The organism is Olsenella uli DSM 7084, assembly GCF_000143845.1.
GTDB lineage: Bacteria > Actinomycetota > Coriobacteriia > Coriobacteriales > Atopobiaceae > Olsenella > Olsenella uli.
On record NC_014363.1, the window covers coordinates 1,606,691 to 1,663,281 of the forward strand.

57 protein-coding genes and 1 tRNA gene (2 of these 58 running past the window's edge) are annotated in these 56,591 nt (G+C 64.2%); 9 read left to right on the forward strand and 49 right to left on the reverse strand.

All coding sequences use genetic code 11. The features are described 5' to 3' along the window. Together OLSU_RS06980 and fucO are read left to right on the forward strand one after the other, a co-directional pair. Positions 1-236: the end of an ATP-binding protein gene (locus OLSU_RS06980; protein ID WP_013252250.1), read on the forward strand. The gene continues 865 nt to the left of window position 1, outside the view; only the last 236 of its 1,101 coding nucleotides appear in the window; its start codon lies off the left edge, out of view; the stop codon is at positions 234-236. A 297-nt stretch (positions 237-533) separates the two neighbouring features. Next, positions 534-1,697 (forward strand): lactaldehyde reductase, encoded by a 1,164-nt coding sequence (fucO, locus tag OLSU_RS06985; RefSeq protein ID WP_013252252.1) that lies wholly within the window; start codon positions 534-536, stop codon positions 1,695-1,697. Between the two features lie 194 nt (positions 1,698-1,891). Here the strand turns inward: fucO and OLSU_RS06990 are convergent, their stop codons facing one another. From OLSU_RS06990 to frlD (OLSU_RS07025), 8 genes are all read right to left on the reverse strand, one after another. Then, the gene (locus OLSU_RS06990) at positions 1,892-2,728 is read right to left on the reverse strand and encodes a BtpA/SgcQ family protein (RefSeq protein WP_013252253.1); all 837 of its coding nucleotides are present in this window, start codon (positions 2,726-2,728) and stop codon (positions 1,892-1,894) included. Between the two features lie 74 nt (positions 2,729-2,802). Beyond that, positions 2,803-4,326: an FGGY-family carbohydrate kinase gene (locus OLSU_RS06995; protein ID WP_013252254.1), complete on the reverse strand. Its 1,524-nt coding sequence runs from the start codon at positions 4,324-4,326 to the stop codon at positions 2,803-2,805. A 135-nt stretch (positions 4,327-4,461) separates the two neighbouring features. Beyond that, positions 4,462-5,187: a GntR family transcriptional regulator gene (locus OLSU_RS07000; RefSeq protein WP_013252255.1), complete on the reverse strand. Its 726-nt coding sequence runs from the start codon at positions 5,185-5,187 to the stop codon at positions 4,462-4,464. Further along, complete coding sequence (locus OLSU_RS07005) at positions 5,180-5,914, reverse strand: GntR family transcriptional regulator (RefSeq protein ID WP_013252256.1); 735 nt, start codon at positions 5,912-5,914, stop codon at positions 5,180-5,182. The genes OLSU_RS07000 and OLSU_RS07005 overlap by 8 nt, the downstream gene beginning before the upstream one ends. Before the next feature lie 137 nt (positions 5,915-6,051). Next, complete coding sequence (locus OLSU_RS07010; RefSeq protein WP_013252257.1) at positions 6,052-6,480, reverse strand: secondary thiamine-phosphate synthase enzyme YjbQ; 429 nt, start codon at positions 6,478-6,480, stop codon at positions 6,052-6,054. Positions 6,481-6,486: 6 nt separating this feature from the next. Then, positions 6,487-7,341 carry an amidohydrolase family protein gene (locus tag OLSU_RS07015; RefSeq protein ID WP_013252258.1) on the reverse strand — a complete coding sequence of 285 codons (855 nt, stop codon included), beginning with the start codon at positions 7,339-7,341 and terminating at the stop codon, positions 6,487-6,489. Positions 7,342-7,359: 18 nt separating this feature from the next. Then, a complete protein-coding gene (frlC, locus tag OLSU_RS07020) occupies positions 7,360-8,184 on the reverse strand; it encodes a fructoselysine 3-epimerase (protein ID WP_013252259.1) in 825 nt (274 codons plus the stop codon). A gap of 103 nt (positions 8,185-8,287) precedes the next feature. Continuing rightward, a complete protein-coding gene (gene frlD, locus OLSU_RS07025; RefSeq protein WP_013252260.1) occupies positions 8,288-9,088 on the reverse strand; it encodes a fructoselysine 6-kinase in 801 nt (266 codons plus the stop codon). Positions 9,089-9,358: 270 nt separating this feature from the next. Between frlD (OLSU_RS07025) and frlD (OLSU_RS07030) the strand changes: the two genes are divergently transcribed. Then, entirely contained in the window at positions 9,359-10,144 is a 786-nt protein-coding gene (frlD, locus tag OLSU_RS07030; protein WP_013252261.1) for a fructoselysine 6-kinase, read from the forward strand. Between the two features lie 32 nt (positions 10,145-10,176). On the opposite strand, the gene OLSU_RS07035 is transcribed toward frlD (OLSU_RS07030), so the two are convergent. From OLSU_RS07035 to OLSU_RS07055, 5 genes are all read right to left on the reverse strand, one after another. Beyond that, positions 10,177-11,142 (reverse strand): PfkB family carbohydrate kinase, encoded by a 966-nt coding sequence (locus OLSU_RS07035; RefSeq protein WP_013252262.1) that lies wholly within the window; start codon positions 11,140-11,142, stop codon positions 10,177-10,179. 154 nt (positions 11,143-11,296) lie between these two features. Beyond that, on the reverse strand, positions 11,297-12,259 hold the full coding sequence (locus OLSU_RS07040) for a dihydrodipicolinate synthase family protein (protein ID WP_013252263.1): 963 nt from the start codon (positions 12,257-12,259) through the stop codon (positions 11,297-11,299). An 80-nt stretch (positions 12,260-12,339) separates the two neighbouring features. Further along, positions 12,340-13,278, reverse strand: coding sequence for a ribokinase (locus tag OLSU_RS07045; protein WP_013252264.1), 939 nt, complete (start codon positions 13,276-13,278; stop codon positions 12,340-12,342). A 2-nt stretch (positions 13,279-13,280) separates the two neighbouring features. Then, positions 13,281-14,168, reverse strand: a complete 888-nt coding sequence (locus OLSU_RS07050) for a 6-phosphogluconolactonase (RefSeq protein WP_201781568.1) — start codon at positions 14,166-14,168, stop codon at positions 13,281-13,283. A gap of 118 nt (positions 14,169-14,286) precedes the next feature. Continuing rightward, positions 14,287-15,735 carry an amino acid permease gene (locus OLSU_RS07055; RefSeq protein WP_013252266.1) on the reverse strand — a complete coding sequence of 483 codons (1,449 nt, stop codon included), beginning with the start codon at positions 15,733-15,735 and terminating at the stop codon, positions 14,287-14,289. Positions 15,736-16,055: 320 nt separating this feature from the next. Between OLSU_RS07055 and OLSU_RS07060 the strand changes: the two genes are divergently transcribed. Next, a complete protein-coding gene (locus tag OLSU_RS07060; RefSeq protein ID WP_013252267.1) occupies positions 16,056-16,844 on the forward strand; it encodes an alpha/beta hydrolase in 789 nt (262 codons plus the stop codon). A 126-nt stretch (positions 16,845-16,970) separates the two neighbouring features. Here the strand turns inward: OLSU_RS07060 and OLSU_RS07065 are convergent, their stop codons facing one another. The 3 genes from OLSU_RS07065 to OLSU_RS07075 form a co-directional block, all read right to left on the reverse strand. Next, positions 16,971-17,828 (reverse strand): sugar phosphate isomerase/epimerase family protein, encoded by an 858-nt coding sequence (locus tag OLSU_RS07065; protein WP_013252268.1) that lies wholly within the window; start codon positions 17,826-17,828, stop codon positions 16,971-16,973. Positions 17,829-17,917: 89 nt separating this feature from the next. Beyond that, entirely contained in the window at positions 17,918-18,913 is a 996-nt protein-coding gene (locus tag OLSU_RS07070; RefSeq protein WP_013252269.1) for an SIS domain-containing protein, read from the reverse strand. A gap of 96 nt (positions 18,914-19,009) precedes the next feature. After that, a complete protein-coding gene (locus OLSU_RS07075) occupies positions 19,010-19,783 on the reverse strand; it encodes an SDR family NAD(P)-dependent oxidoreductase (protein ID WP_013252270.1) in 774 nt (257 codons plus the stop codon). A gap of 177 nt (positions 19,784-19,960) precedes the next feature. Between OLSU_RS07075 and OLSU_RS07080 the strand changes: the two genes are divergently transcribed. From OLSU_RS07080 to OLSU_RS09385, 3 genes are all read left to right on the forward strand, one after another. Continuing rightward, positions 19,961-21,703 carry a class I mannose-6-phosphate isomerase gene (locus tag OLSU_RS07080; RefSeq protein ID WP_013252271.1) on the forward strand — a complete coding sequence of 581 codons (1,743 nt, stop codon included), beginning with the start codon at positions 19,961-19,963 and terminating at the stop codon, positions 21,701-21,703. 15 nt (positions 21,704-21,718) lie between these two features. Further along, positions 21,719-22,495 (forward strand): glucose-6-phosphate isomerase family protein, encoded by a 777-nt coding sequence (locus OLSU_RS07085; protein ID WP_013252272.1) that lies wholly within the window; start codon positions 21,719-21,721, stop codon positions 22,493-22,495. Between the two features lie 190 nt (positions 22,496-22,685). Continuing rightward, a complete protein-coding gene (locus tag OLSU_RS09385; protein WP_013252274.1) occupies positions 22,686-23,534 on the forward strand; it encodes a nucleoside/nucleotide kinase family protein in 849 nt (282 codons plus the stop codon). Here OLSU_RS09385 and OLSU_RS07095 read toward each other — a convergent pair. From OLSU_RS07095 to OLSU_RS07105, 4 genes are all read right to left on the reverse strand, one after another. Next, positions 23,508-23,583: transfer RNA gene (locus tag OLSU_RS07095), tRNA-Thr, on the reverse strand. The genes OLSU_RS09385 and OLSU_RS07095 overlap by 27 nt on opposite strands. Positions 23,584-23,925: 342 nt before the next feature. Next, entirely contained in the window at positions 23,926-24,093 is a 168-nt protein-coding gene (locus OLSU_RS09655; protein WP_013252275.1) for a hypothetical protein, read from the reverse strand. A 75-nt stretch (positions 24,094-24,168) separates the two neighbouring features. Further along, positions 24,169-24,534, reverse strand: a complete 366-nt coding sequence (locus OLSU_RS07100; protein WP_041548982.1) for a hypothetical protein — start codon at positions 24,532-24,534, stop codon at positions 24,169-24,171. A 58-nt stretch (positions 24,535-24,592) separates the two neighbouring features. Then, entirely contained in the window at positions 24,593-25,783 is a 1,191-nt protein-coding gene (locus OLSU_RS07105; protein ID WP_013252277.1) for a purine-nucleoside phosphorylase, read from the reverse strand. A gap of 307 nt (positions 25,784-26,090) precedes the next feature. On the opposite strand from OLSU_RS07105, the gene OLSU_RS09925 reads away from it, so the two are divergent. Further along, complete coding sequence (locus tag OLSU_RS09925) at positions 26,091-26,255, forward strand: helix-turn-helix domain-containing protein (RefSeq protein WP_148219070.1); 165 nt, start codon at positions 26,091-26,093, stop codon at positions 26,253-26,255. A gap of 15 nt (positions 26,256-26,270) precedes the next feature. On the opposite strand, the gene OLSU_RS07115 is transcribed toward OLSU_RS09925, so the two are convergent. The 16 genes from OLSU_RS07115 to metG form a co-directional block, all read right to left on the reverse strand. Beyond that, positions 26,271-27,215, reverse strand: a complete 945-nt coding sequence (locus tag OLSU_RS07115) for an Nmad3 family putative nucleotide modification protein (RefSeq protein ID WP_013252278.1) — start codon at positions 27,213-27,215, stop codon at positions 26,271-26,273. A 656-nt stretch (positions 27,216-27,871) separates the two neighbouring features. Beyond that, the gene (locus tag OLSU_RS07120) at positions 27,872-28,177 is read right to left on the reverse strand and encodes a TfoX/Sxy family protein (protein WP_013252279.1); all 306 of its coding nucleotides are present in this window, start codon (positions 28,175-28,177) and stop codon (positions 27,872-27,874) included. 7 nt (positions 28,178-28,184) lie between these two features. Continuing rightward, a complete protein-coding gene (locus tag OLSU_RS07125) occupies positions 28,185-29,072 on the reverse strand; it encodes a nucleotidyl transferase AbiEii/AbiGii toxin family protein (protein WP_013252280.1) in 888 nt (295 codons plus the stop codon). Further along, entirely contained in the window at positions 29,072-29,728 is a 657-nt protein-coding gene (locus OLSU_RS07130) for a type IV toxin-antitoxin system AbiEi family antitoxin domain-containing protein (RefSeq protein WP_041548985.1), read from the reverse strand. The genes OLSU_RS07125 and OLSU_RS07130 overlap by 1 nt, the downstream gene beginning before the upstream one ends. A 342-nt stretch (positions 29,729-30,070) precedes the next feature. Beyond that, positions 30,071-31,048 (reverse strand): hypothetical protein, encoded by a 978-nt coding sequence (locus OLSU_RS07135; RefSeq protein ID WP_013252282.1) that lies wholly within the window; start codon positions 31,046-31,048, stop codon positions 30,071-30,073. Positions 31,049-31,255: 207 nt separating this feature from the next. Further along, positions 31,256-31,843 carry a hypothetical protein gene (locus tag OLSU_RS07140; protein WP_013252283.1) on the reverse strand — a complete coding sequence of 196 codons (588 nt, stop codon included), beginning with the start codon at positions 31,841-31,843 and terminating at the stop codon, positions 31,256-31,258. Between the two features lie 18 nt (positions 31,844-31,861). Then, on the reverse strand, positions 31,862-32,638 hold the full coding sequence (locus tag OLSU_RS07145) for an NYN domain-containing protein (RefSeq protein WP_013252284.1): 777 nt from the start codon (positions 32,636-32,638) through the stop codon (positions 31,862-31,864). A 6-nt stretch (positions 32,639-32,644) separates the two neighbouring features. Continuing rightward, positions 32,645-33,073 carry a hypothetical protein gene (locus OLSU_RS07150; protein WP_013252285.1) on the reverse strand — a complete coding sequence of 143 codons (429 nt, stop codon included), beginning with the start codon at positions 33,071-33,073 and terminating at the stop codon, positions 32,645-32,647. Positions 33,074-33,075: 2 nt separating this feature from the next. Then, complete coding sequence (locus OLSU_RS07155) at positions 33,076-34,122, reverse strand: NAD(P)-dependent oxidoreductase (RefSeq protein ID WP_013252286.1); 1,047 nt, start codon at positions 34,120-34,122, stop codon at positions 33,076-33,078. Positions 34,123-34,131: 9 nt separating this feature from the next. Then, complete coding sequence (locus OLSU_RS07160) at positions 34,132-35,151, reverse strand: DegV family protein (RefSeq protein WP_013252287.1); 1,020 nt, start codon at positions 35,149-35,151, stop codon at positions 34,132-34,134. Positions 35,152-35,166: 15 nt separating this feature from the next. Continuing rightward, positions 35,167-35,745 carry a ribosome hibernation-promoting factor, HPF/YfiA family gene (gene hpf, locus OLSU_RS07165; RefSeq protein ID WP_013252288.1) on the reverse strand — a complete coding sequence of 193 codons (579 nt, stop codon included), beginning with the start codon at positions 35,743-35,745 and terminating at the stop codon, positions 35,167-35,169. Between the two features lie 155 nt (positions 35,746-35,900). Continuing rightward, positions 35,901-36,872 (reverse strand): substrate-binding periplasmic protein, encoded by a 972-nt coding sequence (locus tag OLSU_RS07170; protein WP_013252289.1) that lies wholly within the window; start codon positions 36,870-36,872, stop codon positions 35,901-35,903. Between the two features lie 415 nt (positions 36,873-37,287). Continuing rightward, positions 37,288-38,088: a ComF family protein gene (locus tag OLSU_RS07175; RefSeq protein WP_013252290.1), complete on the reverse strand. Its 801-nt coding sequence runs from the start codon at positions 38,086-38,088 to the stop codon at positions 37,288-37,290. A gap of 95 nt (positions 38,089-38,183) precedes the next feature. Then, on the reverse strand, positions 38,184-39,218 hold the full coding sequence (locus OLSU_RS07180) for a TatD family hydrolase (protein ID WP_013252291.1): 1,035 nt from the start codon (positions 39,216-39,218) through the stop codon (positions 38,184-38,186). Between the two features lie 10 nt (positions 39,219-39,228). Further along, a complete protein-coding gene (gene rsmA / locus OLSU_RS07185) occupies positions 39,229-40,272 on the reverse strand; it encodes a 16S rRNA (adenine(1518)-N(6)/adenine(1519)-N(6))-dimethyltransferase RsmA (RefSeq protein WP_013252292.1) in 1,044 nt (347 codons plus the stop codon). A gap of 10 nt (positions 40,273-40,282) precedes the next feature. Beyond that, the gene (gene metG / locus OLSU_RS07190; protein ID WP_013252293.1) at positions 40,283-41,887 is read right to left on the reverse strand and encodes a methionine--tRNA ligase; all 1,605 of its coding nucleotides are present in this window, start codon (positions 41,885-41,887) and stop codon (positions 40,283-40,285) included. An 834-nt stretch (positions 41,888-42,721) separates the two neighbouring features. Between metG and OLSU_RS09160 the strand changes: the two genes are divergently transcribed. After that, positions 42,722-43,501, forward strand: coding sequence for a tyrosine-protein phosphatase (locus OLSU_RS09160; protein ID WP_013252294.1), 780 nt, complete (start codon positions 42,722-42,724; stop codon positions 43,499-43,501). 116 nt (positions 43,502-43,617) lie between these two features. On the opposite strand, the gene rsmI is transcribed toward OLSU_RS09160, so the two are convergent. The 13 genes from rsmI to OLSU_RS07260 all read right to left on the reverse strand — a co-directional run. After that, positions 43,618-44,511 (reverse strand): 16S rRNA (cytidine(1402)-2'-O)-methyltransferase, encoded by an 894-nt coding sequence (gene rsmI / locus OLSU_RS07200; RefSeq protein WP_013252295.1) that lies wholly within the window; start codon positions 44,509-44,511, stop codon positions 43,618-43,620. Then, positions 44,511-45,554: a glycoside hydrolase family 5 protein gene (locus OLSU_RS07205; RefSeq protein ID WP_013252296.1), complete on the reverse strand. Its 1,044-nt coding sequence runs from the start codon at positions 45,552-45,554 to the stop codon at positions 44,511-44,513. Before OLSU_RS07205 ends, rsmI begins: the two co-directional genes overlap by 1 nt. A 1,072-nt stretch (positions 45,555-46,626) precedes the next feature. After that, entirely contained in the window at positions 46,627-46,950 is a 324-nt protein-coding gene (locus OLSU_RS07215; protein WP_244851749.1) for a 6-pyruvoyl trahydropterin synthase family protein, read from the reverse strand. Beyond that, positions 46,890-47,111, reverse strand: a complete 222-nt coding sequence (locus OLSU_RS09930; RefSeq protein ID WP_407635714.1) for a 6-pyruvoyl trahydropterin synthase family protein — start codon at positions 47,109-47,111, stop codon at positions 46,890-46,892. The genes OLSU_RS07215 and OLSU_RS09930 overlap by 61 nt, the downstream gene beginning before the upstream one ends. A 36-nt stretch (positions 47,112-47,147) precedes the next feature. Then, positions 47,148-48,680 (reverse strand): PSP1 domain-containing protein, encoded by a 1,533-nt coding sequence (locus OLSU_RS07220; protein WP_013252298.1) that lies wholly within the window; start codon positions 48,678-48,680, stop codon positions 47,148-47,150. Then, positions 48,659-49,798, reverse strand: a complete 1,140-nt coding sequence (locus OLSU_RS07225; protein ID WP_013252299.1) for a DNA polymerase III subunit — start codon at positions 49,796-49,798, stop codon at positions 48,659-48,661. Before OLSU_RS07225 ends, OLSU_RS07220 begins: the two co-directional genes overlap by 22 nt. Positions 49,799-49,889: 91 nt before the next feature. Beyond that, on the reverse strand, positions 49,890-50,585 hold the full coding sequence (tmk, locus tag OLSU_RS09705; protein ID WP_013252300.1) for a dTMP kinase: 696 nt from the start codon (positions 50,583-50,585) through the stop codon (positions 49,890-49,892). Beyond that, entirely contained in the window at positions 50,569-53,088 is a 2,520-nt protein-coding gene (locus tag OLSU_RS09710) for a DNA topoisomerase I (RefSeq protein ID WP_013252301.1), read from the reverse strand. Before OLSU_RS09710 ends, tmk begins: the two co-directional genes overlap by 17 nt. Before the next feature lie 205 nt (positions 53,089-53,293). Next, positions 53,294-54,106 carry a twin-arginine translocase subunit TatC gene (gene tatC / locus OLSU_RS07240; protein WP_013252302.1) on the reverse strand — a complete coding sequence of 271 codons (813 nt, stop codon included), beginning with the start codon at positions 54,104-54,106 and terminating at the stop codon, positions 53,294-53,296. A gap of 2 nt (positions 54,107-54,108) precedes the next feature. Beyond that, positions 54,109-54,801 (reverse strand): Sec-independent protein translocase subunit TatA/TatB, encoded by a 693-nt coding sequence (locus OLSU_RS09540; protein ID WP_013252303.1) that lies wholly within the window; start codon positions 54,799-54,801, stop codon positions 54,109-54,111. Between the two features lie 41 nt (positions 54,802-54,842). Then, positions 54,843-55,154, reverse strand: coding sequence for an STAS domain-containing protein (locus OLSU_RS07250; RefSeq protein WP_013252304.1), 312 nt, complete (start codon positions 55,152-55,154; stop codon positions 54,843-54,845). Between the two features lie 16 nt (positions 55,155-55,170). Next, on the reverse strand, positions 55,171-56,145 hold the full coding sequence (locus OLSU_RS09165) for a tetratricopeptide repeat protein (RefSeq protein WP_013252305.1): 975 nt from the start codon (positions 56,143-56,145) through the stop codon (positions 55,171-55,173). 194 nt (positions 56,146-56,339) lie between these two features. Next, positions 56,340-56,591 carry the 3' end of a PLP-dependent aminotransferase family protein gene (locus tag OLSU_RS07260; RefSeq protein ID WP_013252306.1) on the reverse strand. The gene runs 1,035 nt beyond the window's last position, so only the last 252 of its 1,287 coding nucleotides appear in the window; the start codon falls outside the window, past its right edge — the gene reads right to left on this strand; the stop codon is at positions 56,340-56,342.

The window sequence follows — 56,591 nt, forward strand, 5'->3', positions numbered from 1 at the left end:
CCTATCGCGAGCTGTCCCCAACGGACCTGCTCTTCGTCGAAGCCATGCTCCCGGACAAACGAGAGAGCAGACTGGCGGACATAGCGAGGAGAATGGGCGTCACCAGCCGCTACGCCTCCTCGTACCGCGCACGGCTGCAGTCCGCCGGGGTCATAGATGAGCTTGCCCGCGGCATCGTGTGCTTCAGCTTGCCGGGCTTTGCCGACTACGTGGCCAGCAGGATGCCAGACGAGTGAGTCCCTGGTATGTAGGACCACTTGTCAGATGGTGAAGCGACTCAAGCCCGAGGAATCTCCGAGACGGGGCCGCTTCCTATGGGTTACCCCACCCGTAGGTGCGTCCGTCTCGACTGCATGCGCTAGCGCAGAGGTCAATGAGATGGTGGTCGAGAGCCTAGCCGTCATCAACCAGCGCGGGGAGACCGTTTTGGTTGCGAATCACCTCCTGATGTGCGACCGTAAGGAACCAGCGCAGCCCAACCAGTCGCACTAGGTCTTGGAATGTTCAAAAGAGCATCGATTGGAGTACAAGTCATGGGTGTCAATCGCTTCGTCCTCAACACCATCTCGTATCACGGCTCGGGTGCCATCAAGGAGATCCCCGGCGAGATCAAGCGCCACGGCCTGGAGAAGGCCTTCGTCTGCTCCGACCCCGACCTCGTGAAGTTCGGCGTGACCTCCAGGGTCACCGACCTTCTGGACGAGGCCGGCGTGGCCTGGGACCTGTACTCCGAGATCAAGCCCAACCCCACCATCCAGAACGTCCAGGACGGCGTGAGGGCCATCAACGAGTCCGGTGCCGACTGCATCGTAGCCATCGGCGGCGGCTCCTCCATGGACACCGCCAAGGCCATCGGCGTCATCAAGGAGAACCCCGAATTCGGCGACGTGCGCTCGCTCGAGGGCGTGGCGGACACCAAGAACCACGCCACCTTCACCATCGCCGTGCCCACCACGGCCGGCACCGCTGCCGAGGTCACCATCAACTACGTGATCACCGACCCAGAGAGGGTCCGCAAGTTCGTGTGCGTGGACACCAACGACATCCCCGAGGTCGCCGTGGTCGACCCCGACATGATGGCCTCCATGCCCGCGGGCCTCACCGCCGCCACCGGCATGGACGCGCTCACCCACGCCATCGAGGGCTACACGACCAAGGCAGCCTGGGAGCTCTCGGACATGTTCCACTACGAGGCCATCAGCCTCATCAGCTCGCACCTACGCGACGCCTACGCCGAGGCGAAGGCGGGCGAGCCCGCCTCGGGCCGCGAGGGCATGGCTCTGGGCCAGTACATCGCTGGCATGGGCTTCTCCAACGTGGGCCTGGGCATCGACCACGCCATGGCGCACACGCTCTCGGCCCACTACGACACGCCGCACGGCGTCGCGTGCGCTATGCTGCTGCCCATCTCCATGGAGTTCAACAAGCCCGTCGTGGCCGAGCGGCAGGCCAGGATCGCCACGGCCATGGGCGTCGACACCACGGGCATGAGCACCGAGGAGGCCGCCGACGCGGCCATCGCCGCCGTGCGCAGGCTCTCTGAGGACGTCAGCATCCCCAAGACGTGCAGGGGACTTGTGGAGGAGGACCTGGACCAGCTGGCAGATGACGCCCTCGCCGATGCCTGCTATCCCGGCAACCCCCGCGAGGCCACGCACGAGCAGGTAAAGGAACTGTTCCGCAAGATCATGGCGTAGGGGCGCGACGCACGGAGGGGCCTGGCTCTGCTCCCATGCCTCGAAGCCGGACGAGAGGACGAGGAAGTTCCGCCCCTGCCCCTCTCCCCTCATCGTAAAGGAATGCGACTTGGTGCCGTCGAATGCCGCGACGGCACCAAGTCGTCCGGACCGAGCGAGAGATCGGTCACGGCCCGTTGCCAGTCATGTGTCCGTCATCGCTGCAGACCCACGCGCACATCATGGACGACGTCCATGAACTCTCTCACACGATCGACGTCCACGCGGACGTTGTCGAAGCGCGCATCCTCAAAGCGGCCCCCCTCCTTGAAGTACGTCCCAACGACGGCGGCATCGCAGACAGAGAGCTTCTCGCGGATGGTATCGGGACGACAGCCTGTATTAACCAGGACGGCTACCTCTGGGTTCTTCCTCTTTACGGAGTCGATCAGATCCCTGTCGACATCGGAGCCCGCAGAGGCCGCCGACACGCAGAGCCCATCGGGGTGCGCCTTGAAGATCGTCGAAGCGGCGATGTCCGACAGGGCACGCGTATCCAGGCTCCGGTCAGACTCGGGGTTGATGAAGTACAGCATCTTAAGGTCGCCAAGGCAAAGGGCGGCCTTCCTCCTCATGAGCACAGAGAAGTCGTTGTCATAGAGCCCGCCGTCACCTACATAGACGCCAGAGAACGTGCCGCGGACGAAGGCGGCCTCACACGCGGCAGCAAGCTCTATGCACGCAAGTCCGTCGGAGATGGCATCCACGCCGTACGGCACGGACAGCTGGGGCTTGAGTTGGCCGATGACGTAGGCCATGGAGGCCGGGGTCACGTAGTCCATGTGACGCTGGTACGGAAGGGAGAACTCGTTCGAGACGATGACCCCGTCCACGCCTCCCCTCTGGAGTGCGTCCAGGTCCCTCTTGGCATGCTCGACGGCACCTTTGAGGGTCCCCCCATTGTGACCGAAGCGTGGGTCTCCGGGGAGCGGGTCAAGGTGAAGCATCGAGATTATGGGTTTCCTGGTACCAAACAGTTCGTCAATCCACATGGTCGACCCCCATCATCTTGGGCTGTCTGCAGAGCTCTTGGACTTGGGCGTACTTCCCCGGGACAAACCTGCGCCTATCCTCGCAGCTCGTGCATGAGCTCCTTGGTGGCAGGGTACAGCCTGTCAAACACCGCCTGGTATTCACGGTATCTCTCGCAGCTGTCCCCGTCGGGCTTATACGTGACTCCCGTGCGCACCTTGCTCGCAAGTTCGTCAAAGCCGCTCCAGGCGCCCGTGCCGACGGCGGCCATCATCGCATCCCCATAGCTGGCCCCGATGCCAATCGAGGGGACGGCGATCTCCTTGCCCGTCACGTCGGCGACGATCTGCATCCACAGGGGGTTCTTGGTGCCCCCGCCAGCAGCCATCACCCGCCTGATGGGGAGGCCGTCTTCTTCGAAGATCCTGAAGTGCTGGTTGATGGAATAGGCGACGCCCTCAAGCCCCGCCCGGCAGAGATGCGCGCGCGTATGCGAGAGGCGAAGGCCAAAGTAGGCGCCCCGCGCATCTGGATCGTTGATGGGCGTGCGCTCCCCCGCGAAGTACGGCAGACAGAGGAGGCCGTCGCTCCCCAAGGGCACGTCCTCGGCCTCCCTTGCCATTGCTGCGTAGGCATTCTCCCCACGGGCGTCGGCGGCATTCTTGAGGTCGACGAACACAGTGTCGCGAAGCCACCTCGTCAACGTCCCCGCCGTGTTAGTGCCGGCGGACACATCGAACGTGCCGGGGATGATGAAGCGTTCGCGCCAGATTCGATCATCACTCACCAGGTGGTCCGTGACGAGGAACATGTAGACGGAGGAGCCGAGCTGCAGCATCAGGTCGCCCAGTCTGCCGATGCCGCACGAGATTCCCTCCGCGCCCGAGTCATCCGTTCCGACGGTCACCGGCGTTCCCTCCGCCAGGCCGGTCTCGCCTGATGCCTTTGCCGTGACGCATCCGGCGATGTCAGTCGTTTCGCCGACCTTGGCCAGCTGGTCTGGCCGACAGACTGGCCCACACAGCCTGGGGTCGGGTCGTCCGTCCTGGCCATAGAGCGGGTTGAAGCTCGCGAGGCCCAGAAACTTGTCAACGTAGTACTCGCCGGTCAACTTGGCAGTGATGTAGCTCGACCCGGTCAGGAACTTGTGAGCGCGGGCGTGCACGTCAGGCTCGTTCTCCTTGATCCATAGGATCTTCGGCATCACGTCAGAGGACCCGAGCGGACGGCCGAACCAGGCTCTGATCTGCGTTTCGCCATACATTTCCGTAAGCTCACGGCACTGGTCGAGGGCGCGTGCGTCGATACCGTAGAGGATCGCCTTGCGAAGGGGGTTGCACTCCTCATCCACCGGAAGGCAGTCTGCGCCCAGCGCGCTTGCCGCGACGCCTCCGATCTCCTTTGGGTCGATTCCGCTTTTGGAGATGAGCTCGTTGCTGATCTGGCAAAAGTCATGCCACCATACGGCCTCGGCGTCATGCTCGTAGAAGTTTGGACGTGGGTTCTCCATGCCATGCCCTACCGCGCTCTGGGCGACGACGCTGGCATCCGCATCAATGAGAACGCCCTTGCTCGCAAACGTACCCGTGTCGATTCCCATGAAGTAAGCGCTTGCCATGAGCAATCCCTTCACACCAGGGCAGATAATAGATAACTATACCTATTATCTATACCATCTGACTGATTTTTCGCGATGGACCACGTTAGCGGTCGGCCGCATCAGACGAGCGGCACGATGGCAGAGTCAGCTGTGTCAGTTATTGGCGACCTTGACGGTGAAGAAGCACGAGTCACTTCTGTTGTAGGACTGCATGAACTCGATCATCCTACCGTCTGGCCTATAGGTGTAACAGGTGAAGAGCAGCACGTCACGGTCTTCGCCCAGCCCAAACATCCTTGCCAGCTTGGGCTCGGCGGAAACGATGTCCAGGGTCTGCCAGGCACGCTCCGGGGCAGAGCCATAGAAGCCGTAGATCTCCTGGAGGGAGAACACCTCGAGATCGACATCCAGCAGGTTGGGGAACAGTTCGAAGGGCACGTAGACATGTTCCAGGGATATGGGCTTACCGTCCGCGAAACAGAGCCTCTTGATGTAGATGATGTCGTCGTCAGGAGAGATTTCCAGCTCATGGGCGTAGAAGGCTCCTGCCTGGCGCCTCTTTCTCTCGAGGATCTTTACCCCGGGGTTCGAGAACCCTCCCTCGATGGCCTTGTGGAACCCAGTGAGGTAGTCGAGGTTGCGCTCGATGCGCTTCCCCACGACAAAGACGCCCTTGCCCTGGACCCTCTTGAGGAGGCCTTCCTTCACCAAGCCGTCAAGCGCGCTTCTCACGGTAAGGCGATTGATCCCGTAGGTCTGTGCCAGCACGTTCTCCGAGGGAATGGCGACGCCGGGAGCATACTCTCCGGTGGTGATGCGCCCACGGACAACCTCGCGCAGCTGCATGAAAATGGGGGAGTTCTCATCGATCCTAGACATCCCTGGTCCCATCTTCACTGACGAAAGGCCTGAGTTCGGTACCCAAGATGACGTGACGGGGCATGATCACGTTCGTGAAGTACTCCAGGGGATCACCGTTTTGGTTGAGCATCAGGCCCTCCTGGAAAAACGCCGGCGCGCCCACAGGGCACCCAAGCAATCCCGCCTCGTCCTCGTCAAGCGACGTGACGTCGATCTTCTCTGACCCATGGTCCGCGATGATACCGTAGTCATCCTGGAGCACTCCGTAGAGTGACTCCACGGAATAGTCATGCCGCTCTATGCCATCGCAGCCGCGGGCATTCACAAGGACGTTTTCGATGGCGGCCTTCTCTCCATCGATGCTCGCGACGCGGATCAGCGCCAGCACGGGGGAGGCGAGCATGACGTGAAGGTGCTTCATTGCAAACTTGTCTGCCTCGACAAGCCCGCTGTACACGACGTGCCTGGTGAGCTTGCCGCCCGCAGCGCGAACGGCGTCCGAGAAGCTCAGGGTGTCCTGAAGGTTGCGCACGATTCTGGGCTTTGCGACGAAGGTGCCCAGACCCACCTTGCTCTCCAACACGCCGAGCTCCTCAAGGCGTTTGATGGCGTTTCTCAACGTCATCCTGTTCACGCCCCATATCTCGCACAGCTCGCGCTCGGACGGGAGCCTGTCCCCTGGCCCTAGCCCCTTGTCGATGATAAAAGACTGGATGAGTTCGGCAATCTCGTCTCTTGAACTCATCTGGGTTCCAGTCCATTCAAAGTATCGTCTCCTGCAACGCCTCCCTGATTACGCCCATATTATAGCCGTTGGTCCACAACCCCTTTGCGCGGACATGGACCGCTGCGTCACCGGCACACCGAGGCATGCGGAGGCGTCTAGTCTCCCATCACCTGAACGATGAGGGTCCTCTCTGACGGACCGTCGAACTCGCAGAGGTAGACCTCCTGTGCTCCACCCCTCTCGACCATACCGTCGCGCACGACGAAATGGGCGTGATTCCCCGTGAGCAGGGCCTTGAGGTGCCCGGTTGGGTTGCCCGCCGTCGAACCGTAGTCCGACAGCATCCTTGCATGGGAATACGGATGGTCCTCTGGGACCAGGCGGGCAAGGAAGGCGTCTATGTCGCTCTCGAGGCACTCAAGGGCCTCGTTGGTGGTAATGCCGGCGGTCGTGTGCTTCGAGATGGCGGTCACCATGCCGTTCTTGATGCCGCTCTCCCGTACGGCCTGCTCGATCTTGTCGGTCACGAGTATGTACTGGTTGTACTCGCTCGTGAGGAACGTGAAGCTCTCTTCGAACACCATGGGTACTCACTGCTCCAAGCCATTGAGGAAGTCGAGTGCGTTGGCACCCTTGATCAGTTCGACCGTGCTCTCCCTGAGTCCCAGCCCGTCCAGTGCGCGTGCCATCCTGATCTGCTCGAAGCGTGGGCTGTCGCTGCCGAACATCACTTGGTGGCGGAGGCTCCTGTCGATCCAGGTGCTGGGGAGCTCTCGTGTAAAGAGATGCGCATAGAACTCCCTCGCGCTGTCGAAGTACAGGAGTCCCGTGTCCGCATAGACGTTCTTGTGCTTGACCATGAGCATCGCCGCCTCTTCCAACCATGGCCACCCAAAGTGGCCCAAGCAGAAGCGCAGCCTTGGCCTGGTCTCCGCAAGCTCCTCGAACTCGACGGGCCTTCCGTACTTGGCAAGCGTATGGGGCTCCCATGACATCCCCGTGTGGAACATCACCGGCCTGTTGTAGCGCTCGCAGATGTCATAGAGCCCTTGCACGCAGCCGTCCATGGGATAGAAGCGCTGCCTGCCCGGATGCAGGTTGAGTCCCCTGAGATCCAAGTCGGCGAAGGCGTGCTCCAGCTTGTCGGGCGCCTCGAGGTCATGTGGGTCGACGGCGGCAAAGCCTATGAACTCGTCAGGCCTCAGGTCGACGAGCCTCTTGACCTCCTCGTTCGTGACGGGCGTGCACCCAGCCTCGCTCAGATAGTCCTGGGGGATGAGGCACATCTTGTCCAGGCCGGCAAGCCGCATCTGGTTCAAGACGTGTTCGAGCTTGGCTATGCCGTTGAGGTGGATGTCGAGCACCTCGTGGCGCATCTCCTCGCGTCTTGGGTCATCGTTGATCGGCTCATAGAACGCTGGGTGAGCGTGAACGTCGATGAACATGTCTTCCCACCCATGCCCTTACTCGTCGAGCATTGCGCGCACATTGTCGATGGAGCGCCTCGAGTAGAGGCGCGGCTCGCTCAGGTAGTTGGTGACGAGTTCGATCGTCGCGGTCCGCTCGTAGGGCAGATCGCGAATCTCCTGCAGGAGCTCCTTGTATGGCGTGACGCCCTCGCCTGGAACCAGGTGGGTCGCGTCGACACCATTGGAGTCAGGGATATGCAGGTGGTAGAGCTTGTCCCCGAGCAGCGTGAAGTAGCTCGTCATCTGCTCCTGCTGGATGAACGGCACCACGATGTCCATCATGCCATACAGATAGTCGTTATCCACGTGCTCGAAGAGGTCGAGGAGATCGTCGGCGTTCTTGAAGCAGTTCGACTCCTCGGGGGTGAGCGTCTCTACGACGAGCTTCACGCCGACGTTCTTGGCATAGGCGGCCAGGTCCTCTACGGTCCTGTACAGACGGTCATGCATCTGCACATACGTCGTCTCGTATCCCGCATGCGCAGGCGAGATAAGCATGAAGTCCGAACCCAGGGCCTTCGCCTGGTCAAGACAGACCTTCAGGTAGCGAACGGCATCCTCGCGCTGGCGCTCGGATCCGATCATGAAGTTATAGGGATAGGCGTTGTGCTCGGGGCAGAAGCCCGTGATGGGCACACCGTACTTGTCGCGCAGGCGGATGATCTCATCGATGTCACCATCGGCAAGGTCAGGAGCATATGCATGGGGACGCCCTCCCCAAAGCTCTATGTAGTCATAGCCAAAGCGCCTGGCGTCGATGAACATGTCTTCGATGTTGTTGCGCTGATAACCTGATGTGAACATGCCGATCTTGAACATACCCCGTCCTTTCTCCTGCAACCCCACTGCCAGCCGTTTGACGAAAAGTCAAAGGCCCCTTCTGCCGCTCGGCATCCGATGACCACCCCCATCGGATAGGTGGTCACTCGCTGACGACCCAAGGCTCGAAGACGCTCACTATCCGAGAGGCGATGCGTGCGCCACGGTCCAGGCAGCCGTCAGTGCCATCACCGTTGAGGACGCCCACAAGGAAGCCCGCGACGAACGAATCGCCGGCACCGACCGTATTGGTCAGGTGTTCCGCCGGATAGACCGGACCGTCATAGAACCTGGCCCCATCCCAGGAGAGACTCCCCTCCTCGCCAAAGGTGGCGGTGGCGACCTTGAGGCCCCGATCCACCTTGTCCCTGAGGAAGTCTCGGATGAAGTCATCCTTGCCCCTGTGATAGGAGTAGAAGCCATAGTCGACCGAGCCGAGCGTGCTCTCGACCAGCGGATGGTCAAGCCTGTCGGCATAGTCAAAGCTCACGAGGATGCCAGCCTCATGGATTCTGGGAAGGGTGGACTCGGCGTTTCCCCAGAGGGCGGTATGCACGATGTCGTGCGTGCAGGCAAATCGGACGTCCTCGTCATCAAAGACCATGTCGGCCAGGACGCCCTCCTCGTACTCGCCATGCACGCGGTCCAGGCCCTCGAGGTCCATGTACGTGACGGCAGTCCTACCCTTCGCGACCTTGAGGTGCGAGGTGTCGAGGCCCTCCCTCCTAAGGGACTCGATCATCCAGGTCCCATACTCGTCAGATCCGGTCGTCGAGATGATTGCCGAAGGGACCCCGAGATGCTGCATGTTGACCGCCGTATCAACGGCGTTCCCCGTGGGATAGCCGCGATCGAGGTTGCGATAGTAGTCGACGCAGTTATCGCCAATGCAGGCCGCCTTCATTCGCGTCTCCTCCGTCTGGTATGTAAATATGATATACTTATATATTATCATTCTCACACATACTGTGGACGAATGTCCCAACTACCGTTCACCGTATTTTTTATAACGTTCAACACCACTTCTACTAATTTTCAAAGCCGAGGCACAGCGATGTGAATCTATATACCGATAGGCGATATTTTCATACCTCTACACGAATACAACCATAAGGAGGCATCCGGTCCTCCTATAGTGGGGGTGCATACGCCTTTGACTCTAGGGGGGATCATCGTGAAGGTTGCCACCACGGGTGATAACTGCGTCGACGTGTACGAAAAGGAGGGCAGGCAGTATCCGGGAGGAAACCCGGTCAACGTTGCCGTATACCTCAGGCGGATGGGCGTGGACGCCTCCTACACCGGTGCCGTGGGTACCGACGAGCAGGGGAAGCTCCTCGTCGACGCACTTGACGCAAGGGGCGTCGACACGAGCCACGTCCATGTGGACGAAGGCCCCACCGCCGTGACCTACGTCGAGATCGTCAGCGGAAACCGCGTGTTCGGCGACTACGTCGAGGGTGTGATGGAGGACTTCAGGCTGACCGACGAGGACGTCGAGTTCCTCTGCTCACAGGACCTCGTCGTGAGCGGTATCTGGGGGCACACGGCCGAGGACCTGGGAAAGATCAGGGCCCACGGCACGCCCATCGCGTTCGACTACTCCGATCAGCCCGACGACCCCATTGTCGACGCCTCGATCCCCAACGTCGACTATGCCTTCTTCGGCCTCGAGTCGGATGACACCGAGCGGATCAGGGAGTTCATGAAGCGCAAGCAGGCCATGGGACCCAAGGTCGTCACCGTGACGCTCGGCGAGCACGGAAGCCTCTCCTACGATGGCGATCGGTTCTACAAGCATGGCATCGTCGAGGTCGACGTCGTGGACACCATGGGTGCGGGCGATTCCTTCATCGCAGGCTTCCTCAAGGGGGTCCTCGAGGGCAAGGATATACCGGCCTGCATGGACGAGGGGGCCCGGAGCTCGGCGGTCACCCTGCAGTATCCGGGAGCATGGTAGCGGCCATGCTATGGGGCGCTTCGCTGCTCGGTTCACTGCTCGGCGTGCGCCCTCATCCACTCCTCGACGTCGGCGAGCGGAGGATAGCCCTCACCGGGACGGTTGGTCATCGTCCCCTCGCGCGTAACCTTACAGGCAGCATACTTGCTGGCCCACTCGCACGCTTCCCTGAGGGGCTTGCCCCACACGAGCCCTGCTGCCGTGGCGGCAAGGTAGCCGTCGCCGGCGCCAATCGTATAGACGGCCTTGACCCTGGTGCCTTCGACGAAGAAGTACTCATCGCCATCGAGCACGGCAGAGCCATCGGGACCGCAGGTCATGATCACGCCGTGGCAGCCGTGATCGGCGACTATCTTGTGACAGACGTCCTCGAAGGACACGCCGGAGTCCTCCGGCAACCCGCACAGCACCCTGCCCTCGACGTCGTTGACGACGAGGTGGTCCACGAAGCTGAGGTTGCCCAGAAGGTCAGACGGCAGCGGCGACGCGTTGCAGAACGTCTCCATGCCAAACTCCGCCTTGGCGATCCTGGCACCGGCGAGGGCCTTCTGGTAGGGCATGCCAAAGCCCGTGATGAAGACCTTGGCCTCCCTCATGGCCCCTATGGCATCATGGATCTCTTCGATAGTGAGTGCCTTGCAGGCGGAATCGCCATCGACGATGGTGTTGAGCCCATCGTCGTCGATCATGATGAGACCGGTGCCCGTGGAGACGCTGCGGTCGCGATACAGGTGGGTGGTATCCACCCCAGACTCGCTCATCCACTTGTCTCCCAGGTCGCCCCAGGGGTCATAGCCGACCTTGCCGATGTAAGCGGTCGAGACACCCAGGCGACCCAGCGCGACGGAGACGGTGGCACCCTTGCCGCCGTCCTCCTCGACATGCCAGTCCCAGGCCTCCATGGTCTCGCCGCGACGAGGGAGGCGGTGGACGCGGCACACCTGGCCGACGCCATGGGAGTTCATCACGATCACGTCGATAGGTCCGTTCTTGCCCATTTCAACGCTCCGTTCCTTGTTCGGAGGCGGATCCGGGCCCGCCCCGTGCGGCCCCATCGAATCTATCGCCGCCGATCTCCAACAAGTGACTGGGATGGGGTATGCCGGGGTCCCCCACCTCAACCGATGGGCACATCGCCTCGAGCGCCCGTGCTCAGCGGAAGTCCGTCCTTCCGGATAGCTCCTCGTCAAGCTCGGTCGGTGAGATCTTGTCGCCAAGGCTCTGGTAGCCGTACTCGACCATGAGGTCATCAAGCTCCCTCTTGACCTCAAGGGGGACCCAGTCCTGCTTCTCGCCCATGCGAGAGATGGTCGGGCGCCCGAAGCCATACTGCATCGCCCAGTTCCAACCCGCGTTGAACGGTGTCTTCTTGAGAATGTTGCGTATGCGCAGGACCTTCTGCTGGGCCTCGACACATCCCTTCCAGTCGCCAGCGAGGCCCTTGTCGACGATCTCCTTCATCTCGCGAGGGAAGGGCACGGCCATGAAGGAGACGCAGCCCACGCCACCGAGGAGCACCATGATGCCGTCAAATCCGTCACAGCCGCCCACGAGGTCGAAGTCTTCGGGATCGACCTGAAGCAGGTCGTTCTGGAAGTTGATGATGTCAGTCGACGCATCCTTGAATCCGCGCAGGTTCTTGTGCTCGCGTGCCAACTTGCCCAGGGTCTCGGGCGCGTACATGACACCCTGTTCGCGACAGTTGTAGATGAATACGGGACGCTTGGCATAATCAATCAGCTCGGCCGTCCAGTCATAGAGCGCCGCCTGGGAGAACTTGTAGAAGGGGGGTGCGGTGACGCAGTAGCAGTCACACATTCCCGTCTCCTCGTAGGCGTCGAGGAGCCTCCTGTTTGCACGGAGGTCATTCTCGAAGGAGCATCCCATGATCTTGGCGCGCCCCTGGCTTGCCTCGTGGACGCAGCCGAGAACCTCGAGCTTCTCGTCAAACGAGAGCTCGAAGGACTCACCCGCATAGCCGTTGACAAAGAAGTTCTCGATGCCGCAGCCGATCTGCCAAGCAATCAGATCGTGCAGGTACTCGAAGTCAATCTGCCCGCCCTCCCTGAACGGCGTGCAGATCTCGGTCAGTACGCCGGTGATGTAGTGTGACATCCCACGAGCTCCGTTCCCTCTTGAAATAGATACAGATAACCTCAATTGTGCTCCATGCCACCAGAAAGAAAGCTGTCACCCTATGACAAGACATCCTCTCTCTCGATGAAGGCCTCGACCTCGTCGAGGGGACGATAGGCGGGGATGGTGCCGTCGATGGTGACTACCAGCGCGGCATAGTGGCTCGCCCACTCCATGGCCTCGCGCAGGGGCTTTTCCCGCACGAGCCCGGCCACCGTAGCGGCCATGAAGCCGTCGCCAGCTCCGGCGGTGTTGGCCACGTTGTCCACGTGGACGGGATCGACCTCGATGAAGTCGCCCTCCTCCGTAAGGGCGCAGGAGCCCTCGGAACCCAGGGTCACGACAACGTTCTTCGCACCGGTCACCCTGAGCACCGCAGCCGCAAGCTCCCTCGGATCGTTCGCCGAGACGCCCGCGATGTGCTCGGACTCCACCTCGTTCACGAAGAGGTAGTCGATGTAGCCGATCGGGGAGAGCCCTCCCTCTGGGAGCGGTGACGGGTTGAGGACGGTCTTCATACCCAGCTCGCAGGCATGGCGAGCACCGGCAAGCGCGACTTCTTCGGGTATTTCGAAGCCCGTGACGAAGTACTTCGAGCCGGCCATCGCGTCGATTGCGGCATATACCTCCTCGATGGTGAGGGCGGCGCCCGAGCTGTCCCCATCGATGATCGAGTTTCGACCGTCGGGCGCGATGAGGACGAGACCCGTCCCCGTCGATACGCCAGGGTCGCGGTAGAGGTAGGTCGTATCCGCGCCTGCCTCGCGCATCCATCTGTCACCGAGGTCGCCCCACGCGTCATTCCCCACCTTGCCGACGTAGGCCACGTTCAGCCCAAGGCGCCCAAGCGCCACGGTCACGTTAGAGCCCTTCCCGCCGTCTTCGGCGATATGCCACTTCCTGACCGAGAGGGTCTCCCCCCAGCGGGGCATGCGGTCGCAATACGCGTACTGCCCCACCCCATGGCTGTTGAGGACGATGACGTCTTTTGCCGACATCCCTACCACCCCTTCGTCTCGTGTGACATGGGGTGGTCGATCGTGTACTCGTCCGTGTAGAGCGTCACGTCAGACACGTACTTGGGCAGGATGGTGACAGGGTACTCGGTCGTCGGATCGCTGAAGAGCATGATGCGGCAGACCGTCTTCTTCCAGTCGCCGGTCGCCACCATGTAGACCGCCCGCCTGGCGGAACAGATGACGTGGAAGCCGATGGTAAGGCCCTTGGGCGGGACGCGGTCGAGGCAGGTGCCGAACGAGCGCTCCGCCATCGCCAACATGGTATCGGAGTTGATGTCGACGATCCTCGTCTTGGAGTCTGCGTACTCCTCGACCGTCGGTCGGCACCAGTAGTCGCGAGGCTCCTCGTCAAACGCAATGAGGCCCGTGGCCCCCACGCCCGCCCACACGGTGTCGACGCCGCCGAGCTTGTCGCACATCTCGTCCGGGTAGTCGAGGTTCGTGATCCTTGGCCAGATCCTATGGTCCTCCCCGGGCCGCAGCTCCTCGTCGATCCTGTCGTAGAAGCAAGCCGCCATGGTACCCTCGAGGCTCTCATAGGCGTCCGAGACGGGATACGGGCGACACTGCCAGTCGAGGAACTCATCCATGTGGAACACCCAGAGGTTCGTGCAGTCGATCCCCTCCTCGTTCACCCTCCTGATGAAGCCGTCGTACTCGTCGCAGGGACCTGCGGGGAGCACCCACTTCGTCGGCAGCCCCTGGGCATTGTGCTCCTTGACCTCGTCGGCCATGAGACTGCCTATCTCCTCCATCATCTCCCTGCGGTCCTTGCGGACGGCGAGCTTGATCTTCTTGTCCCTCCCATCGAGCTCCCGCCAAGGGATGGAGCACCAGTCGAAGATCTCCTGACTCGTGAGCCTGTTCATCAGCATATCCTGACACCTCCAGAGAGCGGCCACCCGACGATCGACTCTCGTCCGACGGCCGGGTGGCAATGTTCAGATGGCTCAGATGATCACCTGCTACGGTGCTGCAGTTCTGCCCTTACTGGACCGCGGCCTCCTCGGCAACCTCCTTCTTGATCTCGGCGTTACGACGGGCCTCGGCCTCCTCGATGATGTCGGCGTTGACCCTCCTCCAGCGCAGGAAGAACGGCAGCGCCGAGATGACGACCAAGATGCCGGCGCTGATCGGATTGAAGCTGAACAGGGGGACCTCGCCCGAGATGATGCCGCTCAGCTCGCCGAACATCAGGATCAACGACGGGACGATGGCAAGGATGGCCATGACCGGACCGCCGGGGGCCTTGAAGGTCGGGTGGTAGTTGGACTTCCTCTTCAGGGAGAACCAGGCACAGAAGAGCAGGGCGTTACGCAGCAGGCAGATGAAGGTGAAGATGGCGACAAGGGACTGGATGCTGGTCGCCCAGACGAGAACGAGCGCAAAGCCAGACTGCCAGAGCATCGAGACGACAGGGGAGTCGTACTTGGGGTCGATCTTGCCCCAGGAACGCCACCAGTAGCCCTCCTGGGCGGCCTTCATCTCTCCACGAGCCTGGAACATGATGAGGGAGGACAGGGAGCCGGTTACGACAACGACGGCGAGGATGGCGGCGACGGTACCGGCCTGGGTGCCGATGCCCGGAATGTGCGAGAACGCCTCGGCGACAGGCGCGTCGGATGCGGCGAGGACGTCGATGTCGACCAGGCCGACGGCAGAGACGGACAGCAGGACGTAGAGCAGGGTGACCGCGAAGACCGTACCGATCAGGGCGATCGGCATGTTCCTCTTGGGGTTCTTGACCTCACCACCCATGGTGACACAGGTCTGCATGCCGTCATAAGACCACGTGGTCGCGGCAACGCCGGCGATCATTGCACCGAAGATGTTTCCCGAGGCGGCAGCGGAGCTCGCGACGGGAGCGGCCCCAAAGTTGCCGCCACTGATGAAGAACAGGCCGACGACGACAAGGAGCAGGAACGGGATGACCTTGAACGCGGTAATGAAGTTCTGCCATTTGGCGCCCGCATGCTTATGGCACATATGCAGCCAAGTGAAGAAGATGATCAGCAGGCATGCGATGACAGAGACGACCATCGAGGACCAGCCGGTGAAGAACGCGAGGTAGTTCGCGACCGTGAGGGCCATGATCGCGATGCCAACAGGATCAGAGGCCCACCAGCAGGACCAGATGAAGAACATGGCCATGAACGGCCATCCGGCCTCGCGGAAGTAGACAAACTGTCCACCGTCCTCGGAGTAGGCCGTAGAATACTCCGCATAGATGAGGTTCTGCGGAATCATGATGATGCCGCCGAGCAGGAAGGCGAGGATCGTCAGAAGCGGCGCGCCAGCCGCCGCGGCAACCGCGCCGACCGATGTGAAGATTCCTGAGCCGATGGTAGTTCCGACACCGAGCGCGATTGCCGTGCTCAGGCCGAGGTGGCGCTCCATGCCCTCGCCACCCTTGACAACTTCTTTGTTGCCAGACATGCCCACTCCTCTCGTTTCATCGCTAGCGTTTCGAGACGCCGGGAGACTGGCAATCGCCCACGGTGCCCCTAGGGAGTAGGATTGCACAAGTGGTCAATTATTATTCCATACTTATTTACCTTTCGGTAAGTGGTATAAATTTACCGTAATGGTTATCTATACTTTTAAGTAACACGTGACGTGCGGACTCTGCCCCCAGGTTTTCCCAACGCCTTGCGCAAACCGATGCATCGGGCATCCCTGCCATGGTATGACTTGGCATCTCGATGGTTTTCCCATACGCTACGACGAGGACGGGCGCTGTCGGAAGGAGTCGGGCCATGAGCACCCTGAGCGGAGACCTCTACTCCAAGTCACTGCGTATCACCCAGCATGTGAACGTGATCATACCAGATGAGTCCGAGGACTTCTGGACCAAGATAGATGATGGGGTCCGCGTCTTATACCTTCTGCACGGGCTTGGCTCCAACTCGAACGAGTGGACGCGTTTCTCGATGATCGAGGCTTACGCCAAAATCTACGGTTTCGCAGTCATCATGCCGGACGGCAACCGCAGCTTCTACGAGAACATGACCTACGGTCCGCACTACCTTGACTGGATCTCCCAAGAGTTGCCAGGCCTCATCCACACCTGGTTCAGGCTCCCCTCCGACAGGAACCACACGTTCATAGCGGGCGAGAGCATGGGCGGCTTTGGTGCCCTGAGGATTGCGCTCGAGAACCCTGACCGCTACGGAGGCGTCGTCGCCCTCTCCCCCGTCACAGACCCGCTGGCCCTCGTAAACGACTTCTCGAGCCTCTTCTTCGGCAGCGACGAGTGGAGGGCGGTGTTCGGACCCTCGGGACCCCTTGAGGACGACTCGATAGCAAGCACCGCGAGAATGTCCGTCCTCAGCCATGGTGCCGGCGCCATCCCCAGGATCATCCAGATGGTCGGAACCGATGACCCATTTTGTCCGTACGTCGAGGAGGTCGCACGGGAACTCACGCGCCTCGGCATACAAAACAGCTTCTCCAGCTGGCCCGGACGTCACGACTTCCTCTTCTGGAACACGGCCATAGAGCGCGCCATCCGCATGCTTTGCGGGATGGAAGGGTCAGGCTGCTAAGAGTCTCCGGCACAGGGCGCCGGAGGGGACAAGGTCGGCCAAGCCATGTCGACGCCCGTCCCCTCAGGCATGGGCACGCATGCGAGGGGCCACCGAACGGGAAGGGTGCGCGCCAGAACGGGGGGCCTAGTCCCTCAGGCCCAGTTCCTCGCGCAGGTACCTGCACGTCTCAACATGTGGCCCATGGGGGTCCTCCCAGTAGATGGAGTCGTTGATCTCGAGATCGATGCCGTTCTCGAAGTCATGGTCCTCAAGCGTGCGGATGAATCCCGCAAGCTTGTCCCTCCCGTAGGCGCCGCTGCCTACAACCTCGTGGTGGCTGTCGGAGTAGTGGATCCACTCCACCTTGTCTCCGAAGGCGTCAAAGTACTGCTCGAGGTCCTCCCCTTGGACCTCCATGGCCGTGAGGTCAACGCAGACCCTCAGGTTGGGCGAGCCGACCGCCTCAAGCATGTGGCGCACATCCCCAAGCCCCACCACAAGGTTGGACTCGTACGGCTGCAGCTGCTCGAGGGGGACGATGATGTCTTCCGCCTCGGCGAGGTCGAGTATGACCCTGAACGTGTCCACGCATCGTTTGAGGGACTCCTCACGCGAGAGGTCTCTGAGCCCCGAGCCGCTGTTGATGAACACGCGGTTGCACCCGAGCACGTGTGCGTCCTCGAACGCCCACTTGAAGTACTCGATGGTCCGTAGGGTGAGGGCGGGATTGGGATCGCTGAAGTTGAACGGGTAGCCGAGGGTCTCCGGCGTATAGATGGTGACGCGCTGGTCCCTGGCCTCCATCTCCGCACGCATCTTCCTCAATCGCTGCATCGCAGAGTGGCTGTCTGGGTAGTCGAGCCTGCAGTAGAAGGGCTCCGCGCCCCAGAGGTCGATACCATGGATACCAAGCTCGCACATGGAGTCCAGAAAGTACTCGAATGAGTGGTGCACGTAGGACGTCCCCATGACGGAGACGTCACGCATGGCAATTGTCGACATAAGGCACTCCCTTGCACAACGTAAATCCTCCGGGACGAACGCAAAGTGGGACGGGGCCATCCCGGGCTGGGATGGCCACGCCAAGATGCCTAGTACGCGAGCTGGCGGTAGTAGCGACGGATCTCCATCGGATGGCAGTTGATGCGCTCGATGTGAATGTCGATGCGGTTGGTGACCTGATGCGTCACGAGGTGGCTCAGATAGCCACGGTACTCGGAAGAGATCCCCTTGAGCTCGTAGTCCTTCGAATCGATCAGCGTATAGCGCGCACAGACCTTGGGCAGGAACTTGGCCACACGCTCGGCAAGCGGACGCTCGGCGTCCTCTCCTAGGAAGACCGTGACATTGGTGTCCCTGTCCACGACCTCGAACATGCCATGGAAGAACTCCGCGGCATGAATGGACTTGGTGCGCAACCAGTGCTGCTCCTCCCAGTAGCACATGGCGTAGGAGTACGTGGAGCCGTACTGCCCACCAGCTCCGACGAAGTAGTGGATCGGATCGTCGTGATGCTCTTGGGCAAAGTCCCGCGCAAACTCGTCGGACGCCACGGCGACGCTCGCGAGACCTTCGGCGAGGTTGGCGTCAAGCTGAGCGTAGTACTCCTCATACTGCGGAAACTGTCCGGCGTTCTCCATGAAGCGGTCGGCGACCATGGAGAACTTGAGCTGCTCGTTCTCGGGGTAGGTGATGCAGTGGGTGGCGTCCTTGGCCAACGGGGAGTCCGCGACGTCCACGAACCCGATGGTGGTGACGCCTTCCCTCTTGAGGGTCTCCATCGCAGCGACCATCTCTGCGGTGTTGCCGGACACGGACGAGAAGACCACGACGCTCTTTTTGGTGATGCGCCTGTTGCCCACGACGTTGAACTGCCCCGCGTTCTCCACCGTGATGGGGAGGTCGCTGAGCTCCTTGACGTGGGACTCGACCTGGAGCGCAGATGCCCACGTGCCGCCGATGCCCATGTAGCAGATGAGGTCGTAGCCCCTCTCGCAGATCTCGTCCACCACCCTCTCGATCTGGGGACGAATCGCGAGCGCGCCATTGACGCTGTCCAGCTCGTGCTGCCTGTCATACTTGATCATCTGGGTCGCATCCTTACGTGTTGATGGTCCGAACCAAACTTGCCGGGAAAGACGGGGCGTCGCCACAGGAGGGCGTGCGCCCCGTCTCCTAAGCTGCTACTGCTTTCCCAGGTATTTGCCTCCGTCAGCGTGGATGTCCACACCGTTGAGGACCTTCGCGTCGTCGGACGCCAGGAAGGCGAATATGCCCGCTATCTCGGAGGGCTCCTCCGCACGACCGAGGGGACCGTAGTCCACCAGGTCGCCTTCGTTCTGGTAGTCCATGCCACCAAAGCCGTCTGCCGTCTCATCCATCATCGGGGTCTTGACCCAGCCGGGTGACACGCAGTTGACGCGGATCGTGTTGCCGTTCTCATTGGCGAGGCACTGCGTGAGGTGGATGACCCCCGCCTTGCTCATGGCATAGGGGGCCTCATATGCGTAGCACGCGGTTCCGTCCACCGAGGCGGTATTGAGGATCACGCCCTCGCCCTGAGCCTTCATGACAGGCAGGACGCGGTTGATCATGCAGTACGTGCCCAGGAGATTGACCTCGATGACCGTGCGCGCATCGGAAACGGGCTGGTCCTCCACGGGACCGACCCTGCCACCGATTCCCGCTATGTTGCACAGGACATCGATGCGCCCGAACCTTTTAACTACCGCACTCACTGCGGAGCAGACCTGCCCGTCAACCGTGACGTCAACAGGCTGGACCATATATGCGCCCTCGGCAAGGCCCAGGTCCTCGGCAGACGCCTCAAGTGCGTCCTGCTTCAGGTCGAGCATCGCGACGAGCGCCCCCTCGTCCGAGAAGCGCTTCACGGTTGCCTTTCCGATGCCACTCGCTGCACCGGTAACCACCACGACCTTGCCCTTTATTCCTTCCATGAGAACTCCTTTCGCTAAACGCCGAAGCCATCCTCCCGGACGCCAAAAACGACTCTTCAGTCTTCGTGAGTGATCACCGTTATACTGGTATACGTTTCGTATTAACTTATTTAGTACTTACTTTCAAGGGATAATTTGTAAAGCGGTAAGCTAGACCTCCGAGGAGGTACGTCATCCATGTATGAGACACGTCCCTGTACGCATTTCCCCGAATTGGGGCCCGCCTGGCGCAGCTGGCACGACATCGCCGGGGCCATCGATGCGCGGCTTGCCGCGACAACCGCCGGGCCTGCGGTCCTGGCGCTGGAATGCTATCCGGGCGTGGACCTATCCGAGCTTGAGCGAGGAATTCTCCCCCTCCTCTCGCCCTCCGTCGTGCTTCGAGCGGACGACTTCTCTTGGGACGTCGATCGCGTCCAAGCTCGAATCGCCGACACCATCACCAACGACCGCGTCTTCGGCGTCATGTCCCACTACACCATCGACCAGTTCTTTGACGACGAGCGCCTGGAGGCCGCACGCACGAAAGTGGCGGGAGCGCATGGCCTTGCGGTGGTCATGGGCTTCGGCGCCACCCTTCTCTGCGAGCCCGACCTTGTCGTCTATGCCGATCTCACCCGTTGGGAGATCCAGTGCCGCCACCGTCGTGGGATGCCCAACTGGAAGGCAGGCAACGACGGGGAGGACGCGCTGCGCAAGTTCAAGCGAGGCTACTTCTTCGAGTGGCGAATGGCGGACCGTCTCAAGCAGGTCGTGATGCCAACGGCCGACCTGGTGCTTGATACGAACCGTCCTGATGACCCACGCATGGTGGATGGCGCCGCCTGCAGGGAGGCGCTCGCTCGCCTGTCCGCTCGTCCCTTCAGGCTGGTCCCCTACTTCGATCAGAGCGTCTGGGGAGGCCGCTGGATGCAGGAGCACTTTGGCCTGGATCCCGAGGCACCCAATTTCGGCTGGGCCTTCGATGGCGTGCCGGAGGAGAACTCCCTTCTCATGGACTTTGGGGGCATCGAGGTGGAGGTGCCGGCACTCGATCTGGTCTTCTTCCATCCCGACGAGCTTCTGGGCCCCAAGGTGCATGCACGGTTTGGCACCGAATTCCCCATACGCTTCGACTACCTGGACACCATGGGTGGCGGCAACCTGAGCCTGCAGGTGCATCCGCTCACCGAGTACATCCGGGACCGCTTTGGCATGGCCTATACGCAGGATGAGAGCTACTACATCCTCGACGCCATGGCAGGGTCGCATGTGTACCTGGGCGTGAGGACCGGCGTCAACAAAGATGACATGGTGCGCGACCTCGAGCGCGCCGCCGCCGGGGAGATTCGCTTCCCCGATGAGGCCTATGTCAACCGCCTGCCGGTGGACAAGCATGACCACGTGCACATTCCCGCAGGCACAGTTCACTGCGGGGGCGCGGGCACCGTCATTCTCGAGATCAGCGCCACGCCCTATGTATTCACCTTCAAGCTGTGGGACTGGGGCCGCGTCGGCCTCGACGGCATCCCCCGTCCGACCCATGTGGAGCATGGTGCACGCAACATCCTGACCTCACGCGACACCGAGCTCTGCGCCACACGGCTCATCGACCGTGCGGCAGATCCGCACCAGAACCTCTCCTCGCAGGAAGGCGTGGTCGAGGAGCATACCGGTCTCAACGAGCTGGAGTTCATCGAGACGCGCCGCCACTGGTTCACGCGCTCCGCCAGGCTCGAATGTCACGACAGCGTCAACGTGCTCAACCTGGTGGAAGGCGGAAGCGCTCGGGTGGAGAGCGTCGATGGGCCCTTCGAGCCCTTCCCCGTGAACTACGGCGAGACCTTCATCGTGCCGGCACGGGTCGGCACCTACCGCATCACCAACACGAGCGAGGCGGACCGCCGCATTGCCGTCATCCAAGCCTATGTCCGCAACTAGAAGGAGGGGGCAGCCATGTGGTTCGACCCTGGATTCGACATCGAACCTGACTACCGGGCCATGACCTTCAGGTACGGTCCCGACACCTTTGGCCCGATGCCCGAGCGCCGGCATCTGGACGACATCAGGCAGAGCCTGCGTGACCCATGCTGCACGGGACCCGAAATCCCCTACATCGTGTCGATGGACGTGGGGCGCATGGCCGATCGCACGGACCTGATAGGGCGCAACCTGCTCTATGGCGCGATGATCTACGCCGTCGGCACGCTGGGGAGCGAGCCCGTACGCAGCCAGGGACATGTGCATGCGGTCTCCGTCTCGTGCGGCTGCTCCACGCCAGAGGTCTATGAGATCTGGGACGGCGAGGCCGTCATCTACATGCAGGAGAGCGCCCAGGACCAGCCTGGCAGCTGCTATGCGGTTCATGCCAAGCCGGGGCAGGTAGTGGTGGTGCCGCCGGCCTGGGCCCACTGCACCGTCAATGCCGATCCGTCTCGTCCCATGGCCTTCGGGGCCTGGTGCGTGCGAGATTACGGCTTCGACTATGCGGATGTTCGCCGGCATGGGGGGCTGGCCTACTTTCCCGAGGTCAGGACCGGCGGCCTCTCGTGGGTGCACAACGACGCATACGAGCCGTCCTCCCTCATCCTGCGCGAGGCCCGTGGCGCCGAGGAGCTGGGCCTGACGAGCGGCATGAGCATCTACGAGCAGTACGAGCGCGACCACGAGCTCTTCCGCTTCGTCACCGATCCGCAGACGGCCCGGAACATCTGGGCCGTCCATGAGCCGTAAGGGGACATTCCGTGGACACGCAGCGCACCGACGGGTACTGGGGGCTCCCCGGTCGCGGCATGGGTGCCTTTGGCGAGAAGGGAGGCTTCTCCACGGAGGTGCTCCCCACGTGACATACAAGGCGCGGGGCGCGTCCGTTAGGATGTGGTGGGAGGGGCGCAGTGGCGCAGAGGACGTCCGAAGGGGAGCCATGCGAGTGAGCATCACCGTGAACGGCCTGGACATCGAGGCCAGCTATCGCGACGAGGACATCGAGGGCGTCTTCAAACCCCTCGTGCGGCACTGGTCCGCCGCCCAGCGTCGCCTGGGCGGGCGCTACATCGTGCTCATGAGCGCGCCTCCGGGATCGGGCAAGACGACGCTCTCGCTCTGCCTCGCGCAGCTGTCGCACGACATGGACGGCTGCGTGCCCATCCAGGCGATCGGCATGGACGGCTATCACTATCCCAACGCCTACCTGGACTCCCATACCTACGTGGAGGACGGCGAGACGATCACGCTGCGCTCGCGCAAGGGGGCGTCCTTCACCTACGACGTGGCGGGACTGCGGGCGAAGCTGGCGGACGCGCGCGGCGAGCACCCCACCCCCTGGCCCGAGTACTCGCGCGTGCTGCATGACGCCGTCCCCGACGCGATGGAGGTCACGGGGGACATCCTGCTGGTCGAGGGCAACTACTTCCAGATCGGCGAGGGCGCATGGGCGGGCATTGGCGAGCTTGCCGACGAGACCGTCTACATCTCCGCGCCGATGGGGCTGCTGCGCGACAGGCTCGTGGGTCGCAAGCTGAAGGGCGGTTCCACGCAAGAGGAGGCAGAGGCCTGGTTCGAACGGTCGGACGACAAGAACGTCCGTCGCGTGCTCGGCGGGCACGTGCCCGCCGACATCGAGCTCGCGCTCGGCGAGGACGGGGGCTACACGCTCACGAAGGGCACCGAGCTGCTGGTAGGGGACCCGCACTATGAGAGAGGAGCAAAGGGCCAGAGGGGTCATCCCCTCCGGCCTGCTTCTCCCTGGAGCCAGTTATCAGACTCGAACTGATGACCCCCGCTTTACGAGAGCGGTGCTCTGCCAACTGAGCTAAACTGGCGCCCCTATGATGCACCTCGCGGTGCGGCGTATAGATACTAAGCGAAGAGCCCTCCCCTTTCAAGGGCCGCTCTGCAATCTCCCCCACCATCACAGCCCTATGCACCAGGAGCGGGCAGCAGCGACCAGAACGTGGAGTCCCTCCGAGCGGCGGCAAGCTCGCCGTCGGGAACGGTCACGTCCTGCCAGCCACGGATGAAGCTGCCGTCCTTCGAGACCCAGAACGTGACGTCCAGGTTGACCTTGCCGTTGCCGTCGACGAAGAGCGTGGTCTGAAAGCGCTGGGCAAGCTCCCCCTGGCCCTTGAGTGCCTGGACCAGCTGCTCACGCGGGGCGATCTTGGTCAGGAGGCACTCGTCCGCAGAGACCCGGCCATCGCCGCCGCTCCCGTAGCCGTCCTCAATGAAATGACGCTCGCCATCACGGAGCGATAGTAGTCGGTGGGGCTCTCGTAGCTGTCGCTCACGAAGCGCATGGCCGTCTGCCCGAGCGTCTCGTTCACCTGATCCACGTTGGCAATCCCACCATGAAACTGCGGGTATGCGACGTCGAAGTCGGTCAGGACCGTGGAGCCGTAGGCAGCGATCTACTCCCTCTCCGTATGCCGATAGGCCTCGCTGGCATAGCTGTAGCCGACGTTCTCGTTCCAGGCGTCGTGGAGCTCGCCATCGTCTGCGGAGACATCACCCGTTGGGTCCCCGCTCGCATCGATGGGGCTCTCGTTCCCATCGGAGGGGGGCGTCGAGCCCACGTCGTTGGGCTCGACGCCATCCAAGAGGTCGTGCAGGTTGGAATCCCCGTAGATGCTGTCATCCCTGCGCTTGAGCGCCGAGACTGCGGCCGAGGGGTCGCTGTCCGCAGTGACGACGGCCCTGCCGGCACCACCCAGGTCTGGCACGCCGCCGAAGAGCGCGAGCACCAGGAAGGCGACGATGCCCACAACCGCTGCCATGCTGCCGAGGCTGCTCCTGAGGCGCGGTAGAACGGCACGAGACGACATGGTCCCTCCCCTACAGCAGGTGCAGCACGCCGCGAACCAGACGCTCGAAGTCATCGGCATGCCTGCCGGCCTCGGCCAGGACGCTCTCATGCGTGACGGTGGCATCACCGGACTCGTTGGCTGCCAACGTAAGCCCCAGCACGTTCATGCCCAGGGCGTGCGCCATGATGACTTCGCAGACGGTGGACATGCCCACATAGGAGACGCCCAGCATCCTGAGCATGCCGATCTCGGCGGGCGTCTCGAAGGTGGGCCCGAGCGTGCCGGCGTAGACGCCCTCCTCCACGGATATGCCCAGGTCGTCCGCCACGCCGCGGGCGAGCGTGCGCAGGTAGGGGGTGTAGGCGTCGGTCATGCCCACGAATGGCGTCTCGACCTCGCGGATCTCGTCCCACTCGGCCAGGGGGTTGCGCCCGGTGAGGTTGATCTGGTCGGTAAGGATGCCCAGGCCCGTGCTGGCGTTTCCGGGAACGGAACCCGTGGCGCAGGCAAAGATGATGTCACGGCAGCCCAGGTGATGCGCGTGACGCACCAGCGAAGTGATTTCCATGGCGCTGTATCCCTGGTACAGGTGGATGCGCCCGGGATAGACGACCACGGGCACATCGTCTATCGTACCGACGGCAGCCTGGAAGCTGTGGCCAGCCATGGGGCGGGCCTCGTCGGGAAAGCCGTCTATGTCGTGGTAGTCGATGTGGCGAGCGGGCTTGACCAGCGAACCCAGGTGGCCGAGGCCCGTGCCCAACACGATCGCCACGGGATGTTCGACGGACGGCTTGCAGCTCTTGACGATGTCCTCGGTTACCACGCAGATCCCCTCCTCCTGCAGGAGATGGGCAAGGATGCCGTCTCCCTTGGTCAACTTGCCGGTATGGCTTCCATCGTAGATGACCCCGACGCCGCATGAGGGGCTCTTGGCCTTGAGAACCGCGAGCGGCGCACCAGAGGCCTTGGCCCTCCCGAGCGAGATGTCAGCCCCGCGTTTGAAGTCCTCCGTCACGTCGCTGCCGTCCTTCAATATCACACGCCCGTCCACCTGCTCTGCAGGCGGACGGGGCACGGGCAGCCCGCTGGCCACTTCGGGGCAGACGCCCACGACGTCGACCTTCTCGCAGAGCTCCTGCACGGCCGAGACGGGCTTGGCTCCCCCGTCGTAGCGGCACGCGACGCCCCTCAGGCACTCGCTCACGATGACGCGCACGGCATCCCCTCCCCTCCATACGGAAGGGCGGGCGGGACCACACCGTCCCACCCGCCCAATGCGACCACGTGTAGGATATGCCAACTCGGGAAAGGACGTATCCGATGTGTATCGTCCAAACGGAATAGCTACGGCCGAACGGACCAGAACGACTTGCTCGCGGCGGCCGCTGCCTCACGCTTACAGTCCATGTTCACATGCGTGTTCGGCATGTCCGATGATGGCGCCACCGTGGGCCTCCGAGACGTCGACGGCGATTGCCTGCACGTGGAGAACGTGATTCACGACTCTCGAAGAGAGGGCAATCTTGGATGCGCTTCCAGCGGGAATGCTCATGGCTCGCAAGCAGGTTGCGGATGCATGCGGCATGAGCCTCTCGACAACGGGGCGCCTGCTCGCTTCGCTCGAGCGGAAGGGCCTGGTGGAGCGTAGCGGTGCAGGAAGAGGAGCGAGGGATTCACGTAGAACGTGACCTGTGGAGCACTCCCTACTGCCCGCAGATCAGTGATTTGGCCCGGTCGAGAAGGCCATCGGATTCGTAGCAGACAAGTTCCTGCCACTGTCCCCCGTACATGAGCACGTCCCCCGCGCTCTGCCCCGTCTTGGGGCGGAAGCCGTTCTTCCGATTGCCGCTCACGTGCTCTGGCATGAGGAAGGGGTAGGGAATCCACCCGCTTCTCGTCATACCCTCCTTTGTCAGCACGCGGCCTCGGGCAAAATCCAGGGTACCGTAGCCCGGAAGCCCTGGAGCGAAGCTCAATCGTTGGGTGGGAATATACAGGGTGTTGTTGTCGCCATCGAGTTTGCCAGGCTGTGCGTGCGGATGCCAGTAGTACTGGCGTATCTCCTCGGAATCGGTGAGGATGGCGCCAACCTCCATGTAGCCCCATATAACCTGGAGGTCAGAGAAGCGGTACCAGTCATCGGAGTTCTCGCTGCGGCGAAAGTCGCGACCCTTGCTCATATACCGCAGCGCCCCATCCTTGGTTCTCATGACGCCTCTGAACCACCCAAAGAACAGGAAGAGGTCTCCCTTCATGACGCCAGCGTTACACAGCTGCTTCTGCGCCTTTCCCGTCTGTCCAAACGCGGGCTTCCAGTCGCGAGGCTGTTCTCTGCGTGTCCCCTCGCGGATATCGGGGTCCACGTGGCACTTGGCCGTCTTGTTTTTGGCTTTGAGAGACGAGACGACCTGGTCGTACCCCATTCCGTCATACTCCAGGTCAGCATACGAGTCTCGGGCATCACCATCTGGGATGGGAAGCGAGAGGAGCGTACCCGCGAGGTCGCGTGTGTCCTCGAAGAAAACCGGACTAGCTTTTCCTCCCGCACTGCTATCGAATCCCTTGCGCGAGAGGATGACCTTCCTGCCGTAAGTGTGGGCGACTCCCTCGTGCCCGTCTTTCGCAGAGTCGCGCTTGCTCATCAGCATCTACACCCGCACTCCCGTATGTACTGGGGATTCGAACTATCGCCCGAACCATCCATATATGGTCGAAGGGCATATTCAAGGACGAGAGAGCTGCTCGTCCGTGAGCCCAACCTCCTTGTGTCCTCGTCTCAGGTCCTTGATCAGCTTGGGTAGGCTGACTTCTCCCTCGTCTCCCGATCATACATGGCGGACCTCCTTGTCTCCAAGCTTTAGTCCACACCCCCAAAAGGTGAAAGTAGGGACGTGTTCCTGAAGAAACTGGCTAATATTAGGATGTATTCTATTCCCACTCGATAGTTGCAAAACAGGGAAGCATGAACTCAAAGAGATGCCTAGCCAGCGACTTTATTTATTCCTAGCATCGCGAAATGGTCCCAAAACTGGAATTCAGCCGGAACTCAACACTGAGTTCCACTTTGGCACGCGATAGCCGAGAATAAATACAGATTACTAGGGAGTAAACGTCTGACCTGTTGAAATGTTGAAACGTGCCACACGGCTGAGTTCACGCTGGAATCGGAGTTGGAAAATCCTATCTGACTTTGCTGGGGAGTAAGTCCACGCTTTGGAGAATATATGGTTTGATCTGCGGTAACGTTACTTGATGGCAGGCAACCAGGTTCAAAGTGAGAACTCGCATCACTTGTAAAGCTGTTTCAGCGCCTCTTCTTTGGATTTTTCACCTCGGGTATCATGTCGGCAATCACGCTCGCAATCTCGCTTGGGTTTTCAATATCGACGAGGAGCATAGCCTTAGCTCCCTCGTAGGGTGTTTGCTCTAACGGGAACACGGCGCGGGCTGCAGGTACATCCTTCAGCAGAAATCTGTCGTCGTAAACGCCTCCAAAAAGAACGCCTTCGCTGTACAGGAGATATTCGCCCATCATCTTCCGATGGGTAACAGAGGGGACGTCCCGCAGCAGACCAAGGACGAATTCGAGGTATTCTTCGCTGCTTGCCATAGCGATCTTACTCCTCCCAAGCTGTCTTTTGCGGACTCCACGTCATGTCATTTGCCAAACCGGCAAGAGCGGGGTCGAAAAGTCTGCGGGCGAGCTTAGCCGACGCGTCAATGCTCCAAAACGAATCAGCTAATCCCGTCTGCAAGCACATCTTCTCGAACCGCCCCTCATGGGATTCATCCCAGCCTTCGGGAATGGCGAAGGATTTCGGCAGGGCTACCCTTCGGACGGCTGCTTCGCGATGCACGCATTTCTGCAACTTATCTCCATTGATGGAGCACGTCGTCGCGTAGATTGCAATGTCGACCAGGTCTTTCACTCGCGAGGATACTCTTCCGCCGTGCTTTTCAGCCAAGGCGCAAAGCTTGTCTGCCAATGCATTCTCCACGGGGTAGACGAGATAGTCGCAAGTCTGCAGCCCCTCAATGTCGATTCTGTCCACGGGTGCAATGAGCTCTGTGTCCTCGAGGGGAATTTCTTCGATGACGAGGTCGATCGCAATCTGCTGCATGCGCTTTGAGCCGATGATGGGGATGAACCTCACGGAGAGGCCGCTGCGGTGTTCGTCTTCGGCCTTGATGGGCCTCGATCCGGCGAACTCGAAAGTGACGAAGTCATCCATATTCTCCTGCGCCAGTCCGATGAGGCTTCGGAGCGCTTCGTCGAGGTCGCCCCTTGTCGCCAGCAGGTCGATGTCGCGCGTCGCCCTCGCATCGATCGTGCGGGCGAGCATCGACTGGCCGCCTTTGAGGACAAACGCATCGTTACCGCCGGCGAACACGCGGCAGAGGAACCGGTGGAAATAGAAGGAGGAGATGGCCCTGCTCGTGTTGAGGGGAGATGATAAAGCAGCGGCCTTGACCGCCATTTCCAGAGCAGCGGCGCTTTTGTACATTATGGCGTCCCCTCCTTATCCCTCAGGCCCGAATCCTCCAGAAGGCCTCGGTAGAGGCTCTCTGCTCTCGCTTCTCCGTAGTGGCTTCTCAGGAGGCCGGCGAGCCTTTTAAAGTCGAAGTCGCGGTTTGCATGCCATGCATCCTTCAACACGTCGGCGATCAAAGACAAGTCCTCGTCGTCCACGACGAGGTCGAACACGGTGCGCTCAGGCCGAGTCACCGGCAGGTCGTGGGAAAACATCACGTCGCTTCGGGGCACCGTGCGCTTTGCGAAGCTCGCTGACGGGTTCCTCGTATTTATCCTCTTGGGGGCGTAGAGCCGGTATGGCGAGAGGTGGAGGTCGCCTATCTCGAGAAGAGCCGATGCGGTGGATCCCCCGACAACGATGCCGTCCCACTCGGAGGCACGCAGCCTCTCGTGAGTGAACTTCGCCGGCTCGGTAAGCTTCCATATCGCTGCGAGCTCGTCAGTGAAGGATGAGCCAGAGCCGACCATACGGTAGGCTCCGCGCACGATCCTCTCGATGCGGCCGGACTCGACTGCATCGTGCAGGGCATCGCGGGGGATGCCCATGCGTCTCGCCTGCGCCGTAGTGAAGATGCTCTCGGATTCCGAGAGTTGTGCGATAGCCTCTATGTGGTTCGAATTACTCATGTTGCAATTGTAGGCTATAACCCTACAATTGCAACACTATAATCTTTAGTCGGGTGTTATTGATGCAAGAAACTGCACGAAATAACGCTCGATGACAGTTCCTGCTAGCAAATGCTAAATACGATACTATTCCCACTCAGTAGAGGCTAACGGCTCTGTCTGCCCCGATAAGGGCAGCCCGGCCAGGCCCCTTCAAAGGGCCCGGCCGGGCTTGATCCATGACGGGAATGCCCATGGTTGCGTCGCGGACTGCGGCGCGATGGCATCACGCGATGCCAGGACCTTCGGCTTCGCTACATCAAGCTCGTCCGAAGGACCATCGTGGCAAGCTGCATGCCTTCCTTATGCGACCAGCGAGAAGACGGAGATGCTGGCGTTGCAGAGCAGGCCGTTGACGTAGTTCGTCCACTGGGACTTGGCCACCGACTGGGTCGAGGAGTACTGCTGGTAGGCGACGTAATACGCGGCCTGGGCAGCCTCATAGGTAGCCGAGTCGTTGGTGATGGTGTAGTTGGAGAGTGCGGTGGCGTAGGGGCCATCGGTCGCAGCCCAGCCATTGTTGTCGGCGTCCCACTCGCTGCCGGCGAGCCCGATGACGTATTGGGCGTAGTCTGACGTGGCGGCGTCCTGCTGGCCGTCGGCCGGCTTGGTCGGGGCGGTCGGCGCGGTGCCGGCATTGGTCGTCACGACGCTGTCGCGCAGCTTGCTCATGGCGGCGGACTGGCTGATGAGCTTCTTCACGGTGTCGGCGTCCATGCCGTAGGAGGAGGCTATGCTGTCGTAGTCGCTGTTGCCCAGGGTGGACTGGGCGTATGCGTCACGGTCCTCGTCGGAGATGGAGATGCCCTGGTCCTCGGCGGCCTTGGCGAGGATCGCCGAGCGCGCGTACGAGACGACGCCGTCGGCAGCGGGAACCTTGTAGCTGCCGTCCTCCTGCTTTGCGGAGCTGAGCGAGGACTGTGTGGTGATGACGTCACGCGCGGTCACGTCGTACGTCTTGCCACCATAGGTGTAGGTACCCATGACGGAGTCCAGCTGGTCCTCCGAGAGGGTCGTCTTGCCCGACAGGCTGCTGCCTCCGATACCGCCCAGCAGGAAGTGGCCACCCAGCACGCCGACCACCAGCGCCACGACCACAAGGGCGACCCAGACCGGGGTCGAAAGCCCCTTGCGTGCGGCGGCGGGCTTGTCATCGGGTGCAGAAGTGTCCTTCTTGGTGTCCTTCTTGGTGTCCTTCTTGGTGTCCCTCTCGACCTCCTCTTCGGGCGCGTCCTCGACCGTCTCCTCGGTCACCTCTGGCTCCTTGGTGGAGTCATCCATCGCATAACCTCCCACTCGTCGCTCCCGACGAACGGGAGTCACTTCCGTACGATTGCGCTCGTACGCTTGGCAGAACGTCTTCATGCTACTACTTGGTCTGGCCACGGCAAGAACCACGGGCCTGGCATCCAAGCGAACATATCTCTACGCACCGACTGAAAGGGGCCTTCCCCTCGGGTCGAGAGGCGCAAAGCCCCGAAGACAAGCCTACTGCCCCCGTGCGGCCGCCACGGCCGCAGCTATCTCGGTCGAATAAGCCTTGATGTAGCCACGGCCGCTCTCCGCGTCGAAGGCGACGCGAGCGGCCAGGGCGTCACGGCTCTTCTCCGAGAGGGAGCCACGGGCAAACTCCAGCATGCTCACCAGCATGTCATGGTACTCGGGGTCTCCGTGATAGCACTGCACCGCCTCGTCCAGCAGGGGCCAGACGGCATCGGAGGCCCGCTCCGAGGTGGCGCCATAGCAGGACAGGAACTTGAAGGCGGCCAGGCGGACGATGGCCGACCCATCATCGAAGAGGGATGCCTCGGCACCGTCGAACCCCGCCGCCACGACCGACGCGTCGACGGATGTCACCGAGGTCAGGGCGTCGAGCATCTCCCAACGCGTCTGGGCCTCGGGGCGATCCAACGCGTCGACGAGATCGTCGGCATATGTGACCAGCGACTGGGGGTCTGCCTTTGCCAGCACGGCGATCTCGTGCGCGGCCTCCTGGCGACCACGGCGGCGCGATCCCTTCAGCCGTTCCACCAGCGCCTCGAGCGACGCGCCGTCCTTGCTCTCATCCTCTGCCATGCGTTGCTTCCTTTCGCGTCACTCGCAGAAGCCGTCTACCATGACGGTTCCGCTCCGAAGGTCCTGGTGTATGTCGATGAAGCCCAGCTTGGAGGCCTCGCGCAGCAGCATCGAGAACGACCGGTAGCCATAGCTTCTCTCGGAGAACTGCGGGCGCTTGCGCTTCATGGTGTCCTTCAGGCGCGACGCCAGGACGGCGCTGTCGCTCTCGCCCTGAAGCGCGTCGATGGTCTCGAACAGCAGCTGGTAGCAGGGATGCTTGTCCTTGCTGACCTTCTGCGTGAAGTCGGGCACGCCGCCGGCGCTCACGATGTCCTCGTAGAACAGGAACTCGTCGCAGACCTCGGCCAGAAGCGTGCTGGTGGACTCCTTCATGCCCACGCCGATCACGGTCTTGCCAAACTCCTTGAGCTTGGCGACGAGCGGCGAGAAGTCCGAGTCGCCGGACAGGATGGCAAAGGTGTCGATGTGGTCCTTGGTCAGGCACATCTCCATCGCATCGACCGCCAGGCGGATGTCGGCGGAGTTCTTGCCCGTGAAGGCGCGGTCGGGTATCTCGATGAGCTCGATGCCCAGCTCGTGGAGGGGCGTGATGGCGTCATCGAAGCGCTGCCAGTCACAGTAGGCGCGCTTGGCCGTGATGCGGCCCTTGTCGACGAGGCGCTCCAGGATGCGCTTGGCGTCGGGGCGCGGACCCGGCTCCTGGTGGCCGTTGCGCTTGCGGCGGCCCGTTCCCAGCGCCAGGTTCTCGTAGTCTATGAGAACCGCCAGGGAGCTCTGGTTTGCTTCACTCATGTGTCGTTATTTCCCTTCGTGGTCCGCCGGCCTCGCACCGGTCGCGACACTCATGAGCTCGGGCTCGGGAGTGCCGTCCCTGCGCGCGCGGCGCACCGCCTCGGCGTTGCCGTCCTCGGAACGCCTCAGTTGGTCCTTGTTCACGCGAAGCGCACGGTCGTGGAACTTCCACGGCCCCACGCTCTCGCCGAAGTCCATCTTCAGTGCCGCGATGGCCCCGGCCATGCCTCCCAAGGGGATGCCCGAGAGCAGCAGGAGGCCACTCGCCCACACGACGGCGGAGACCACCACCCCCACACCCAGGACCCCGAGGTTGGCCATCCAATACTCATGTCGGGTGACGCAACGCGGCGCCAGCTCGGCCCCGACGCGCAGGCCCAGCACGATGCCGAAGAAGAACAGGAGCAGCGCGACGACCGCCAGGGAGAACGCCAAGGCTAGGCCTCCCCATGGTGGTGCCCGCAGCCGCAGTGGTCGTGCTCGCAGTGGCCATGGCCGTCACCGCGGTGGTCATGGTCGCAATGGTCGTGAGCGCATCCGGGCTCGTCCTCCCACTCGCTCGCGTCCAGGCGCGACCAGTCCAAGCCAGCTGCGAAGCCCGTCTGCTCGTCGGCGTAGAGCAGGGAGATCGCCTGGGTCCCCAGGCGGGAGCCGCCTACGGTGCAGAGGGTGTCGTACAGGTTGAAGGCCGTCTCGGCGCCCGGGAGCGTAAGGTCGAGGTCGTCTGCGCGCATCAGGGCAAGCCCCAGGTCCTTGCGCAGGTGCTCCGCCAAGAAGCCGGGCCTGAAGTCGCCGGCGACGGACTTGGGCGCCAGGCGCTCCATGGCGGCCGACCCACCCATGCCGTCGCACATCATGTCGACGACCTGGTCGAGGTCGAGCCCGGACTGCTCGGCCAGCGCCAGCGCATCGGCATAGCCCATCATGCACGACGCCAGCGACACCTGGTTGCAGAGCTTGGCCGCCTGGCCCCTGCCGGCTGCGCCGAAGTAGTAGACCTTGGACGAGAAGCTCTCGAGCACGGGGAGGAGGATGCGTGCGTCGTCCTCCCCGGCACCGACCATCAGTGTCAGGGTACCGGCCTCGGCGCCCGACTGGCCGCCCGTGACGGGGCAGTCGAAGGCATGCTTGCCCACGACCTCGGCGGCATCATGCAGCTCGCGCGCAAGCGTCGGAGAGCTGGTCGTGAGATCGACGAGCCAAGCCCCCTTCTTGGCCGCCTCGAGTATGCCCCCTGCGCCCAGATAGACGTCCTCCACGTCATCCGGGTAGCCTACCATCGTGAAGACGACGTCCGCCTCGGCAGCGGCTGCGGCGGGACTGTCGGCCCAGGTGGCGCCACGGGCGACGAGGCCGTCTGCCTTCTCCCTGCTGCGGTTGTGGACCGTCAGGCCAAAGCCTGCGTCCAAGACGTGGCCCGCGATGGGGGCGCCCATGATGCCGGTCCCGACGAACGCGACCCTGCGGATCTTCTGAACTGCCATGCTCTCTCCCTACTGGGCGCCCTTCTTGACCTTGCGGGCGATGCGGTCGGTCAGCGAGACCTTCTCCCTGCGGTCGGTGCCCCAGAACACCAGGGCGACCATGCCGGGGCCAACGTGGGACCCCAGGATCGGCGAGACCTGGCTGCGAATGACGGTGACGTCCTCGCAGCCCTTCTCCTTGCGGACCTCGCGCTCGAGCCAGTCTGCGTCCTTCTCGGCATCGGTCGAGACGATGGCGAGCGGCAGCGAGCTGTCATGGGCGTAGTTCTCGCGGAAGTCCTGGATGATGGCACGCAGGGCCTTCTTGCGACCACGGCACATGCCCCTGAGCGTCAGGGCACCATTGAGGTCATAGGAGAGCTCGGGTTTGATGTCCAGCTTGCCGCCCACGTTCGCCGCTGCGGGCGGGATGCGCCCGCCTGCCGCCAGCGCGTCGAAGCTATCGAGCGTGAAGTAGCCTTGGACGAAGTAGCGGGCGTCGGACGCCCAGGCGTAGAGCTCCTCCGCACTCAGGCCGTTGGACGCCTGGCGCACGACCTCGATGGCGAGAAGCTCCCCCGCAGCGGAGTCGCAGCGGGTGTCCAGGACGTAGATCTCGAAGTCGGGATGGCTGTCCCGCACCATCTGGGCGGCCTGCTCGGCCGCATAGATGGAGGACGAGAGGCCGGCGGTGAGGCCCATGTAGATGGTGGGCAGGCCCTCCTCGGCGGCGCGCTCGAAGACCTCGAGGTAGCGGCCAGGGGTGACGGCCGACGTCGTGTAGCGCACGTGGGGGTTCTTGCGCATACCCTCGTAGAACTCGTGCGGGTCGCTCGTGGCCCAGAGGTCGTCCACATGCTCGCCGTCGGGTCCCACATAGGTGAAGGGAATGACCTCGACGCCCAGCTGCTCGGCGACGCCGGGCGCGTAGTCTGCGGTGGAGTCTACGATGATTTTGACCTGGCGCTTCTGATGATAGGCCCGGCCGACGCTCCTCACGTCGACCGGAGCCCCCGCAGGCGCCAGCTGGTCAGACAGATCCTGAGCCATGTGTGGTATCTCCCGCTATGCCACGCCGTCCTCGGTCTCGAGTCTCGGCTTGATGATTCCATAGCCACCATTATGGCGGTGGTAGATGACGTTGATGAGACCGGTGGTCGCATTCTCGAAAACATAGAAGTCGTGCCCTATGAGGTCGGTCTGGACCAGGGCCTCCTCCTCGGTCATCGGCCTGAGGTCGATGAGCTTCTCCCTCACCAGGGCATCGTCCTCGTCCACGATGAGGTCTGCGAGGTCGTCGCTGCTCGAGGGCACGGGCATGGGAACCGGGCGCTGCCTGCGGTCGATCACGCGCGTCTTGTACTTGCGCAGCTGGCGGGCGACCTTGTCGGCCGCCTCGTCGATGGCGGCGTACATGTCGGCGCTGCTGGCCTCGACACGCACCACGTTGTCGCGGACGAACACCGTGACCTCGCACATCTTGCGGTCGGGGTTCGAGGGGTTCTTGTCAACGCGCAGCACTACGTCGCAGGTCATGGGCTTGATATCGAAAACCTTGAGGGACTCGCCGACCTTCTCGTTCACATGGTCGCGCATGGCGTCCGTCACGGAGACTTTGCGTCCTGAGATCTTGATGTCTACCATCAGTACCTCCTCGTGTCGCGTTTAAACCCCTATGGGAGTCCTGTCGTATCCCATTGATACCCAATCGGAATGCCCCCAACGGGACGCGTCCGGCGAATGGGCCAATAATCCGCAGGGCAACACCCGAAGGGATGCCAGGCTCCCGAGCGAGGTGGCTACATCGTCACGGCGTTCGAGCCGGCACCGTCGACGCCGGCAGCGTTCGTGTCAGTCCCCTCCCCCGCGGACGACCCCGTCGCCGAGCCGGCGGATGTGGTTGCCTCGGGAATGTTTCTGACCTGGGCTCCGGCACCCAGGGACTCCAGAGACCCCACCCAGCGGGTGCGCTCGAGGTCCATGATGCCGTTGGACTGGATGGCCTCCAGGGCAGACCTCACGGCCGAGAAGAGCTCGGAGTTCGTGCGCGCGACGCCGACGCCGACAGCGGCGGGCGCGTCGAGCGTACCGGCAAGGCTGATGTCGTCGTATGCCTTTGCCAGGTAGGCGCCAGAGTAGGCATCGCACAGGACGTAGTCGACCTTTCCCGCCTCAAGGTCGGCAAACGCCTCGTTGAGGTTGCTGTAGCTGGCCCGCTCCACCACGAGGCCCGTGTTGCCGAGGGTCTTCTCGGACACGGAGCCTGCCTGCAGTCCCAGCTTCTTGGACGAGAGGTCCTCGATCTTGGCCACGCCCGTCGAGCCCCTGCGGAAGAGCGCGGCTGCGGACTCGGCGTAGCTGCCGGCGAGCACGGCGGCGTTGGTGTCGCTCCCCTTCATGCCCATCACGACGTCGCAGCTCTGACCCAGAGAGGAACCCGCATCGCTGACATCGACGAACTTGACCCTGAGGCCCAGCTCGTCACCCAGGGCGTAGGCAAGCTCGACGTCGAGGCCCTGCACCTGGCTCCCGTCCGAGGTGATGCAGAACGGGGCCGTCGAGGAGGAGGTCCTGAGACCCACCGTGAGGTAGCCTGCCTCGACGAGTGCCGAGGCATCGACCTTGGGGGACAGCGACGCGGCATGGGCGGCCTTGGCGTCTGGGACGGAGGTGGTCTGGACGCCTGGCAGACCATCGCAACCGGTGAGCAGCAGGGCGAGGGAGAGGGACGCCGTCGCCGCAACGGACCTGAATGTGCCTGTGTTCTTCATCTGCCTGCCCCTGCTCCTCTGTCTGCCCCTCCGCCACACTGCCCGGCACGCGCGCCCCAAGTGCCTCGAGCCAGCGTTTTACCCAGCTGACCTGGTATTTGACCCCACACTCGCACACCGGGGCTCTCGCTTCGGGACTGCACGGTCCCCCACTGATGGCCCTCTCGCCCGTGAGGCTGGACGCCTCGGCTTGGTTTCGGGCGGTGCGACTTACTTCTAGGACGAGCCATGCTCGCCCGGGTGCGCACACCCGGGCTTACGTGGATCCTTTCGGCCTCGTCTGCCATGAACTAGGGCTTGCGCCCGCAACCACAGACCTGGGTAAAACGCACCGATTATAACAGTTGCAACGTTTTGTCTCCCAGGGCACGGCGAACGTCGTGCCCTGGGTCTCGGGACGGCTCGTGGCGGGACGCTACCACACGCGTGCCAGGGCACAGCCGCCCACCTCGGCAGCGCCCGACGAGATGAGCGCGCGGGCACAGGCCCGCATGCTTGCGCCCGTGGTGACGATATCGTCCAACAGCAGGAGCCGGGCGCCGCGCACGTCGTCGACCACATGCACGCCGCCCTCGAGGTTGGCCGCACGCCCTCGCCTGTCCAGCGTGCGCTGGTCCCGAGCGGGATCGCGCGCCAGGACGTCAGCCACGGGAAGGGCCAGCTCCGCCGCAAGGGCGCGGGTCACGAGCTCCATGTGGTCGAAGCCCCTGCGCAGGCACGCCGCCTGGGTTGCCGGAACGAAGCAGAGCGCGTCGACCCGATCCGCATCGAAGCGGGCGTTCCCGTCGGGTGCGGCCCATGCCGACGCCTCGTCCAGGGACGTCGCCATGGCCGACGCCAGAACCGGCGCGAGCCGAAGCTCGTGCTCGTCCTTCAGGACCGTGGCCATGCGCGCTGCCGTGCCCGCGAACACGAGGGCGCAGGTGGTCGTGCGCAGCTCCCAGTCCCCCGTGCACTCCGTACAGGTGAGCCAGCCGAACGGGGCGCCACAGACGGGACAGGCCCAACGCTGGCCTATCCACGCAAGGTGGGTGCGGCACTCCTCGCACAGCAGGCTGCCGGGCGCATTGCAGCGAACGCAGCGCGTGGGCCAGACGAGTTCCTCTCCCCCGGAGAGCAGGCCGCCATGCAAGGTATTGCCAAGGGCATCATGCAGTGGGTCGCACAGGGCATCGCGTAGCAGCGCCTCCAGCCTCGTACCAGCATGAAAAAGCACACGACCCTCCTGGCGCTCGTACGCGCGGGGGGTCGGCTTGGTTGTGAGACGATGATAGCGCGAGCAGGCACCCCATGGGCACAGGATGGCTGTGTCTACCCTCCCAAAAGCGAGGTGGCATTCTCCCAGAGCTGGCGGTAGGCCTCCCCACGCGTGGCGATGCCCGCTCGGGCACGGACGTCTGCCAGAAGCGATGCCGTGAAGGCGACCATGGCCGGCTCGCACTCCTGCCCGCGCAGGGGCACCGGGGCCATGTACGGGGCATCCGTCTCTGAGATGATCAAGCCGTCCGGGCAGGTGCCTACGGCGGCACGGATGTCCTCCGAGCGCCTGAACGTCGCGGCGCCACCGAACGCGATGTGGCAACCCAGGTCCACGAACGGCTGCATCACGTCGGGCCCACAGGTGAAGCAGTGGATGTCGCAGCCAGCCGAGGGGACGCCTTCCTCTGACAGGACGCGGGCCGCATCGGCATGCGCGGCAGCCGATGGGTCATTGTCGGCATCACGGAGGTGCAGCTCGACAGGCAGGTTCCTCTCGGCAGCCAGGCGTAGCTGGGCGCGAAAGGCGGCGAGCTGGACGTCGCGGGGAAGCTCGTTGTAGGGGCCATAGTCCAGGCCGATCTCGCCGACGCCCACGCAGCGCGGGGACGCCATGAGCTCCTCGAGCCGTGCGCGGACCGAGGCGTCCTCCAGGTAGCGTCGGGCCCCGTACGGGTGCGCCCCCGCCACGATGCGGACGTTGCCAAGCAGGTCGGGCACGTCGGCGAAGCCGGGAAACTCCGGGGGGACCAGCCCGTGCGCCGCGCATTCGCCCATGCGCCCGCAAGCACGCTCGACCTGGTCATCAAGCCAGCCGAGAAGGGCGCCGACGCTCGTGCCCCAGGTCGCATCGCCCACCATGTCGTCTGCGGGATCGATGGGGACCACCAGCAGGCAGACGCCCGCCAAGGCAGCGCGGCAGAGGGCCACCGAGGCGTCATGCGTGCGGAAGTGCGTGAGGTGACCGTGGGTGTCCGCGAGAGGGGCCAGTGGCCGTGGCAGTGGCACCGGCCGACCCTTGGCATCATGGAAGAGCGTGCCATCCTCGGGGGCGAGGGCGTCCGGTGGTGTCTGGGGCTTGCGGGGCATGGGCGGCCTCCTAGCGCGTGGCGGGTGCCGACGGCGTCGGGGCATCGGGCCCTGCGCCCGAGACGCCCGCCGAGCGCAGCGCGGCATCCAGACGCACGAAGTCTGCCGTCGAGAGGGCCTCGGCACGTACGGTCGGCTCGATGGAGGCCTCCGCCAGGGCCACGTCGAGCGCGTCCCTCTCGAACCCTGACGCGGCCATGGAGTTGCGGATGGTCTTGCGGCGCTGGGCGAACGCGGCGTCGATTGCCACGACGCAGGAAGCCAGGCGCCCCGTGTCGAGCGGCTCGGCCGTCTGGGGATCGCATGCGGGCACACGGTCGATGCGGACCACCGCAGAGTCCACGTGGGGCGCCGGCATGAAGTTGCCGGGCCCCACCTCGAAGCGACCCGTGACCGTGCCGTACAGCCCCAGCTTGGCCGTGTAGCCGCCATATGCGCGGCTGCCAGGACGTGCGGACATGCGGTCGGCCACCTCGGACTGGACCATCACGACGGCGCGGCGGATGCTGGGCATCTCTTGGAAGGCCTTGAGGACGATGGTGGCCGCCACCTGGTAGGGCAGGTTGCTGACGAGCTTGTTGGGCGAGGCGGGCAGGCCGTCTATGCCAAGCGAGGCAAGCTCGGCCGAGAGGGACGCGCCGTCGACGTCAAGGGCGTCCCCCAAGACGAGGGAAAAGCGCTCGGAGTCACGCGCGCAGGTGTGGGCGAGGACGGGCGCGAGGGAGCGATCCGCCTCGACGGAGCAGACGGCACCCGCCAACGGGAGCATCGCCACCGTGAGGGTGCCGATGCCCGGACCGACCTCGAGGACCACGTCTGAGGTCCCCAGCTCGGCCAGACCGAGAATCCTCCCGATCACGGCATCGCTCACCAGGAAGTTCTGCCCCAGGCGATGCTTGGTGCAGAGGCCGAACCCATCGAGGACGGACTTCGTGGCACGCGGGTTGGCGAGCCAGGAATGCGGCAGCGCGGCGTTGTCCGACGCGGCGCTGGCGCCCGGGATGCCAGCAGCATCGGTGCCCGAAACGCCGTCGGCGTCAGCCAGGCAGGACACGTCTTCTCCCCTAGGCCCTGGGCGAGAGGCGCGGGAAGAGCGCGTCGCCCTTGCTGACGGGAGCGTCCCCCGCCAGCTGGCCCCACGCGCAGGCGGCGGCGAGGTCGTCGGTTGTGGCCTCGTCCCCAAGGCTCATGCGGCGCAGGACCTCTGCGGAGGTCTGGGGCATGAACGGTGAGAGCAGGTGGGCGCAGATGCGAATGGACTCGAGGAGGCTGCAGATGATGCCTGCGAGCTCCTCCCTACGGGCGGGGTCCTTGGCGACGGTCCAGGGGGCGGAGTCCTCGATGTAGTGGTTCGCGGCGTGGACCAGCTCCATCACGACGTCCTTGGCTGCGACGTACTCGATCTTGTCCATGTGCTCCGCATAGCGCCCGAAGATGCCCTGGGCGATGTCGCACAGCGGGTTGGGGCGCTCGGACCACCCATCCGCGAGCTGCGGCGTCTTGCCGTCGAAGTACTTGGCGCTCATGTTGAGCGAGCGGCTGACGAGATTGCCCCAGCTGTTGGCGAGGTCCGCGTTGTAGACCTGCTCCATGCGGGAGAAGCTGATGGCACCATCCTCGCCGGGGACGCAGTCGGTCATGAAGTAGTAGCGGTAGCCCTCGACGCCCAAGAGGTCGATGACCTCCTCGGGCGCGATGGCATTGCCGCGGGACTTGCTCATCTTCTCGCCCTGCCCGGTCTCCTCGTTCTTGACCATGAGGAAGCCATGCGCGAAGACGTGCTCGGGCAGGGCCTCCCCGATGGCCATGAGCATCGCAGGCCAGATGACGCAGTGGAAGCGGATGATGTCCTTGCCCACCATGTGGTACTGGGCGGGCCAGCGACGTGCGAACTCGGCTGCAGCCTCGTCTGTGCCCTGGCCGAAGCCCACGGCGGTCATGTAGTTGAGAAGGGCATCGAACCACACGTAGGTGACGTGCCTGTCGTCAAAGGGAACGGGGATGCCCCAGTCGAAGGAGGTGCGGCTGACCGAGAGGTCCTGCAGGCCGCCCTCGACGAAGCTACGGACCTCCCTCATGCGAAAGTCTGGCATCACGAAGTCGGGGTGCTCGTCATAGAGTCTCAGCAGGCGGTCCTGGAAGGCGGAGAGCCTGAAGAAGTAGGACTCCTCCTGCACACGCTCCAGGGGGCGGCCGCAGTCGGGGCAGAGGTGCTGGCCCTGCGTCCCGCGCTCCTCGTCCGCATGGGAGACCTGGGTCTCGGTGAAGTAGGTCTCGTCCGGCACGCAGTACCAGCCGTCGTAGGTCCCCTTGTACAGGTAGCCGGACTCCCTCATGCGCTCCCACAGGTACTGGACGGCGCGCGTCTGGCGCGCCTCGGTGGTGCGGATGAAGTCGTCATTGGAGATCTCCAGCGTCTGCCAGAGGTCCTCGAAGAACGGCGCCTGGCTGTCGCACCACTCCTGGGGATCCATGCCATGGGAGCGGGCGGCCTCCTCGACCTTCTCGCCATGTTCGTCCATACCGGTGAGGAACCTGACGTCGAGGCCCGTGGCGCGGCGATAGCGTGCCTGGACGTCGCAGAGGACGGTGGTGTAGGCCGTGCCCAGGTGCGGCCTGGCGTTGACATAGTAGATGGGCGTGGTGATGAAGAAGGGGGTCTTTGCCATGGGTGAAGTCTCCTAATGACGGATATGGCCCTGGGTCTTTGGGACTCTGGGTCCGGGCCGTACGGCGCCGTGGGGCACTGCGCTCCGCAACGCGCCGCACGTCGGGACGCCGTATGCCGTCGTGCAGCACCGCGAGGCGCCGCATGGGGACGCAGCAGGGCGCCACGCAGAGACACACGACGCACACGACGCACACGACGCACACGACGGCTGATTGTACCTCAGTCGCGGGGCCGGTCGCCCGCAGGAACGGCCGATTCCGAAGCCATCCGGACGAGGGGTATGCGGACGGGAGGGCATGTGGACGGGAGGGGGCGTCCAAGCGGGAGGGAGCGTTCCGACGGGAGAAGCGTCTGGACGGCAGAGAAACTATTGTGAGTGGAGTTCGGGGCATCGCTCACAATAGTTCGTCACACGTCCGATTTCGGGAGTTCCGAGGATGGTAGGCGAACTATTGTGAGTGGATGTCGCAAACCGACTCACAATTCCTCTCCTGCCGTCCCCCAGAGTGCGAATTATGGACGTGTGACGAGCTATTGTGAGTTTCTCCTTCACCATGACTCACAGAACTTCCCCTGCCATCCCGGCGGCCTCAAAAAATGGACGCGTGGTGAGGTTCTGTGAAGGTGTCCCGCCGACGGAACGGTCAACGAGGCTCAACGAGATATCCGGCGGGGCGCTCGACGAGATGGCCGATAGGAAACCCGGGTCCAGTGGGCACCCGCAACCCGCCAGCGCCCGCAACCTATCGGCCAGTTGGTACCCGCAAGCAACCAGCATCTACAATAGGGCCGAGGAACATGCCACCTGAGCACACCGACGGGCGGAGGCACCATGCGCTTTCCAAACATCCTCAGGCACGTCCACGCGACCAACTCGACCAGACCGGATCCTCGGGACGGCGTCCTGTGCGTGCCCACGAGCGAGAACGTCCGCGACCTCGGTGGCATCCCCGTCCCAGGAGGCTCCACGCTCACACGCCGCTTCGTGCGCTCGGCAAGCCTCTCCGAACTCTCGGAGGAGGACGTAGACTACCTGGTCGGCTACGGCATCACGCTCGATCTGGACCTCCGCAGTCCCGAAGAGGTCATGCGCTCGCCCGACGTCCTTGGCCGCCACCGCGCCATCCGCTACCTCAACGTCCCCGCGCTCGACCTCAACCTCCATGACCCCGATCTCAAGGCAGCCCAGACAGGTGACGAGGAGCTCTCCTACTTCGCACGAGGCTACCTCAGGATTCTCGCCAACCAAGATGCCGTTCGGCGCATCTTCACGTTCTTCGCCACCGCGCGACCGACGGACTGCGTGATATTCCACTGCGCGGCGGGCATGGACCGCACCGGCATCGTAAGCATGCTCCTTCTCGCGCTCGCCGGCGCGGACGAGGACCACGTCGCAGCGGACTATGCCTACTCCTTCTTCCCGCACGAGGTCGCAGACGCGGCCATCTTCGGGGACACGCCCCCGCAGGACTTCGACCCACTGCTAGTCGACGTGATTCGCAGCGTCTTTCGCATCCTGCTCAAGCGCTATGGATCGTGCTCGGCGTACCTCTCGGCATGCGGGCTCGCCACGACACAGATCGAAGCCGCGCGCGGCCATCTCACGGGATAGGTCACCGTCCCACGGGGCACGGACCCACGCACCATGCCCGACGCCATGCCAAACGTCACGCGTCGACCTCAGCTGGTCGTTCGCGTGCAGGCAGACCATGCGTCAGCCTTGACCCGTCACTCATGCGCGGCGAGGTCCAGGATCCTCTCATAAACCTCGGCCCTGCTGGTCGAGAAGGGCCTGGCGAGTCGCTTTGCGAGCTTGCTCTTGGGCTCGCCCTCCTCCAGGCCGCGGGCGATGGCCTCCTCGAGGGTGGCGGGCACCTCCCCTGGCACCGCGGTACGCTGGCGCTCGGCAAGCTCCGCGGCGTCGGGAGCCCCGATGACGATGACGCACTCGCCCCGCAGGGTCTCCCTGGCGGCGAGCTTGCGCGCGACCTCCAGGCTCGCCCCGCGCACCACCTCCTCGTGCAGCTTCGTGAGCTCGCGCACCAGGGCCACCTGGCGCGCGGGGAACTCCTCGGCGATGCGATCGAGCGTCGACGCCACGCGATGGGGGGACTCGTAGACCACGAGGGCGCCGGGGATGCCTGCCAGCGCCTCGAGGCGGCTGGCCATGGCCGATGCCTTGCGCGGCAGGAAGCCCTCGAAGAAGAAGTGTTCCATCGGCAGGCCCGAGGCGACGAGGGCGCAGGTCACGGCTGAGGGCCCCGGGATGACCTCGACCCTCAGGCCACGGTCCAGGGCCGCGTCGACGAGCCTCTGGCCCGGATCGGACACGCCGGGCATGCCCGCATCCGACACGAAGGCCACACGCCCTCCCGCCTCGATCCGAGCGATGGCGGGCGCGACCCTCTCGGCCAGGACGTTCTCGTCGGCCCGTTGCAAGGGGACCCGTATGCCAAAGTGTGCGAGCAGCTTGGACGTCACGCGGGTGTCCTCGCACAGGAGCAGGTCGGCCGCACGCAGCGTCTCGAGCGCGCGGGGAGTGACGTCCCGTAGGTTGCCGATGGGCGTGCCCACGACGGAGAGGACCCCGCCGAGGGGCCCGCCCGTCTGCGTCCCTGCCATCAGCCAAGCATCCTGCGCTCGAAGGAGGCAAGCGCGACGCGGGCGTCCCAGCCCGGCAGGCGGCCCTCGGTCTTCCATGTCTGAAAGAACCAGGCGGGACAGGATCGGAAGGCACCGATCTGCTCGGACGAGAAGACGCGTTCGAGCGCTATGCGACCCTCGGGCGTCGTGACGGTATCGGAGAACGGCAGGGACGCGCACCACTTGCCCACCATCACCGGCAGCCCGCTGCTACCGGCAAGCTCGACCGACTTGCGGGAGCGGTCCGTGAGCATGCGAATGCCTACGGGTCCCGACGAGTCCACATGATCGGCATAGTGGTACAGGTGGCTGTCGAGCCAGACGTTGTGATAGCGGTCCTGTGACATGAAGTGGCGCCACGCGCCCGGTTGCCCGGCGTCGGGGACCACGACGACGAGGTCCTCCCCCGCAATCCCACGTACGGCCTCATAGCAGCTACGATAGTAGTTGCGCAGCTGGTGGGGAGGTACGCCCGGGATGACCGAGAGACCACGGCGAACCTGCATCGCCGGCTCGTCCGCCACCTCGATGGCCGAGAACGCCACGCGACTCGCATAGCGTTTGGCAAGGGCCGCCACCACCGAAACCAAATCATCACGGTAGCGCCTGAAGTCATCATGGTTGTGCACGAGATCCGCCTCGTGCCCCTCCGCACCAGGGTTCACGGCCAGCGCCAGCACGACCTTGAGCCCGATGCCATCGGCCCAGTCAAACGCGGCGTCCACCAGGTCCACGCAGCCCAGGAACGGCCCGGGGTTGGGCCCGGCGTCACCGAACACGTACCAGGGAACGGGCAGGCGCACGGCGTTGAAGCCGCGAGCGGCGATCTGCCGGAAGTCAGACTCCCCCAGAAACGAGGCGCGATGGCGAGAGACCCGGTCGTTGTAGCCCCTGCGGCCCACGGCCGAGACGAGGTCCGGCTCCTCGAGGGCTCCGGAGTCCGCAAAAAGCTCCGGGGTCACCCACGGCTCAAGGGTCAACCAACCCGTAAGGTTCACGCCATGCAGCGCACGCTCCGCCACGGCTGCCCTCCTCTCGTCCCGTCGCGTCTGGCTTCGAGTATACCCACTCGCCACAAACATGCATGCCCCTGCGCAAAGCCGTTGCCAGGACCCGCGACGTTCGTCCCGGGGAGGCGTTCGTAGGCAACGGATCGGACGAGGGGGGAGCTCGTCTCGGCCAAGGAGAAGTGGACGTCACTCGCGCCTATGGCCGCACTGGCCTCATCATCCAGGACGTCGGTACGAAGGGCCTGGCCCGTAAGCCAGAAGTGAGTACTTTTTCGCCCCTTCAGAGGCACGTGACGCCTAACGAAGTTACGTTTCTCAACATCGTCGCAGGTACCAAGCCTACTGAAACTATCAGAAGTGAGCATTGGTACTCACTTCTGGCGATTGGCGAGACCGACACCGGGTTCCGGCGCTCCCAGCGCCACCGATGTCCGGCTCCGAGACCCGCAAGGTTCCCCGATGGCCGGCCGGGCTTCTACGCCGGAACCGTCGCCTGCTCCGTGGGCGACGTCGGCATCGTCATAACCGGAAGGACCACCCACGGCGCAGCGACATACGAGGGCGTCGACCCCATCAACGTCGGGTGCCCTTTTGCCCTGACGTCACCGATCCCGGTACCGCAGCATGGGTGACAGGTCGTCAACTAATGCCGAATGGATGCCTGACAAAGAATTGTGAGTCCCGGCCATCCGAAACTCACAATACTTCGTCACGCATCCAATTTCACGACCCCCGTGGACGGCTGGCGAACTATTGTGAAAAGTTTTTCAACTTTAGCATCACCAGACTCACAATACTTCTCCACGCGTCCTTTGGGAGACGCTCTTTGGGATGGCTGAAGAGTTATTGTGAGTCTCCCGATCCCGTCGCTCACAATAGTTGCCCAGCCGTCCACACGGTCACGAAAAGCGGACGTGTGAGCAACTATTGTGAAAACAGGCCGAGGGACAGCGCCTCGGAGGCAGGGGCCGCAGCGTCCCCGGACGAACCGCTTTCCCGCCAGGCAATCCATCCGCCAGGCTATTCGCCCGCCAGGCAATCCATCCGCCAGGCCATCTGCCCGCCGGACCACCCCTCCCGATGCCTACTTCCCGAAGTAGCTGGCGCAGTTGAGGGGCGTCTCGTACACGTCCACCTGGCTGACGGGCAGGTGGCGTGCCGAGATTCGCTGGTACAGGTACCTGGCGAGGTTCTCGGCCGTAGTGCGGAAGGGCAGCACCAGCAGAGTGAACCCCTCGCCCTGGAGCGCCTCTATGGTCGACCTCCTGAGCGATCCCTCCTCGACAAGGAACATGTGGTCGAGCCTGGCCACCTCCTCGCGAACCGCTTGCTTGAAGGCGCCGAAGTCTACGACCATGCCACGCGTCGTGCCCTCGGCCTGCAGTTCTTCCTGCCGCACGTATGCCACGACGCGCGCCAGCGATGCCCATGCAGGTTCTCGCACTTGCCGTGATAGTCCGTCAGGAAGTGCGCGCCGTCGAAGCTCGCCTCTGTCTTGAGTCCGTACACGCGCTCCCCCTGTCGTCTTCGCCCGTCGCGCCCCCGCACCCCGCGCGAAGCCCCCCGCACCCCGCGACGCCCTGGTGCCCTGACGTCACCACTTGCCTACTCGCTGGCAGGCTCGCTGCCGCCTGCACCGGAAGTGCCGCTGCCGCTGCCACCCCTGCCGCGACTGCGACGGCGCCTGGACCTGCCGCCACCCTCGCCCTGCAGGCCAGCCTCGCCACGGGAGCCACCCTGCCCCTGCGGACGACCGTCGGATCGTTGTGCGCTGGCGTCGCCGGGACCCTGTCCGCCGTGATCTCCCGGACGGCGGCGACGGCGCACGGGGCGCGCACCAGGCTTGGGCCCGGCGGAACCCTGCGGCTCCGCGGTACGCCGGGCGTGGTGCTGCGAAGTCGAATCCGGCTGAGCTGCGGAAGCGCCTCCCGTCACGCCGTGGTGACGGCGACGGCGACGGGAGGCGGGCTCGTCGGCGTTTGGTGCGCCCTGTCCCACGGTGTCAGTGGGGGGCTCGCCCTTCTTGCGACGACGGCGGGTGCGCTTGGAGGCACCCCTCTCGACCACATCGCCCTTGTCCGAGGGGCCATCGGATGCCTGGGTGCCGCTGCCGCCCTGCTTGCGCCCGCGACGGCGCCTCGGCTTGGTCTCCACGAAGATGTCAGACTCGCTGTAGGTCGTGACCCCGGTCTCGATGCCCATCTGGCGGTCGAGCTCGGCGAGGGCCATCTGCACGTCGGGTGACTGGAGTCGTTCCAGGGCGGAACGCGTGACGGTGTCGGGACGGCAGGCGCAGCCCAGCTCCTCGCTCTTCTTGCGGGCCGCCTCGGAGGCCTCCATGTCGACCAGTGGGACGCGCACCTGCTTGCCGTTCTCGAGGCGCAGGCAGATCTGCTCCTTGGGGGTGTCGTATTCGACGATCTTCGCCTTGCCCAGGGGCGTCTCTATCACAGCGTTGCGCTTGGGGGCACGCCCCTTGAAGTCGCGGTAGGCCTCGAACTCGTAGCGCAGGCAGCACATCAGGCGTCCGCAGGCGCCGGAGATCTTGGACGAGTTGAGCGGCAGGTCCTGCTCCTTGGCCATGCGGATCGAGACGGGCTCGAACTGGTGCCCGAAGCGGGCGCAGCACAGCTCCTGTCCGCAGTGCGCATAGCCGCCGACGATGGCCGCCTCCTCGCGGACGCCGATCTGGCGCATGTCGATGCGCTCGTGCAGTTCGCGGGAGAGGTCCCGCACGAGCTGGCGGAAGTCGACGCGCTCCTCGGCCGAGAAGTAGCACACCGCCTTGTTGCCACCGAACAGGTACTCCACGCCCACTGGCTTCATGTCCAGCCCGGCCTCGTGGACCAGGCGCCTGAACGTCGGCAGGGCCTCGTCGCCCTTGTCGGCGAGCCTGGCGGCATGGTTGAGGTCGCCCTCGGTCGCGATGCGGTCGAGGGGCCTCAGCGTGGACTCACCGATGGCCTCATGCAGCCGCTCGTCGCTCACCTCGCGGGCACCCGCAGTCACGAGGCCGATCTCCTGGCCACGCTCGGTCGTGCAGATGACGTGGTCACCCTCCTGGGCGTCCGTCTGGGCGGGATCGAACCACAGGTCACGGGCAGCATACTTGAACTTCACCGGGATGACGGCGGGCATGCGAGTGCCTCCTTGACAGTGAGGAGCATGGCCTCGAAGGCCAGCTGGGGGACAACGTTGTGGGCAAGGTCGTCTGACGCGACGTCAATGGCATCGAGCGCACGGACCACGCCCTCGGTGCACGAGTCGGACGCGATGCGCTCGACCACATCCGCGACGTCCTCGTTCACGATGGGCTCACGAACTCCCTCGCAACGCAGGAGCGCGTCTCTCAGCAGGGAGTCTGCCGCTGCGAGGGCCTCCATCATACCCGAACGCTCCCGGGCGGTGAGTTCGCGCTTGTTGGCGTCCTCGATCCTGCGCAGGGCGGCCGTAGTCAGGTAGTCGGCGCTCTCGCCCAAGGCCGCCTCCTGCTCGCCCCTGAGTTCGCCCAGGGGCGCCTTCACGGCCTCGACGATCCCCTTGGCGGAGCGCAGCACGTCCCAGGCGTCGTCACGCGAGAGCTCGCCTATGGTACGTACCATCAGACGCCGAACCTGCCTCCTCTCGGATGACGCGAGGAACTCGGCCGCCCCCTGGGGCGTCCCCGCCACGGCGAGGGCGACGCGCGCCTCCCAGCCGACGGTGCCTGCGGCAAGCTCGACGGCCCGCTCGGCGGCGCCGGGCGAGACGATGCGGAAGGGCACCTGCTGGCAGCGCGACGCGATGGTGGGCATCACTGCCGCCGCAGAGCGTGCCATCAGGATGAAGTGAACGCCCTCCGGTGGCTCTTCAATGGTTTTGAGCAGGGCGTTTGCTGAAGCTCCCCGCAAAAGCCCCGCATCCTCGAGGACGTAGGCCTTGCCCTGCGCCCGCACGGGCGCACGCGAGACGTCCTCGATGAGTTCCCGCACCTGTGCCACCAGATAGCCACTCGTGCCCTCGGGCCTAAGGAAGCGCACGTCGGGATGGGTGTGATGGCGCACGCGAATGCACTCGTCGCAGCTGCCGTCACCCCCCGAGGGGCATACGACGGCCTGCGCCACTGCCTCAGCGGCCTCCAACATGCCGGAGCCTGGTGCCCCCACGAACAGGTATGCATGGCTCAGCCGTCCCTCGCCCGCCGCCACGGAGAGGAACTCCCTCACACGTGGTTGCTGGGACAGGCAGTCGAACGCCGTGGGTGAGGCTGTGGGCACAAACGCCTCCTGTCGCGCGGACAAGCCGCGCCATCGTGGGCGGACGGTGGGATGGGCACCCCTACTCTAGCAGGCCGATGTGGGCATCTCGTCAGCGCAGGACGTCGGCGAGGACGAGAAGGGCGCGCCTGCCCACCTCGTCCGCGCTGCCCGTTGCGTCGATGACGCGCACGCGGGCGGGTTCCTTCGCCGCAAGATCGAGGTAGCTCGCACGGACCCGTTCCTGGAATCGCAGGCCCGCGCCCTCGAGGCGGTCCCTGCCCCCCTGGGTCGCGCGGGCGAAGGCGACGGTCGGGTCGAGGTCGAACACGAGCGTGACGTCCGGCCTGCGGCCACAGCTGCCCAGCTCGTTGCAGCGCTCGACCAGCGTGCGGTCCAGTCCGCGGCCCCCGTGCTGGTAGGCGTAGGTGGAGTCGAAGTAGCGGTCGCACACGACCACGGCGCCCCGCTCGAGCGCGGGCTCTATCACCTGACGCACCAGCTGGGCGCGGGAGGCCTCGTAGAGCAGCAGCTCGCACTCGTCGGCCATCTCGTCGTTGACGGGGTCCAGCAGCAGCTGGCGTATCTTCTCGCTGACGGCGGTGCCGCCGGGCTCGCGCAGACAGACGACCTCGTGCCCGGATGCCTCGAGATGGTCGGCCAGGAGGGCCGCCTGGGTGGACTTGCCGCAGCCGTCGATGCCCTCCAGGGTCACGAGGCGGCCGCGGCGGGCAGTGCTCTCGGCGGGTGCCTCTCGTACGTCAGGGACGGGGGTGGCGCGCCGCACGCCCCTACCCACGGGAGGCACCCTTGCCACCAGCGGCCTTTGCCCCACCGGCCTTGCGGGTGCCGCGAGCCGACTTCTTCTCCTTGCCGGGGCAGTCCATGTTGACGCAGATGCGCCAGGGGCCACGCTGCGTGATAACCTCGACGAGGGGGGCGCCGCAGTGCTCGCAGACCTTGCCCGTGGCGTGGATCTCGCCGCGCTGGGGCAGAGGGTAGCTGGTGTTGCAGACGTCGTAGTTGGTGCAGCGGATGAAGCGCCTGCCCGTGCGCTCGCTCTTGTGGGCGACGAGGTCGCCGTGATTCCCGGCGGCCTTGCAGACGGCGCACTCGCCCACGACCACGTCGGGCTCGCGGTTGGTGGGGCAGGCCGCATTGATGCAGGTCTCGTATGCACGCTGACGGAACGGCTGCACCTTGACGCGTGGTGCGCCGCACTCGGGACAGACGCCGCCCTCCCCCTCTATGGGAGAGATGCGGCCCTTGGGCACCGGGTAGGTGACGTCGCAGTCCGGCCAGCCCATGCAGCCCACGAAGCTCGAGCGGTTCTTTGCGGAGGTCTTCATGACCAGGTCCTTGCCGCACTTGGGACAGACGCCCACCTTCGCGTCGGCCGTGACGGCGTCGGCGATGGCATCGCCCAGGTCGTCCTTGTGCTCGATGAGGGCGTCCATCATGGAGGCGAGGAGGGACCTCGAATGGGTCACGACCTCGTCCTGGGTGTCGGTGCCCTCGGCCACCTTGGTCATGTCGTCCTCGAGCTGGGCGGTCATGCCCGCGCTCGTGATGTGGGGGGCATACTGCGTCAGCGCGTCGATGACGGCCATGCCCAGCTGCGATGGCTCGACCGGGTCGTTCTTGAGGTACTTGACGTCGTAGAGCCGTTGGATAATGGAGGCGCGCGTGGACTTGGTGCCGAGGTTGCGCTTCTCCATCTCCTGGATCAGGCGACCCTGGCTGTAGCGCGCCGGAGGCTCGGTCTGCTTGGCGTCGAGCGCCATGGAGACGACGTCACAGGAATCCCCCACCTCGAGCGGGGGCAGCTGCTCGTCCTTGCGCAGGCCGTACGGGTAGATCGCGCGGAAGCCAGGCTTCACCAGCACGGTTCCGGACGCACTGAAGGGCTCGCCGCTGACGTCGAAGGCGACCTTGGTGCCCTCGCTCACGGACGCCTGCGAGAGCGTCGCCAGGAAGCGACGTGCGATGAGGTTGTAGAGCTTCCAGGCCGCGCCCTCCAGCTTGCCGGGATCGGCCGCGGCCGTGGGATAGATGGGCGGATGGTCGGTGGTCTCCTGCTTGCCACGCGTCGCGTGGAGCGGGCCCGCGTCCAGGAGCTCCCTGCAGGCGGCGCGGTACTGCGGCACCTGGGACAGCATGCGGACGCATCCCCTGAGGTCAAGCGACTTGGGATAGACCGTGTTGTCGACACGGGGGTACGAGATGAGGCCATCCATGTAGAGGGACTCGGCCAGGCGCATGGTACGTGCCGGGGAGATGCCCTCCGATGCCGCCGCCGTCTGCAGCGACGTGGTGTTGAACGGCGCGGGCGGCCGCGTGGTGCGGGACCTCTTCTCCACGGCCGTGACGGTGGCCGTCCTGGCATCACGCACGTGGGACCAGGCGGCCTGGGCCGCCGCCTGGTCCTTGAAGCGAGCCGTCGTGTGGGTGGCCTTGAACCGGGCGTCCTCGTCCGCGGTGCCCGCAGGCGCAAGCATGCCCGAGAGCACCCAGTAGTCCTCGGGCACGAAGGCCTGGCGCTCGCGCTCCTTCTCGACCACCAGTGCCAGCGTGGGGGTTTGGACGCGACCGGCCGAGCGCACGTTGCCGAAGCCGCCGAAGCGTGCCATGGTGAGATAGCGCGTGAGCACGGCGCCCCAGATGAGGTCTATGTACTGGCGGCTCTCTCCGGCATCGGCGAGGTCCTGGTCGAGGTCGACCAGGTTCGCGAAGGCATGGTCTATCTCGGCCTTGGTGAAGGCGGAGTAGCGTGCACGGCTGACCGGCACGTCAGGGGCGACCTGACGCATCTGGCGCAGGGCGTCCGAGCCGATGAGCTCGCCCTCGCGGTCGAAGTCCGTGCCGATCACGATGGAGTCCGCCTTCTTGGCGAGGTTCTTGAGGGCGCGGATGATGCCCCTCTCGGCAGGGAGCTTCTCTATGGGGGCCCAGACCAGGTACGGGAGGCTGGGTACCTTCCAGCCCTTGATGTCGATGCCGTCCTTGAGGAAGGGCTTGCGCTTGCTCTCGTAGGGCGGGCGGAGGAGGGTGTCGGGGATCTGTGCCGGGAGGACCTCCCCCCCCTCGCTTACCGCGAACCATCCCTCCCGCTTGCTGTAATGGAGCTCGGAGGGGAAGTCCGGTGCCATGATGTGGCCGCGCAGACCGATGGTGACCCACTCCTCGCCCTCGCGCGTGAAGCGATAGACGGGCGTGTCGTAGACCTTGTCGGCCTTGGGCTTGCCAACCGTCGACAGCAGACGCGCAATCTGCTGGGCGGCGTCGTTCTTCTCTGTGACGACGAGCTTCAAGCTGGGACCCCTGATCTCTTGGCGGCTTGCCAACGGGTGCTGGCCGGTGGTGCGGATGCGCTGGCACGGACACGCCGATGGCACGCCTCGCACGGCGCACGACAAGGCCTGATGCACGCCACGACGCCTTTGCCTGCGGCGAACACTTTATACCCTATTGGGTGGACGTGGCGCCACCCGGATGTGGCGGGCATGCGCCGCACGCCTACTGCTTGGAGAGGTCCTCCTCGTACTTCTCCTCCTCGTGGCGCTCGTAGTCCTCGCGCGTCCACTTGAGGGACGCCTTGCCGTCGCGGGCGATGAGGATGTAGCGCGCCACGGCGAGGGCAACCTCGTAGAGCGCGATGAGCGCCGCGAACATGAGGATCATCGTGACGGGCGAGGCGTCCGGCGTGACGACGCCCGAGAGGATCATGAGCCCCACGTAGACGTAGCGCCACTGTTCGCGGAAGACCTTGTACGGGACGATGTGGAGGATCGAGAGGTAGAAGATCACGAGCGGCAGCTGGAACGCGACGCCGAAGCCGATCTCGAGCAGCATCATGATGTTGAGGTAGTCCTCCGCGTCGGCGATGACCGCGGCGAACTCCGTCGACTGGTCGATCATCCAGCCCACGGCCGCGTTCTGGATCACGAGGTAGCAGAAGAGCATGCCGAGGAGGAACAGGATGACCATGGCGGCGACCGTGGGCACCACCCAGCGACGCTCCCTCTCGGTCAGGGCGGGCAGGAAGAAGCCCATGATCTCCCAGATGACGATGGGTGCCGCAATGATGAGGCCGAAGAACAGGGCCACCTTGAAGCGGATGGTGAAGCCTCCCAGGACCGTGAGGACCGTGAGCGAGCTGCCCTCGGGGAGGGCGCTGCGGATGGGGTCGATCATGATGTCGATCAAGGTCGGCGTGGCAGCGTAGACCACGATGGCGGTGACCAGGACCGAGACGACGACGATGGTGAGGCGTCTCCTGAGCTCACCGAGGTGATCCATCAGGGGCATGCGTGCGGGTCCGATGGGCATCTCTACTCCTCCCCCATGGCGCTGGCGTCGGCGGTGGGGTCTGCGGCCTCACCGGGACTCGGGTCCGCAGGGGCCTCCACGGCCTCCCCGCGGACCGGCCGCATGGCGTAGAGGGCGGCGGCGCTGATGTCGGGCCTGGCCTCCTTGGCGATCCCGGGGGACGAGGGCCCGGTGGCCGCAGCGGGAACACGGCCGTCGCCGCCTGTGCCGACGGGGGCGTCCGTGCTGGCAGGAGCGTCCGAACCAGCGGGGTCGGCAACCGCCTCGGCATCCGGCCCGGCACCCGTCGCGCCCCCGCCGACCGCAGAGGCACCAGAGGCCTTGGCAGACCCCTCGCCCTTGCGTGCCTCGCGCTCCTTGCGCTCCCTCTCGAGACGCGAGCGACGCTCCGCGAAGGTCTCGGTCGTGCGCTCGCGGTGCGCCCCGTCGCCGTCCAGATCGCTGTCCTCGTCGAACGCCGCGCTCTTCTCTGCAGCGCGCCTCCTTGCGTCCCCGGAGAGCGGCTCGCTCATGGCCTTGTTGAGCGGGTCCATGACCTCGCTCTGCACGACCTCGGTAAAGCCCTCCTGTGCCTCGCGGAACTGCCTGAGGGCACGACCTATCGTACGGCCCATGCCGGGAAGCTTGTCCGGGCCGAAGAGCATGAAGCCGAAGACCAGGATGATGACGAACTCTGTCTCACCGATGCCAAACACGCGGTTGCACCTCCTGCTGTGCGTGTGATGTACGAGGGGGGCTAGTCCCCTATCCCAAGCTCGCCGCTCACGCCAAGCATGTCGAGGACGCGGGCAACGTTGCGCTGGGGGTTGAGGACGGCGAGGTCCGCACCCGCCTCGTCGGCGCGATGGGCGGCGCCCACGAGAACGCCGATGCCCGTGGAGTCGATGTAGGGGACCCCCGCAAGGTCGACGCGCACGGTCGATGCGCCCGTCGCAAGCGCTGTGTCAAGCTCGCTGCGCAGCTCGGCGGCATTGGAGACGTCGACCTCGCCCGTGACCGTCACAAGACGCTCTGATGCGGGCCCGGTGGTGGTGATGGAGAGTGCCATGGTCTTGTTCCTGTTCCTAGAGGGTGGTACCGGATGCGTTGGCCAACGCGTCGGACAGGCCGGCGGCCGTGCCGTCGGCCGCAGGGCCAGCGCTTGTGGACGAGGTCGAGGACGCGGAGTTCTGCGCCACGTTGAGGGCTGCCAGGCGTGTCTCGGCGAAGGACTTGGCGCCGTACTCGTCGTCGGGGTCGGTCTCTGTCGCCTTGCCGTAGGCGCTCCTCGCGGCATCGGCGTCACGCGAGGACTCGTACAGAAGGCCCAGGTTGGCCCAAGCGGGACCGTAGTCTGCGGCACTCCCCTGCGTGAGCTCCTCGAGCGCCGTCTTGGCGGCATCGGCGTCACCCGAGTAGTACTGGCAGAGCGCGCGGTCGACCCGCACGGCGTTGGAGTCGTTGAGGGCGAGGTAGCGGTCGAAGTAGCCGATGGCCCTGGCATAGAGGTCGTTTGCGTGGCTCTTGTCGGCATCGGTGGCCGACGAGCGGGACACGGAGTATGCCCAGCTCATGCAGCTGTCGCCCAGGTTCAGAAGCGTCGCCAGGTTGTCGGGGTCCCCCTCGAGCCTGGACTCGAGCGAGGCGATGGCGGCGGAGTACTTGGCGTCGGCCGCCTCTACGCCAGACTTCGTCTCGCTTGACGAGGAGGCGGCATCCGACGAGGCGGGAGACCCCTCTGAAGTCGAGTCGTCAGTGCCATCCGTGGACTGCTCCTGGACGGACGAAGACGACTTGTTGGCGAAGATGGATGCGAGCGAGGGCAGCATCATGGAGAGGGCCATGATGACCGCGAACGCGACGACCACGATCTCCATGGTGCGCCTCTTGCGAGCTCTCCGGGCCTCGGCGGGCGCCGGCTTGGGCTTGGAGGGACCCTTGGGGGAGGCTCCCTTGCCGGCACGCCCCTTGGCAGCGGGGCCGCCGCCGTCCATGGGGGCGACCCGCGCGCGGGCGAGACGCTTGTTCTGCCTTGACGAGCTCGAGCCGTTCTGTGCCATTGCGTGCAGACCTTTCGTGGAGTCGCGCCGCGAGGGCGCGGGAGGCGCGTCGGTGCCGACGGATGTCGGGGCGCATGGTTGCCCATTCTACCGAAACAGCCCCACACCCGCCGTGCCCCACCAAAACCGTCACACGGCCGGCCAGGGAGGGAGAGCGTGGCCGCAAGCCCTGGGCTCAGGTCCTTCCCAGACGACTAGCGGCGGGAGGCGCGCTCGAGGCGGGCGGAGACGAGCTTCACCGCGACCACGAAGACGTCCAGTGCCCGCCCGAGGTCCTCGAGCGAAGGGTAGGTGGGGGCGATACGGATGTTGGTGTCGCGCGGATCGTGCCCATAGGGCCAGGTGGCGCCTGCAGGCGTAAGCTTGACGCCCAGTTCGGCCATGAGCGAGACGACCTTGCGGGCCGACCCCTCGGGCCCGTCGAACGAGACGAAGTAACCGCCGTG

Coding starts and splice junctions, on each gene's coding strand:
- OLSU_RS07045 (WP_013252264.1), bottom strand. CDS start 13,278: ATGTCGGCAAAAGACGTCATCGTCCTCAACAGCCATGGGGTGGGGCAG.
- OLSU_RS07085 (WP_013252272.1), top strand. CDS start 21,719: ATGTGGTTCGACCCTGGATTCGACATCGAACCTGACTACCGGGCCATG.
- OLSU_RS07130 (WP_041548985.1), bottom strand. CDS start 29,728: ATGAGTAATTCGAACCACATAGAGGCTATCGCACAACTCTCGGAATCC.
- OLSU_RS06990 (WP_013252253.1), bottom strand. CDS start 2,728: ATGTGGATTGACGAACTGTTTGGTACCAGGAAACCCATAATCTCGATG.
- OLSU_RS07100 (WP_041548982.1), bottom strand. CDS start 24,534: ATGGCAGCGGTTGTGGGCATCGTCGCCTTCCTGGTGCTCGCGCTCTTC.
- OLSU_RS07115 (WP_013252278.1), bottom strand. CDS start 27,215: ATGCTGATGAGCAAGCGCGACTCTGCGAAAGACGGGCACGAGGGAGTC.
- OLSU_RS07080 (WP_013252271.1), top strand. CDS start 19,961: ATGTATGAGACACGTCCCTGTACGCATTTCCCCGAATTGGGGCCCGCC.
- OLSU_RS09160 (WP_013252294.1), top strand. CDS start 42,722: ATGCGCTTTCCAAACATCCTCAGGCACGTCCACGCGACCAACTCGACC.
- OLSU_RS07070 (WP_013252269.1), bottom strand. CDS start 18,913: ATGATCAAGTATGACAGGCAGCACGAGCTGGACAGCGTCAATGGCGCG.
- OLSU_RS07060 (WP_013252267.1), top strand. CDS start 16,056: ATGAGCACCCTGAGCGGAGACCTCTACTCCAAGTCACTGCGTATCACC.
- OLSU_RS07140 (WP_013252283.1), bottom strand. CDS start 31,843: ATGGCAGAGGATGAGAGCAAGGACGGCGCGTCGCTCGAGGCGCTGGTG.
- OLSU_RS07005 (WP_013252256.1), bottom strand. CDS start 5,914: ATGAGTTCAAGAGACGAGATTGCCGAACTCATCCAGTCTTTTATCATC.
- OLSU_RS07180 (WP_013252291.1), bottom strand. CDS start 39,218: ATGCCCCGCAAGCCCCAGACACCACCGGACGCCCTCGCCCCCGAGGAT.
- OLSU_RS09385 (WP_013252274.1), top strand. CDS start 22,686: ATGCGAGTGAGCATCACCGTGAACGGCCTGGACATCGAGGCCAGCTAT.
- OLSU_RS07120 (WP_013252279.1), bottom strand. CDS start 28,177: ATGGCAAGCAGCGAAGAATACCTCGAATTCGTCCTTGGTCTGCTGCGG.
- OLSU_RS07055 (WP_013252266.1), bottom strand. CDS start 15,735: ATGTCTGGCAACAAAGAAGTTGTCAAGGGTGGCGAGGGCATGGAGCGC.
- OLSU_RS07010 (WP_013252257.1), bottom strand. CDS start 6,480: ATGGTGTTCGAAGAGAGCTTCACGTTCCTCACGAGCGAGTACAACCAG.
- OLSU_RS07160 (WP_013252287.1), bottom strand. CDS start 35,151: ATGGCTCAGGATCTGTCTGACCAGCTGGCGCCTGCGGGGGCTCCGGTC.
- OLSU_RS07155 (WP_013252286.1), bottom strand. CDS start 34,122: ATGGCAGTTCAGAAGATCCGCAGGGTCGCGTTCGTCGGGACCGGCATC.
- OLSU_RS07220 (WP_013252298.1), bottom strand. CDS start 48,680: ATGCCCGCCGTCATCCCGGTGAAGTTCAAGTATGCTGCCCGTGACCTG.
- fucO (WP_013252252.1), top strand. CDS start 534: ATGGGTGTCAATCGCTTCGTCCTCAACACCATCTCGTATCACGGCTCG.
- OLSU_RS06995 (WP_013252254.1), bottom strand. CDS start 4,326: ATGGCAAGCGCTTACTTCATGGGAATCGACACGGGTACGTTTGCGAGC.
- tatC (WP_013252302.1), bottom strand. CDS start 54,106: ATGCCCATCGGACCCGCACGCATGCCCCTGATGGATCACCTCGGTGAG.
- OLSU_RS07050 (WP_201781568.1), bottom strand. CDS start 14,168: ATGAACAGGCTCACGAGTCAGGAGATCTTCGACTGGTGCTCCATCCCT.
- OLSU_RS07000 (WP_013252255.1), bottom strand. CDS start 5,187: ATGTCTAGGATCGATGAGAACTCCCCCATTTTCATGCAGCTGCGCGAG.
- OLSU_RS07040 (WP_013252263.1), bottom strand. CDS start 12,259: ATGTCACACTACATCACCGGCGTACTGACCGAGATCTGCACGCCGTTC.
- hpf (WP_013252288.1), bottom strand. CDS start 35,745: ATGGTAGACATCAAGATCTCAGGACGCAAAGTCTCCGTGACGGACGCC.
- OLSU_RS07145 (WP_013252284.1), bottom strand. CDS start 32,638: ATGAGTGAAGCAAACCAGAGCTCCCTGGCGGTTCTCATAGACTACGAG.
- rsmI (WP_013252295.1), bottom strand. CDS start 44,511: ATGGCAGGGACGCAGACGGGCGGGCCCCTCGGCGGGGTCCTCTCCGTC.
- metG (WP_013252293.1), bottom strand. CDS start 41,887: ATGGCAAAGACCCCCTTCTTCATCACCACGCCCATCTACTATGTCAAC.
- OLSU_RS07015 (WP_013252258.1), bottom strand. CDS start 7,341: ATGTTCATCGACGTTCACGCTCACCCAGCGTTCTATGAGCCGATCAAC.
- OLSU_RS07135 (WP_013252282.1), bottom strand. CDS start 31,048: ATGGATGACTCCACCAAGGAGCCAGAGGTGACCGAGGAGACGGTCGAG.
- frlD (WP_013252260.1), bottom strand. CDS start 9,088: ATGAAGGCGGCCTGCATTGGCGATAACTGCGTCGACTACTATCGCAAC.
- OLSU_RS07125 (WP_013252280.1), bottom strand. CDS start 29,072: ATGTACAAAAGCGCCGCTGCTCTGGAAATGGCGGTCAAGGCCGCTGCT.
- OLSU_RS07170 (WP_013252289.1), bottom strand. CDS start 36,872: ATGAAGAACACAGGCACATTCAGGTCCGTTGCGGCGACGGCGTCCCTC.
- OLSU_RS07065 (WP_013252268.1), bottom strand. CDS start 17,828: ATGTCGACAATTGCCATGCGTGACGTCTCCGTCATGGGGACGTCCTAC.
- OLSU_RS07075 (WP_013252270.1), bottom strand. CDS start 19,783: ATGGAAGGAATAAAGGGCAAGGTCGTGGTGGTTACCGGTGCAGCGAGT.
- frlC (WP_013252259.1), bottom strand. CDS start 8,184: ATGTTCAAGATCGGCATGTTCACATCAGGTTATCAGCGCAACAACATC.
- OLSU_RS07250 (WP_013252304.1), bottom strand. CDS start 55,154: ATGGCACTCTCCATCACCACCACCGGGCCCGCATCAGAGCGTCTTGTG.
- OLSU_RS07035 (WP_013252262.1), bottom strand. CDS start 11,142: ATGGGCAAGAACGGACCTATCGACGTGATCGTGATGAACTCCCATGGC.
- OLSU_RS09165 (WP_013252305.1), bottom strand. CDS start 56,145: ATGGCACAGAACGGCTCGAGCTCGTCAAGGCAGAACAAGCGTCTCGCC.